At 55.8% G+C, this 57,671-nt stretch carries 40 protein-coding genes and 2 tRNA genes (1 of these 42 only partly in view); 16 read left to right on the top strand and 26 right to left on the bottom strand.

Going from position 1 to position 57,671, the window contains the following annotated elements:
- Nucleotides 1–30: 30 nt before the first annotated feature.
- Together KQI65_02765 and KQI65_02760 are read right to left on the bottom strand one after the other, a co-directional pair.
- On the bottom strand, nt 31–702 hold the full coding sequence (locus KQI65_02765; protein ID MCB2203644.1) for an energy transducer TonB: 672 nt from the start codon (nt 700–702) through the stop codon (nt 31–33).
- A 20-nt stretch (nt 703–722) separates the two neighbouring features.
- Complete coding sequence (locus tag KQI65_02760) at nt 723–986, bottom strand: NifU family protein (GenBank protein ID MCB2203643.1); 264 nt, start codon at nt 984–986, stop codon at nt 723–725.
- Between the two features lie 158 nt (nt 987–1,144).
- Between KQI65_02760 and KQI65_02755 the strand changes: the two genes are divergently transcribed.
- Nucleotides 1,145–1,218, top strand: a tRNA-Ile gene (locus KQI65_02755).
- Between the two features lie 197 nt (nt 1,219–1,415).
- Here KQI65_02755 and KQI65_02750 read toward each other — a convergent pair.
- The 5 genes from KQI65_02750 to KQI65_02730 all read right to left on the bottom strand — a co-directional run bounded on the left by KQI65_02750 (nt 1,416) and on the right by KQI65_02730 (nt 7,764).
- Nucleotides 1,416–1,694 carry a Fe(2+)-trafficking protein gene (locus KQI65_02750; protein ID MCB2203642.1) on the bottom strand — a complete coding sequence of 93 codons (279 nt, stop codon included), beginning with the start codon at nt 1,692–1,694 and terminating at the stop codon, nt 1,416–1,418.
- A 229-nt stretch (nt 1,695–1,923) separates the two neighbouring features.
- Entirely contained in the window at nt 1,924–2,916 is a 993-nt protein-coding gene (locus KQI65_02745) for a hypothetical protein (GenBank protein MCB2203641.1), read from the bottom strand.
- A 677-nt stretch (nt 2,917–3,593) separates the two neighbouring features.
- Complete coding sequence (locus KQI65_02740) at nt 3,594–4,457, bottom strand: RNA polymerase sigma factor RpoD/SigA (protein ID MCB2203640.1); 864 nt, start codon at nt 4,455–4,457, stop codon at nt 3,594–3,596.
- 408 nt (nt 4,458–4,865) lie between these two features.
- Nucleotides 4,866–6,671 carry a GAF domain-containing protein gene (locus tag KQI65_02735; GenBank protein ID MCB2203639.1) on the bottom strand — a complete coding sequence of 602 codons (1,806 nt, stop codon included), beginning with the start codon at nt 6,669–6,671 and terminating at the stop codon, nt 4,866–4,868.
- 94 nt (nt 6,672–6,765) lie between these two features.
- On the bottom strand, nt 6,766–7,764 hold the full coding sequence (locus KQI65_02730; protein ID MCB2203638.1) for a tetratricopeptide repeat protein: 999 nt from the start codon (nt 7,762–7,764) through the stop codon (nt 6,766–6,768).
- Nucleotides 7,765–7,923: 159 nt separating this feature from the next.
- On the opposite strand from KQI65_02730, the gene dnaE reads away from it, so the two are divergent.
- The 3 genes from dnaE (at nt 7,924) to KQI65_02715 (ending at nt 13,108) form a co-directional block, all read left to right on the top strand.
- Complete coding sequence (dnaE, locus tag KQI65_02725; protein ID MCB2203637.1) at nt 7,924–11,424, top strand: DNA polymerase III subunit alpha; 3,501 nt, start codon at nt 7,924–7,926, stop codon at nt 11,422–11,424.
- Nucleotides 11,425–11,451: 27 nt separating this feature from the next.
- Nucleotides 11,452–11,772: a thioredoxin gene (gene trxA, locus KQI65_02720; GenBank protein MCB2203636.1), complete on the top strand. Its 321-nt coding sequence runs from the start codon at nt 11,452–11,454 to the stop codon at nt 11,770–11,772.
- Between the two features lie 475 nt (nt 11,773–12,247).
- On the top strand, nt 12,248–13,108 hold the full coding sequence (locus tag KQI65_02715; protein MCB2203635.1) for a C40 family peptidase: 861 nt from the start codon (nt 12,248–12,250) through the stop codon (nt 13,106–13,108).
- An 88-nt stretch (nt 13,109–13,196) separates the two neighbouring features.
- Here KQI65_02715 and KQI65_02710 read toward each other — a convergent pair whose 3' ends face one another.
- Nucleotides 13,197–13,823: a hypothetical protein gene (locus KQI65_02710; protein ID MCB2203634.1), complete on the bottom strand. Its 627-nt coding sequence runs from the start codon at nt 13,821–13,823 to the stop codon at nt 13,197–13,199.
- Between the two features lie 146 nt (nt 13,824–13,969).
- Between KQI65_02710 and KQI65_02705 the strand changes: the two genes are divergently transcribed.
- The 3 genes from KQI65_02705 to KQI65_02695 all read left to right on the top strand — a co-directional run bounded on the left by KQI65_02705 (nt 13,970) and on the right by KQI65_02695 (nt 17,354).
- The gene (locus KQI65_02705) at nt 13,970–14,521 is read left to right on the top strand and encodes a DinB family protein (protein ID MCB2203633.1); all 552 of its coding nucleotides are present in this window, start codon (nt 13,970–13,972) and stop codon (nt 14,519–14,521) included.
- Between the two features lie 117 nt (nt 14,522–14,638).
- On the top strand, nt 14,639–16,075 hold the full coding sequence (locus tag KQI65_02700) for a sodium-dependent transporter (GenBank protein MCB2203632.1): 1,437 nt from the start codon (nt 14,639–14,641) through the stop codon (nt 16,073–16,075).
- Nucleotides 16,076–16,199: 124 nt separating this feature from the next.
- Nucleotides 16,200–17,354, top strand: coding sequence for an aminotransferase class I/II-fold pyridoxal phosphate-dependent enzyme (locus tag KQI65_02695; protein MCB2203631.1), 1,155 nt, complete (start codon nt 16,200–16,202; stop codon nt 17,352–17,354).
- A 62-nt stretch (nt 17,355–17,416) separates the two neighbouring features.
- Here the strand turns inward: KQI65_02695 and KQI65_02690 are convergent, their stop codons facing one another.
- Nucleotides 17,417–17,896 carry a hypothetical protein gene (locus tag KQI65_02690; GenBank protein MCB2203630.1) on the bottom strand — a complete coding sequence of 160 codons (480 nt, stop codon included), beginning with the start codon at nt 17,894–17,896 and terminating at the stop codon, nt 17,417–17,419.
- A gap of 175 nt (nt 17,897–18,071) precedes the next feature.
- Between KQI65_02690 and KQI65_02685 the strand changes: the two genes are divergently transcribed.
- The 4 genes from KQI65_02685 (at nt 18,072) to KQI65_02670 (ending at nt 23,022) form a co-directional block, all read left to right on the top strand.
- Nucleotides 18,072–19,892: a hypothetical protein gene (locus tag KQI65_02685; protein ID MCB2203629.1), complete on the top strand. Its 1,821-nt coding sequence runs from the start codon at nt 18,072–18,074 to the stop codon at nt 19,890–19,892.
- A gap of 25 nt (nt 19,893–19,917) precedes the next feature.
- The gene (aroC, locus tag KQI65_02680; GenBank protein MCB2203628.1) at nt 19,918–20,940 is read left to right on the top strand and encodes a chorismate synthase; all 1,023 of its coding nucleotides are present in this window, start codon (nt 19,918–19,920) and stop codon (nt 20,938–20,940) included.
- A gap of 111 nt (nt 20,941–21,051) precedes the next feature.
- Nucleotides 21,052–22,308, top strand: a complete 1,257-nt coding sequence (locus KQI65_02675) for an MFS transporter (GenBank protein ID MCB2203627.1) — start codon at nt 21,052–21,054, stop codon at nt 22,306–22,308.
- A gap of 240 nt (nt 22,309–22,548) precedes the next feature.
- The gene (locus tag KQI65_02670) at nt 22,549–23,022 is read left to right on the top strand and encodes a TlpA family protein disulfide reductase (GenBank protein MCB2203626.1); all 474 of its coding nucleotides are present in this window, start codon (nt 22,549–22,551) and stop codon (nt 23,020–23,022) included.
- Nucleotides 23,023–23,106: 84 nt separating this feature from the next.
- Here KQI65_02670 and radA read toward each other — a convergent pair whose 3' ends face one another.
- Genes radA through sthA form a run of 4 tightly spaced genes read right to left on the bottom strand, consistent with a single transcriptional unit; the run spans nt 23,107 to nt 27,655 of the window.
- On the bottom strand, nt 23,107–24,456 hold the full coding sequence (gene radA, locus KQI65_02665; protein ID MCB2203625.1) for a DNA repair protein RadA: 1,350 nt from the start codon (nt 24,454–24,456) through the stop codon (nt 23,107–23,109).
- A gap of 2 nt (nt 24,457–24,458) precedes the next feature.
- Nucleotides 24,459–25,067 carry a hypothetical protein gene (locus tag KQI65_02660; GenBank protein ID MCB2203624.1) on the bottom strand — a complete coding sequence of 203 codons (609 nt, stop codon included), beginning with the start codon at nt 25,065–25,067 and terminating at the stop codon, nt 24,459–24,461.
- Nucleotides 25,068–25,093: 26 nt separating this feature from the next.
- Entirely contained in the window at nt 25,094–26,239 is a 1,146-nt protein-coding gene (meaB, locus tag KQI65_02655; GenBank protein MCB2203623.1) for a methylmalonyl Co-A mutase-associated GTPase MeaB, read from the bottom strand.
- An 18-nt stretch (nt 26,240–26,257) separates the two neighbouring features.
- Entirely contained in the window at nt 26,258–27,655 is a 1,398-nt protein-coding gene (sthA, locus tag KQI65_02650; protein ID MCB2203622.1) for a Si-specific NAD(P)(+) transhydrogenase, read from the bottom strand.
- Between the two features lie 119 nt (nt 27,656–27,774).
- Here sthA and msrB point away from each other — a divergent pair, with 119 nt between their 5' ends.
- The 4 genes from msrB (at nt 27,775) to KQI65_02630 (ending at nt 36,335) form a co-directional block, all read left to right on the top strand.
- On the top strand, nt 27,775–28,323 hold the full coding sequence (gene msrB, locus KQI65_02645; protein MCB2203621.1) for a peptide-methionine (R)-S-oxide reductase MsrB: 549 nt from the start codon (nt 27,775–27,777) through the stop codon (nt 28,321–28,323).
- A gap of 301 nt (nt 28,324–28,624) precedes the next feature.
- Nucleotides 28,625–32,842 (top strand): VWA domain-containing protein, encoded by a 4,218-nt coding sequence (locus tag KQI65_02640; protein MCB2203620.1) that lies wholly within the window; start codon nt 28,625–28,627, stop codon nt 32,840–32,842.
- 4 nt (nt 32,843–32,846) lie between these two features.
- On the top strand, nt 32,847–35,516 hold the full coding sequence (locus KQI65_02635; protein ID MCB2203619.1) for a hypothetical protein: 2,670 nt from the start codon (nt 32,847–32,849) through the stop codon (nt 35,514–35,516).
- 87 nt (nt 35,517–35,603) lie between these two features.
- Nucleotides 35,604–36,335 (top strand): PIG-L family deacetylase, encoded by a 732-nt coding sequence (locus tag KQI65_02630; protein MCB2203618.1) that lies wholly within the window; start codon nt 35,604–35,606, stop codon nt 36,333–36,335.
- A gap of 7 nt (nt 36,336–36,342) precedes the next feature.
- Here KQI65_02630 and smc read toward each other — a convergent pair whose 3' ends face one another.
- From smc to KQI65_02580, 10 genes are all read right to left on the bottom strand, one after another.
- Nucleotides 36,343–39,903 (bottom strand): chromosome segregation protein SMC, encoded by a 3,561-nt coding sequence (gene smc, locus KQI65_02625; GenBank protein MCB2203617.1) that lies wholly within the window; start codon nt 39,901–39,903, stop codon nt 36,343–36,345.
- A 22-nt stretch (nt 39,904–39,925) separates the two neighbouring features.
- Nucleotides 39,926–42,547: a hypothetical protein gene (locus KQI65_02620; protein ID MCB2203616.1), complete on the bottom strand. Its 2,622-nt coding sequence runs from the start codon at nt 42,545–42,547 to the stop codon at nt 39,926–39,928.
- Between the two features lie 901 nt (nt 42,548–43,448).
- Complete coding sequence (gene yidC / locus KQI65_02615; GenBank protein ID MCB2203615.1) at nt 43,449–45,341, bottom strand: membrane protein insertase YidC; 1,893 nt, start codon at nt 45,339–45,341, stop codon at nt 43,449–43,451.
- Between the two features lie 27 nt (nt 45,342–45,368).
- A complete protein-coding gene (yidD, locus tag KQI65_02610) occupies nt 45,369–45,590 on the bottom strand; it encodes a membrane protein insertion efficiency factor YidD (GenBank protein ID MCB2203614.1) in 222 nt (73 codons plus the stop codon).
- Nucleotides 45,587–46,003, bottom strand: coding sequence for a ribonuclease P protein component (locus KQI65_02605; protein MCB2203613.1), 417 nt, complete (start codon nt 46,001–46,003; stop codon nt 45,587–45,589). Before KQI65_02605 ends, yidD begins: the two co-directional genes overlap by 4 nt.
- Nucleotides 45,981–46,136, bottom strand: a complete 156-nt coding sequence (gene rpmH / locus KQI65_02600) for a 50S ribosomal protein L34 (GenBank protein ID MCB2203612.1) — start codon at nt 46,134–46,136, stop codon at nt 45,981–45,983. Before rpmH ends, KQI65_02605 begins: the two co-directional genes overlap by 23 nt.
- Before the next feature lie 80 nt (nt 46,137–46,216).
- Nucleotides 46,217–47,227 (bottom strand): iron ABC transporter permease, encoded by a 1,011-nt coding sequence (locus tag KQI65_02595; GenBank protein ID MCB2203611.1) that lies wholly within the window; start codon nt 47,225–47,227, stop codon nt 46,217–46,219.
- Entirely contained in the window at nt 47,209–48,189 is a 981-nt protein-coding gene (gene obgE, locus KQI65_02590) for a GTPase ObgE (GenBank protein MCB2203610.1), read from the bottom strand. The genes KQI65_02595 and obgE overlap by 19 nt, the downstream gene beginning before the upstream one ends.
- A gap of 3 nt (nt 48,190–48,192) precedes the next feature.
- The gene (locus KQI65_02585; protein ID MCB2203609.1) at nt 48,193–50,316 is read right to left on the bottom strand and encodes a hypothetical protein; all 2,124 of its coding nucleotides are present in this window, start codon (nt 50,314–50,316) and stop codon (nt 48,193–48,195) included.
- Between the two features lie 58 nt (nt 50,317–50,374).
- A complete protein-coding gene (locus tag KQI65_02580; GenBank protein ID MCB2203608.1) occupies nt 50,375–51,199 on the bottom strand; it encodes an NAD+ synthase in 825 nt (274 codons plus the stop codon).
- 109 nt (nt 51,200–51,308) lie between these two features.
- On the opposite strand from KQI65_02580, the gene KQI65_02575 reads away from it, so the two are divergent.
- Nucleotides 51,309–52,202, top strand: coding sequence for a hypothetical protein (locus KQI65_02575; GenBank protein MCB2203607.1), 894 nt, complete (start codon nt 51,309–51,311; stop codon nt 52,200–52,202).
- 96 nt (nt 52,203–52,298) lie between these two features.
- On the opposite strand, the gene KQI65_02570 is transcribed toward KQI65_02575, so the two are convergent.
- From KQI65_02570 to scpA, 3 genes are all read right to left on the bottom strand, one after another.
- Nucleotides 52,299–52,382: transfer RNA gene (locus KQI65_02570), tRNA-Leu, on the bottom strand.
- Nucleotides 52,383–52,477: 95 nt separating this feature from the next.
- Nucleotides 52,478–56,164 (bottom strand): hypothetical protein, encoded by a 3,687-nt coding sequence (locus KQI65_02565; GenBank protein ID MCB2203606.1) that lies wholly within the window; start codon nt 56,162–56,164, stop codon nt 52,478–52,480.
- 150 nt (nt 56,165–56,314) lie between these two features.
- Nucleotides 56,315–57,671, bottom strand: the 3' portion of a protein-coding gene (scpA, locus tag KQI65_02560) for a methylmalonyl-CoA mutase (protein MCB2203605.1). 776 nt of this gene lie beyond the right edge of the window; only the last 1,357 of its 2,133 coding nucleotides appear in the window; its start codon lies beyond the right edge, outside the window — the gene reads right to left on this strand; the stop codon is at nt 56,315–56,317.

The following is a 57,671-nucleotide window of genomic DNA, read 5'->3' as shown; positions in this document are numbered from 1 at the left end:
TAAGCGCGCAGTCTGCTCATCGTCTGAGCGTCACTTGTTCTCTTCCGCTTTTTTCTTTTCCGCTCGCAGGCGTTTCAGCTCTTCCTCAAGCGATTTTCGTTCTGCCTCGAGCCGCTGCTGTTCTTCATGCAGCATGTCGCGGGCGCGGCGCAGCTCTTCGCTCTCCTGTTCAAGCTGCTCTCCGCTTTTCGTCGCGTCGTAGTGATCCTCATCGCGGCGCAGACGAAACTCCACCGGAATGCTGACGCGGGAGGCGACGTTTGTACCCTCTCTGCGCGCCGCCTTGTATATCCCCCGGCGTACCGCGCGCAGCGCGATGCTGTCAAGCACCGCATGGCCTGAACTTTCTCGCAATTCACCGTACGCAGGCGCCCCCTTCGCGTCAATCCAGACTGCAACGATGCTCACACCCTCAATGCGCTGCCGCATCGCCCAATCGGGATATTCAACCTCCAGCGGTTCCAGCAGCCGAACGGCTTCTTCCGTCGGCGCCTGGGGCTGATCGAATTCCGCTGGACGCGTACCGAAGCGCTGCGCTTCCGTCGGCAGCGCTTTTCGAGACGGGTTTTCCTGCGGCAGGGTTTCCTGCGGCAGGGTTTCCTGCACCTGGGACAGTATTGAAGGTGCAATCCCGATGAGGAAAATGAGGGAGAAAAAAACGCCCCTGTGAAAAACGCAGGGGCGGCAAATATCGATGCGCATGCGCATATCCTTTCCGCTTATCAGCAGTATGGCGCCTGGGTGGGACTGGCGAGTTCCACCGAAACGATTTCGGGGAAACGGCGGCGGAGGATTGCTTCCACCCCGCCCTTCAGCGTCATCTGCGCTGAGGGACAGGTGCCGCAGGCCCCCGCGAGCTCTACATAGACGACATTGTCTTTCATTTCTACAAAGTTGATCTGTCCACCGTCCGATTCGATGTAGGGACGGATCTGCACGTTGATAACTTCTTCAATCTGTGCTTCGAGTGTTGCCTGTTCTGACATTCTTGCTCCGGTGTAAAACGGTAAATACCATCGGGTCAAAAAGTACAAAATTTGTCTTTTTGCAGCAATGGCTTTCGGATGCCCCCATCCTGTATCCGCCGGAGAGGTTGTCATGTATTGCATTTCCCGGCGCACGGGGCTAAGTTGTCTTTCTTTCTGGGCCCTTAGCTCAGTTGGTTAGAGCGGTGGACTCATAATCCATTGGTCGCAGGTTCAAGTCCTGCAGGGCCCACTTACTGCTCCCAAGCTCTTGGAAGCAGTGAATGCGCGAATGGGCCGTTCCTTCCGGAGCGGCCCATTCTTTTTCAAAATATGCAGAATGTGCATAATGAACGACCTGGAATTATGCAGAAACTGCATATCGTCAGCACCGGAAATATGCAGTTTCTGCATAATTCATCCGCGGATTGGCGGAGGGAAAGGGGAAAATCAGTTTTCGGGTGGAACGTAGTCTACGCCGGCAACTTCCCCGCCGTCGTCGAGGTTGAAGAATGCGAGAATCTGCTTGTTGAGAAACTCATCCGTCGCAGGATCCATGAGGTTGAGACGGTACTCGTTGATGAGCATGATCTGCATTTTTATCCACTCGTCCCAGCAGTCCTGGCAGGCGTTCGCAAGCAACTTTTCGCGGACTTCGCCCCTATAAAAGGCCGTCTTCTGTACGGCTTCCTTTTCCTGACTGCAGCGGGAGCATGTGATGACAGACAATGGTTGTCTCCTTTCATTGATGTTCGTCCCTTAAAACTACGCAACTGCCGCACGAGTCCAAAACCCGGCATGGGCAAAACCCTTCACCCTCATTCCCCACACGTCCTCATTCAAATTCCAGCTCGGCGCCGGTCTCACCTTCGCCCGCGTTTCTCGCTCAACGTATGTCCACCCCGCAACGTATGTCCGCCCCGCAGCGTATGTCCGCCCCACAGCGCATGCCTTACCCTCAACGCGGGTCCTCCTTCGGTTTCATTTTCCTGGGAGGATACTGCTCGATGGGCTGCGGTTCGGGACGATTGGGTGGATGCACGGGCAGCGTGATGATGAGGGAGTCGGGAATCTGCAGGCTGCTGTCGGGGGTACCGCCGCGCTCTTCGTCGAGTTCGCCGGTGCTTCGGACATTGCCGAGCGTTTCGCCAGCGGGAATATCGGGCTTGCGTTCGTCGTACAGTGCGAACCAGGGATATCCATATGTGGTATAGGTCTCCGCATCGATCGGCGTGGAGGGCGGCGTCATACCGGTGATGGCGGCGAAGTATTCACTGTCGACGATGTACAGTACAATCTCCACAGCCGCTTCCTTCTCCCATGTCCGTAATCCGTAAGCATCCGGATACACTTTCTGCTTCATGCGTCCCCCGGCTCCCATGCCCAGGGACGATTTCCGTACGCCCCCTCGTGCTGAAGCTGCCATTGCCGGGGCGTCCACTTCCTGCACTCTGCCACGGTCATACGCGAAAGGCGCTGATTCAGGGAATCGTCCCGGACGCGGTTCATAGACCGCGATTCGCAGCGCTTCTTCGCTTTCTGCGCCTGTCACCTGCGCTTCCACCGAGTAACCGCTTCCCTTCGCGACGGCGACGAACTGCCGGATAACCCCGTCCTCGGTCTTGATGCCGTCGAGCCACGGCTGATTCGGAACGACGAGGTAGTTCTGCGGATCATCCTGCAAACCATGATCCCAGGTGTTCCCGGTCAACGCATCGATACGTCCGAGTCCGACCTGCACCGCATTTGGTTTCCACGCTGCGGCGTCAAACTCAATCCACATGGCTTCGCGGCGGTACATGGGCAGGAAAAAGGCGTTCTCGCGCTGCCAGTGTGCCGGAATGCGATCCGTGTAATCTTCGACGCGGTAAAGCGGGAAAGCACCGAGTCCGGGTGGCAACGGATATTTCTTCCCATCATCGGGAATGCGCAGCGTGCGCTGAAAGCGCATGCTGAACCTGTTATTGAAATGCAGCGCATTTCCGCGGAGCTGAGGGTATATCATTGCACTATCTTCGGCAATACGCAGGGAATCGTCCTTACCGGGTCCCTCCTCGGCCGACACGAATGAAAATGCACCGTCACCGGGAAAAGAAACGCATGCAAGAATACTCCCCGCGAGTAAAAAAGTCAGGAGCTGTGTCATGAGTCCGTACCGGTTTCCTGGAACAAGATGCTTTCTACGACGCACAGGCGGGACCGGTTCCTTCCCGCGGGACAAAAAAAATCCCGTCTCCTTGGGAGACGGGAAATCTTCAGAGAAAGTGAGTTTTATGGTCCGACACGCCGGCTCAATGATTTAACATCGGCTTGCCGGAAGGAAAAATTCATGTGTCGGGCCATGCGGATGGTGTCAATCTGTGCATCGCGACCCTTGGGAAGATGGGAATGGTGCACTTTATTGAGCAGGCCGATGGCGTGGACAGTGAATCTTTCGGACAACGGTAACGCAACTCTCCTCATAGAGGTCTCCAGAGTGAAACATCAGCAACACACAGTGCCCCATTATAGAGAACCTCCGGCAAAGACTCAATCCCGAATTCCATGCATGCAATAATTCCTGACCAACAATAAAAAAACGCCCTCTCGATGAAAAGAGGGCGTAAAACAGAAATTCGCAGGGAAAAATCAGCCGAGGTAGGAACGTAGCTGTTTGCTGCGTGAGGCATGGCGCAGACGGCGGATGGCTTTTTCCTTGATCTGCCGTACACGTTCACGGGTGAGATTGAATTTCTCACCGATTTCCTCGAGCGTCAGCGAATGCTCGCGATCCAGACCGAAATACAGGCGAATCACTTCCGCCTCACGTTCGCTGAGCGTGGCCAGTGCACGACGCACCTCAACCTTCAGCGATTCAGTCATCAGCGTATTGTCCGGATTGGGCTGGCGATCATCCTGGATGACGTCAAGCAGCCTGTTGTCTTCACCCTGCGCAAAAGGCGCGTCCACCGAAATGTGGCGTCCGGAAATTTTCAGGGTGTCGGCCACTTCAAAAAGCGTCATGTCCAGCTCTTCGGCGAGTTCGCTGGCACTGGGCTCACGTTCGTAACTCTGCTCGAGCTCGCTGAACTTCTTGCCGATCTTGTTCAGTGCGCCTACGCGGTTGAGCGGAAGACGCACGATGCGCGACTGCTCGGCCAGCGCCTGCAGAATCGACTGTCTGATCCACCAGACGGCGTAAGAAATAAACTTGAAGCCGCGTGTCTCATCAAAGCGTTTGGCCGCCTTGATCAGACCCAGATTTCCTTCATTGATCAGATCACCGAGGGAAAGACCCTGGTTCTGATACTGCTTCGCCACGGAAACGACGAAACGAAGATTGGCCTTGGTAAGCTTTTCGAGTGCGGTCTGTGCACCGCCGCCCCCCGCCTTGATTTTCTTCGCCAGCTCAATTTCTTCATCCGGCGTCAGGAGGTCGACCTTGCCGATCTCCTGCAGGTATTTATCCAGGGATTGACTTTCCCGGTTGGTATACTGTTTCGATATTCTCACTCAATCACCTGACTGTGATATAGATACACATGCATGGGGTGGTTGTCTCGTCTGTCTTCCGCCAATACATACGGCGGTTCATCGCATCCTGTTCCGAAGGCGCGCCTCCGCGGAGACATGTGCCCTCTCTGTCTCAACAAGCCCTGCGTCCGTGGAATTCCCGGGTGGGGAGATCAGCCCTGTGGCTGCCGCTGCCATGAGGCGCGAGGGACGGTCCCTGCTGAAAACAGCGTCAGATGACGCTTGCAGTGGACATGACACAGCCCTTTTCCGACAGGGCGGAAAGGGCAAACTTGAATATGCAACAATTATGGAAAAGTGTCAATACGGGAATCTGCACCCTCCGCACTGTTTTGCGGATTCTTTTCAGCGGAAAATGGGGACAGGGTGCCGGGGGAAATAGCCGGACTACACGACTTTGACGCAATTACCGCCGTCGGCCACAGCGCGGTCGAGTGCCTGGCGGGCCAGTTTCAGAATATGTTCGGTGTCGGAGGACTGGCTGAGCGTACAGCCCGCGATACTGATGGATATCGAGAAATTCCCACCGCCGTGCGAAACCACGTTGGAGGAAACGTTTTTACGGATTTTCTCTCCACGCAGATAGGCATCCTCCGGAGAGGAGTGCATGAGCAGCACGCCGAAAGTCACGGCGTCGAAGCGTCCGACCACATCATAACTGCTGACGTGTTCGCGCAATGTACCGCCAATATTGTACAGCAGCTCCTCAATGCGGTTCTGACCGTGCTTCTGCACCAGTTCTTCGGGATCATCGAGTTTGACGAGGAAGAAGACGGCGCTGTCGCCACGTTCTTTGATACGGTCCTGTTCCTCACTCAGACGGCGCAGCAGAAGCGATCGACTGGAGGTCTGTGTTTCCTCATCGAGCAGCAGGTGTTTGCGGGTGTACTCATGAAGCCGTGCGTTCTCGATGGCATTGGCTGCGTGGCCTGCAATGCGCCGGAGAATGGCCAGGTCCTGCTCGGCATACTGATGGTTTTCCCGATACTCGACGAGCAGCAATCCGTAATACGCACGCGTCGTGACCATGGGGACGGCGCACAGCTGACCGAAGGAATTTATGGCTTCCTTTTCATGAAAACGGTATGCCGGAGGTGCCGGAGCATCGAGTATGCGTCCGTCAACACCGTCGAGTGCGGATTTGAGGACGGACCCGCCCATATCAACCGTCACTCCTTCGGAGATATACGGAAGGTTGGCTGCCTTGGCGAGACTTTTCACGACGACCCAGGATTTCCGTTCCGGACTGTGCAGCACGACGGCGATATAGTCCCAGTCCATGATTTCACTCGCTGCTTTCGCGGCGACGTTTGCAATACCGTAGGCGTCAAGATTGTTCTTGATGCCTTCATGCAGATGATCGAGCACACCGAGCATGCGGGCATCGGCGGCGAGATCGAATTTCTGATTGTAGCTGCCAAGGAGGAGGTTGATCAGCGAGGTGACGCGTCCGATGGAAGCGACGGTTTCGAGTCCGAAGGCATCGGGCGCCTTGCTGTCGGCGGCGAGCACGGCGATGACGTCTCCGCCGAAATACATGGGAACGCCGACGAACGATTTGATACCTTCAACCGCATCGTAATACACGACGAGGTCGCCTTCGCTTGCGCCGGAGATATCGGAGACAATTTCGGGTTTCCCTTCATAGGCGATGCGGCTGATCAGGTCGCTGCCCAGGTTGAGCCTGCGTGCAGTCGTAAAATTTCCCGTGTCCGTGGTGAATTCCCCGATGATGATCTGCTCACGGTCGCTGTTGATCCAGAACAGTCCCACGGTATGCGCCAGCACATGCTCTTTGAGCACCTGCAGCAACTTGTTGGTCAGGAAATCGAACTCGGCGCGCGGATCATCCTGCGGAAGTGCCTCGGTATCGAAGCGGTACAGCTCCGCGGGAATGTCGGCCGGCACGTCGACCTGCGGGGCTTCCGGCATGCTGCGCTGTTCGGAAGCTGCGGCGGCATCGCGACGCGGAGCGGCATCCTCCGCAGCCCCATCCTGCGCGGCTTCTTCCCCTTTCTCTTCTTCCGCCTCATCGGCGCCAAGTGATTGCGACAGGGTCTGGTACAGCAGCACTGCGCCAAACACAAAGATCACGGCAGCGATAATGCGTATGTAGACCGGGTCGTCGAAATAAATGAAAACCGCCGCTGCTGCGAGCATGACGGCGCCGATACCGATACTGCTTTTATTCACCGCGATGTCGATGTTGTGAAGGGTTGATGGCGCATCTCAAGTAAACAGAAAAGTACGATGCGGCCTGTAGAAAGGCAAGGAAAGCAGGGGCGTATCAAGCGCTGTTCTCGCCGGATTCCTCTCCGTTTTCCTCCTCTTTCATATAGTTTCTGCCCATGACGACGTCACTGTCGGAAACTTCGCCCATTCCCAGCCGCCGGCGCAGAAGACGGATGCTTTTCCGAAGGTCCTGCATCCGGGCATCGAGACGGGCACGTTCATCGTCGGGGAGGTCGCCGCCGTATCGTTTTTCCGCCAGGCCGAACATTTCCTTTTCGAGCTGCAGCAGCAGCTCGACCTCGCCCGCGGCATGCGCTGTCCCGGTCTCCTCGGCGTCCTTGTTGTCGAGCTCCTCCGGATCCCGCTTTTTTTCTTCCGCCATGCTTTCGCGCAGAAGCTTGAGCGCATCGATTTTCTGCTGAATGGTCTCTGCATCCTCAAACCCGTAGAGCGTGGCGAGCCGCAGCGACTCCTCCGCCTCCTCGAGGCGGCCGAAAACAGCGTAGGTAAGTGCCAGGTTCGCATGCGCCACAGGGTGTCCGGGCATGAGTTCGGTGGCGAGCTGCAGGTATTCGAGCGCATTCCCCGGATCGCTGAGCCTGAGGCAGATGGCACCGAGTCCCACGAGGTGATCGGCATTCTCCGGATCGAGGCGATAGGCCTGCTCGAAGGCCTTCCGGGCGTCATCCAGCTTTCCGATGCGCCTGCAGACCACCCCGATGTTATTCCACGCAGCGGCTGAGGAGGGATTTTCCTCGAGAATGTCCTTCAGCACCGCGAGGGCCTGTGGGAAGCGCTGCAGTTCATCCTGCGCCGAGGCTAGCTTGAGCCGAAGCCGTTCCCGCTGCGCGGGATCGTCACTACCGCGGATCGCTTCCTCGAGCAGATATGCGGCACGCTCGTAATCCCCCGCTTCATATACCCTGAGGGCCTCCCGCGTCTGAGGATTGTCCATTTTTCCGCCGTGATCTTCTGCCTTGCTGGCGTCCTGCATGTCGTTGTGTGCTCCGTCGTTCCTGTACTTCCTGTTCGCAGGGAAATATACGAAATCCATGCGCGGCACCCGAAAAAATCCGTCCCTGCCGCGCTCCGCAAGTGACGGCGGGACAAGGCCAAAACGCCCGGGGCAGGAAATCGGCCGCGACGCGGGATTGCCTTTCGGCGTGCGACGAATATATTGTAGTTTCACGGTCCGACACGACAGATCTTCCGCATGCCAGACTTCATACATCTCCACAATCATTCACATTATTCCCTGCTCGACGCCGCCAGCACGATCGACAGCCTGATCGCGGCTACCGCGGAACAGAACATGCCAGCGTTCGCCCTTACGGATCACGGTGTCATGTTCGGCGCCGTCGAATTCTACAAAAAGGCGCGTAAGGCGGGCATCAAACCGATTATCGGGAATGAAATGTACATGGTGACGCGCGGTTCGCGCTTCGACCGCGACGCCAGCGAAACCCATCCCGAAGGAAAGCGGCACGGCTACAACCACCTCGTGCTGCTCGCGAAAAACGACGTAGGCTATCACAACCTGCTCAAGCTCACGACGTATGGACATACCGAGGGATTCTATTACAAACCGCGTATCGACTGGGAGCTGCTGCGCAGGCATCATGAGGGACTGATTGCGCTGACCGCCTGTGCGGGCGGTGTGGTTTCCACGTACCTGGCGGTGGGCGACTATGACTCCGCCCGTGAGGTCGCCCTGCAGTTACGCGAGCTGTTCGGGGAGGATGTCTACCTCGAGATTCAGAATCACGGTCTTGAACGCGAAGCCATCATCCGCGAGGGCATGCAGAAGCTGTCGCAGGAACTGGGTATGAAGCTCATCTGCACGAATGACATCCACTACGTGCAGCGGGATCATGACGTCGCGCACAACGTGTACCTGCACATAGCGGATGTGCGCGAGGCAGAGGATATCACGCGCCTGCGCTACGAAACGTCGGAATATTACTACAAAAGTGAGCAGGAGATGCTCGCGCTGTTCAAGGATTACCCGCAGGCAATTGAATCCACTGTCGAGGTGATGGAGAAAATCGACTTCGACCTCGAACTCGGGACCCTGCACATGCCCGAATTCCCGATTCCTGCCGAATCCAGCGCCGAAACGCTCGATCAGTACATGACGGAACTCGTTTACAAGGGCGCGGAGCAGCGGTACAAAACCCTGACGCAGGAGGCGCGCGACCGTCTTGAGTTCGAAATCGGCGTCATCACCAGCATGGGATACTCCGGGTATTTCCTCATTACGCAGGATTTCATCAACGCGGCGAAAAAGCGCGGGATACGGGTGGGTCCCGGACGCGGATCCGCCGCCGGCAGTCTCGTTGCGTACTCGCTCGGCATTACCAACGTGGATCCCCTGCGCTACGACCTGCTCTTCGAGCGCTTTCTCAATCCCGACCGCGTGTCCATGCCCGATATCGACGTGGATTTCCAGGACGACCGCCGCGAAGAGGTCATTTCCTACACGCGTGAGAAATACGGGACGGATTCCGTGTCGCAGATCGTGACGTACGGCAAGCTCAGTGCACGTGCGGTTATCAAGGATGTCGGTCGCGTGCTCGGCATTCCCCTGAACATTGTCGAATCGATCACCAAGCATATCCCGGTGAAAATGGGGAAAGTCGAACCCCTGCGCTACGCCTTCGGTCTCGAAAAGGATGAGTCGAAGAAGTGGACGCCCATCAAGGAACTCGAATGGGTGCGCAAAAGCGACGATCCGAAAATCCAGCAGCTGGTGAAATACTCCAATATTCTCGAGGGACTGAACCGGAACGTGGGCATGCACGCTGCGGGTGTGGTGATCGCGCCGAGCGACACCAGTGATTACGTCCCTCTTTACAAGACGCCCAACACCGAGCTGATGACGCAGTTCAACATGGGTGATCTCGAGGATGCGGGACTGCTGAAAATGGATTTTCTCGGACTGATCACGCTCAGCGTCATCGACCGGGCCCTTCGTCTCGTCAAGCAGACCAGCGGACTCGACATCGACATCGACACCATTCCGCTCGATGACGACAAGACTTTCAGCATGATCGGGGAAGGCCATACGGTCGGCGTCTTCCAGTTTGAATCCTCGGGCATGCGCGAGTACCTCTCCAAGCTCAAACCCCGCTCCATCGACGACCTTGCGGCGATGAATGCGCTGTATCGTCCGGGTCCCATGGAGTTCATCGGCGATTTCATCGACAGGAAATTCGGGCGGCAGAAAATCGAATACCTCCATCCCTCGATGGAGCCAATTCTGAAATCGACCTACGGCATCATCGTCTTCCAGGAGCAGGTGATGCAGCTGGCCTCTGAAATCGCGGGCTTCACCCTTGCGCAGTCCGACATCATGCGCCGCGCCATGGGAAAAAAGAAAGCGGATGTCATGGCTCAGCAGCGGGTGGCCTTTGTCGACGGCGCCGGCGAAAAGGGTATCTCGAAGAAAGTGGCGACAGAAATCTTCGACATGATCGACAAGTTCGCCAACTACGGTTTCAACAAATCCCATTCCGTCGCCTACTCCATCCTCGCCTATCAGACCGCCTGGCTGAAAGCCAATCACACTCCGGAATTCATGGCCGCGCTCATGACGGCGGAAATGGCGAAAACCGACAAAGTCGTGCTGCTGATCGACGAATGCCGGAAACTGGGTATCGAAGTACTGCCGCCCGACGTCAACGAGAGCTTCGTGGATTTCAGCGTGCATGAAAACCGTATCCGCTTCGGTCTCGCCGCCATCAAAAACGTCGGCATCGGGGCGGTGGAGAGCATCGTCGAGGCCCGGGAGAAGGACGGGCATTTCCAGAGCATTTTCGATTTCGCGGAGCGTGTCAACACCCGCGCCGTGAACAAGAAAACGATGGAAAGCCTCGTACTCGCCGGTGCCATGGATACGCTCGACGGAAACCGCGCCGAACAGTTCAGCACCATTGAAAGCGCCATCAGTCACGGACTGCAGAAGCAACAGGAAATGGCCATCGGTCAGTCGAGCCTCTTCGACGATGCTGTCGACAGTGAGACAGTAGCATCCACGCAGCCTTCGCTGCATCAGATGGAAGACTGGACAGAAGCGGAAAAGCTGGCGAAGGAAAAGAGCGTCCTCGGCTTTTATGTCTCCGGACATCCTCTCGAACCCTGGAGACTGGAAGTCGAGGCCATCGGCAATGTCGACATGGGGGCTGTGACAATGGAGATCGACGGAACGATGGTGCGCGCCTGCGGCATCATCTCCGCGTTGCGAACAAAGATCGACAAGCGGGGACGTACCATGGCATTCGTCACGCTGGAGGATTTTTCGGGGAAAGCCGACTGCCTGGTCTTCGCCGACGCCTATGAACGCTCCGTGGCGCATATCGTGGAAGATCGTCCCGTGGTCATGACCGGCAAAGCCGAGGTCAGCGGCGACAGTCTGCGCATCGTCGCCGAAGAAATTACCGGCATCAGTCAGTCGCTTCCCGAACTGGCGCGCTCGCTGATCATCAGCATTTCGACGGTGTCGGCCACGAGAAAGCAGATACAGGATGGCATCGCCTTTCTCGAGCAGCATCGCGGCTCTGGGAATGCCCCGTGCTTTTTTTATGTTAGCGATGGGAACGGACAGACTTGGAACCTCGTCAGCCGCACGCTGCGCATCCGTGTCACCAGAGAACTCCTTCTTGAACTCCGTTCCATATTTGGTGCATCTAACGTCAGAATTTCACTCGATACCTGAATTCCAACTGTAAGGAGAGACGAACGCATGAAACCGATGGAAATCACCGACGCGAACTTCGCCCAGGAAGTCGAGCAGTCCGATCTTCCCGTACTTATTGATTTCTGGGCCGTGTGGTGCGGTCCCTGCCGCATCATCGCACCAGTTGTCGAAGAACTGGCTGGCGAATACGACGGCAAACTGAAAGTCGGCAAACTCGATGTCGACAACAATCCCAACGTCGCCATGAAATACGGAATCCGCAGCATCCCGACCCTGCTTGTGTTCAAGGGCGGCGAAGTCGTGGATCGCATCGTCGGCGCCGTGCCCAAGCAGGCAATTGAAGAGAAGGTAAAACCGCTCATGTAATGCCACGCCGATACCCGGTCTCCCGGGTACGCAAAATTGCACCGCCGCTGTGCCCGCGCGCAGCGGCGGTTTCTTTTTCACCTCCCTGACGCCATCAGCCCTGAAAATACAGCCCGCAGCCGGGATTGTACATTTATCGATCAGCTAAAACTGTATTTCCCTCTATCCTTCTCCCCTCATTTTCCGTTTGCATTGTGAAGGGAAGGCTCAGTAAATTATAAAACCTTGAAGTGTGATATCACATTTCAACTCGTTCATAGCATCTGCATCCATGATGCAGGTAACTGTTCAATACACACGGACACCTCCGAACTGTTGCGCCTGTCTCCTTGAAAATCCGGCCGAAGGGCCATCCTGCTCCCGAGAATCCGAAAGGTATCTTGCCTGGTAAGGTGTGTTTCAGATTTCCCGCGTGCAGGGCGAGGAAAGCAGCAGTCTGAGAGTCCGAATTTGCAACTCCAGCAAGGAAGACTCTGTGAAAATGCTACGATACTTCGCACTGCTTCCCATACTGATTCTGATACTGCAGGGATGTTCCACCCTCGAACCCCTGCCGCGCTTCCGCACCTCCAGTACATCATTCGCCCCTGATCAGCTCCCGCTCGCCGAGCGTTCGAGCCGTGATCTGTTGGATCCTGCCACGGTGGCAGACTATTCCAACATCAAGGAACAGGCTTCGGAACGCTCCTCCATCGCAGGGGATGCTGACGAGGTCAAGCGCATGATCATCAACCAGAGTTCCAACAGTCTTGCCATGCATGTCGACAAAGTCGGGCTCGATGTCGAAGAGATCGAGGACGAACTGGCGGAAGGCGATGCATTGGAAACGGATGACGTACCCGTCTTCGAGACGACGGTCGAGAAAGTGCTCGAGCAGAGCTATAACGCATCACTGGAAGAAAGCAGCGAAATCAATCCCGCCGTCAATCGCAGCGAACTCATGCGCGAGATCATCAACCTGCTCGGCATCCGCTACCGCTATGGCGGAACCGATGCAACACGCGGTCTCGACTGCTCCGCGTTCACCGGCACGATTTACAGCCGCGCGCTGGGCGTGCGTCTGCCGCGCAGCTCGAATCAGCAGTTCCGTGAAGGCGATCGGATCAAACGTGAAGAACTGCAGATCGGTGACCTGGTGTTTTTCAAGACGCGCCGCCGCCGCGCCCCCGTTTCGCATGTAGGGATTTACGTGGGGCAACACCTTTTCGCCCACGCGAGCACGAAGCACGGCGTTGTCATCTCCAGCCTCGACCATCCGTATTACCATCGCACCTTCGTCGGCGCCCGCCGTCTGCTCTCGACTCCCCTGCCGGAAGCCCAGGCCAGCCGCGAATAACACGAAGCGATATAAAGAATGTGCAGAGGGGCGTCCCACCGTGGGACGCCCCTTCTGTTTTAAGAAAACGCCGGTGATGGGGTGAGTGCTACTGGGCCCTGAATTCCTTGTCGATGATATCGATGGCGCCGGGATAGGTGATGTCACCGAAGGACGTGCGAATTCTCGGTGTCGCACGCAGCGTAATGCGCGAGGGAGAACCGTTGACGCCACCGAGCGCCATCGCGAGATTCACGACACTTTCATAACCGCGATCCTTGAAAAACTTCGCGAGGTCCAGATTCATCTGCAGCGGAATGATGGCCGTCTGTCCCGTACCGGGAATGGTGATCGGATCGGAGATATCTCCGCTGATGGTCAGCTCATTGTCAATGATCATCGTCCATGCGAAACTGGTGAGCGTGGCGGCCGCCTGGGGAGTCCCGCCGCTTCCGTCATTGGGATTGACGGCGGCGACGTTCAGTGTGAAGGATGCGGGGAATTCATTGCTCGCAAATCCCCGCGTGAGCTTTACACCGTCAGTCAAACTGAAGTCTGATATGTTTTTCTTGTCGGACAGACTCACGCCCATGAGCTGAAATTTATTGACGGATTCGAGTTTGAACTTGCAGCGGCTGAGATTGGTCATGGCCTTCTGCATATCCTTGATGACAGCACAGGACGTCAGCAAGGTCAGGCTCAGTATCAGAGCAGCCGGTGTGAGTATGCGTCGCATGGTATCCTCTTTCAGGTGATTGACTCCGGGCAATATATTCGCCACTTCTCTCGTGGTCAACTGTTTTCCCGTTTTCGTTGTTCCTGAAGATGCGCAATGGCGGATATATTTTATCACGAAACGCCCGTATCACCTGGAAGAGAAGAATGATGGCCGATTACGACAACCTGCGTCAGCAGTATCACGCACTCATCACACGGATGCACGAAATATTCGATGGAGTGGATGAGTCAGTGGCTTTCACGCGGCCCGTCCCCGGACGCTGGTCCATGGCCGAATGCATAGCACATCTGAATGTCACTGGGGCGCCCTACCTCGAGCGTCTCACGCATGTGCACGAGCAGGGAAACCGTGAGGATCTGCCCCGGCGTAAACCCACGAAACATCCCGGGTTTTTCGTGCGTCGCATCATCTGGAGCCTGGAACCGCCGTACCGGATGAAGGTCAAGACCTTTACACAATTCGAGCCGCAGGAGGGTAGCGGACTCGAACAGACCCTGCGCACCTTCGAGCGACAGCAGCATGATTTCCTGACGTTGATCGACGCGTTCACGCATGACGGTGTTCCACGCCTGCGGGTGCAGTCTCCCGCCCAGCCGCTGCTTCGGCTGTATGCCGACGACTGGATGCTGTTCCTGGCGGCCCATGCCAGAAGACATCTCTGGCAGGCGGAACGGGTTCACCACGAATGCGAGTAACCGTGCATCCATCCACCGGAACGCGGCACGGAGCGTCAGACTCCATACGCGCCGCGGTTCTATGTGTCATTCATTTCCTGTACTTTTCCCTGCAGTGATCATGAAGAACAGGTGCCATTGAGCAAGGCCGAAACATTTTCTTCCCGCTGGGGCATGATGCTCGCCATGCTGAGTATGGCGGTCGGCACGGGGAACATCTGGCGTTTCCCACGCATTGTCGCGACCAATGACGGCGGAACGTTTCTCATTCCCTGGTTCATTTTCCTTCTTCTCTGGTCCATCCCTCTCCTGATGATAGAGTTCACCCTCGGGAAATCCATGCGTGCGGGTCCCATCGACGCCTTCGGGAAACTGATCGGCAGCCGTTTCCGCTGGATGGGTCTGTGGGTGGCATTCACCGCGACGGCCATCATGTTCTACTACTCGGTGGTCACCGGATGGTGCCTCCGCTTTCTTATCGCATCGGTGACGGGGGAAATCCCGGATGCGGTACCCGGTACGTTCTGGGGCGCGTTCGAGGGAAGCGGCCAGGCCGTCGGCACGCATCTCATCATGGTCGCCGCCGCCGTGGCACTGGTTTATCACGGGGTCCGCGGCATCGAACGTGTCGCACGCATCCTTCTGCCTGCGTTGATCGTGCTTCTTATCGTCCTCGTCATTCGCGCGGTTACGCTGCCCGATGCGCACAGGGGACTGAATTTCCTGTTCACCGTCAACTGGTCTGACCTCGCCAACGCCGAACTCTGGCTGCAGGCGCTGACGCAGAATGCCTGGGATACCGGGGCGGGGTGGGGACTGGTGCTCGTCTATGCGATTTACGCAAGGGCACGCGAAGACACCACGCTCAATGCCGCATTGCTGGGCTTCGGCAACAACAGCATTTCGCTGCTTGCGGGTATACTCGTGCTGACCACCATTTTCTCGATACAGCCGGATGCTGCGACCGACATCGTCGGCGCGGGCAATAACGGACTCACCTTCATCTGGGTACCGCAGCTTTTCGCACACATTCCGGCCGGCAACGTTTTCATGGCCGTGTTTTTCCTCGCATTGCTTTTCGCCGCCTTCACCTCACTGGTTTCCCTCGTAGAGCTGGCAACGCGTGTGCTGGTCGACCGCCGCATTCCCCGCCGGCGTGCCGTGCTCTTCGTCGGCGGAGCGGGCATGCTGTTCGGCCTCCCTTCGGCACTGAGTCCGGCATTCTTCAACAACCAGGATGCCGTGTGGGGAATCGGACTGCTGCTCTCGGGACTGTTCTTCACTTTCGCCGTCCTGAAATACGGAGCGCGCAGATTCCGTATCGATTTCATGAGCGGTGGAGACAGTGATCTGCGCATGGGACGCTGGTGGCGTTATCTTGTGGGCTTCGTCTTCCTCGAGGCAATTGTCCTGCTGCTCTGGTGGCTGAGTCAGACACTGTCTTCCGAGGGCTGGATGCAATCGCTCAACCCACTTAGCGAATGGAGCCTGGGCACGGTACTGCTGCAGTGGGGCGTGCTGCTCGTGCTGTTCATCTGGTGGAACCGTCGAGCGGACAGGGGGAAAATCATATGACCGACCAGGCCACCATCACCATGCTCCTTTTACTCGGCGCGGTATGGGGCGGATTTCTCTTCCTCCTCGGCTACGCCCTCCGTCGCGAAGCACATAAAAAATCCGAACAGCAAAGAGACTGATCATGAGAAGTCCGGCCACCCGGCGCATCGCCGCCGTCGAACCGTCCATTTTTGCCACCATGAGTGCGCTGGCAGTCAAGCACAGGGCTGTCAATCTCGGACAGGGATTCCCGGATTTCGATGGTCCCTCCTGGATCGTCGATGCCTTCACATCCGCCCTGCATGCAGAGCGAAATCAGTACGCGCCCATGCACGGCACGCAGAGTCTGCGCAATGCGGTCGCTGATTACCACCGACGCTTCTACGATCTGCGATGGGATGACGATCGCCATATCACCGTCACAGCGGGCGCAACCGAAGCGCTGTTTTCCACCATGCTCGCGACACTCGAGGAGGGAGACGAGGTGATACTCTTCGAGCCCTGGTATGACAGCTATTATGCGAATTGCCTTCTCGCCGGGGCGAAACCGGTCTGCGTGACGCTTCATAAGCCCGATTTCCGCATACCTGCCGATGAACTTGCATCGGCGATCACGGATCGCACCCGCATGATCGTGGTCAATAATCCGCATAATCCCACGGGACGCATGTTCACGCGCGATGAACTCGAGAGCGTTGCGGCGATTGCGCGGGACAGGGATCTGCTCGTGCTCAGTGACGAGGTCTATGAGTTTCTCACCTTCGACGGACGCCAGCACATTCCTTTCGCGACGTTGCCGGGCATGCGTGAACGCACGGTCACCATTTCCTCGACAGGAAAAACCTTCGGTATGACGGGATGGAAAATTGGATATGCCATCGCGGAAGAAGCACTGACAGCGGCGATTCGAACGGTGCATCAGTTTACAACCTTCGCGGTCAACACGCCGGGTCAGCTGGCCATGGCAGAGGGACTGCAGCGGCTTGAACAGTATCTGCCGGAATTCCGCGCACTGTATGCGGGTAAGCGTGACATGCTCGCCGAGGGACTCGAGGGCAGCTCCCTGCGGGTTCACGCGCCCGAAGGCACATATTTCATGATGGTATCACTCCCTGAGGATGCAGGGATGGGGGATGTCGAATGCGCAACGCGCCTGGTGACGGATAAGCAGGTCGCCGTCATCCCTCCCTCGGTGTTCTACCGGAACAGCGAGGAAGGGACAACCATGCTGCGACTCTGTTTCGCGAAAACGGAACACACACTGCGCGAAGGCATCAGCCGCCTGCAGTCGTGCTGACACGTTCCGCAACTGGCAGCTGCTCTTCGTCAGATGCTGCCTGTTGCGGAAAACGATGCGTATCAGTCATTGCCGCGGGAGGAAAGCAGCCCAATCACTCCTCCGATAAGCATGCCGACACCGAAAGCGCCCATGACCGCGGAGAAGGGGTGCACCTTGATGTACTCTTCTGATCTCTCCACAGCGGGATCAATGTTGTCTTCACGGATGCGCTGCAGGCGGTCTTTCGCACTGCGCTGGAAGTCCGACGCCTTCTCCCGGATGTTCTCCGCCAGGTCCTGGCTTCGGGTCCCGAGATCCTCACGGGCTTCAGCGATACCCTTGCTGATACGTTCTTTCGTATCAAGGTAGGTGGCGTAGAGATCATGAAGTTTCGCCTCAACGACGGTTCGCTGCTCTTTGTACCTTCCTGAAATCAGTGTGACCAGATCGGCAAAATTCCCTTCCACCTTGAGCAGATCGTCTTCGGTGAGCTTGTCCCATTTCACTGCGACGTGTCCGCGAAATCCATTCCATTCCTTTTCAAAACGTGGTAAAGCCATAGTAAACCTCCTTCACTTAGTATGAGTAGCGTATCAAAATTGTCGCGGGGTAACACGTGTCATACTATAGCAACAAGGACGAGGAAAGGCAAATTCCAACAGAGCAACTTTTTTTTGGGAAAGGAGGCTCGCGCGGTATATTGAACTCTGCACTGGGTAAACAGGTTACGGGATTATGCAACACTCCATTCTGCTTATCGGCCACCGGGCAACCGGAAAAAGTACTCTCGCCGGCGCACTGGCTGCACGGAGCGGCATTCGGCATGTCGACCTCGACACCTCTATCGCTGAGACGGAAGGTGCAACGGCGGCTGAACTCGTGGCGGCTGATGAGGTCGCGTTCAGACAGATGGAAATCCGAACGCTCAGCGAGCTGCTTGCCGGCGATGAAGCGCTGATTATTTCCGCCGGGGGTGGACTGCAGCAGATACCTGACGGCGTCTACGTGATCTGGGTTTCCAGGGACGGCTGGGATGAGAGCGCATTGCAGGAACGCGACAGACTGCGTCCTGATCTCACCCCAGACGAAGAGATCGCATGGATGCGTGAGATGCGAGAACCGCTGTACCGGCGGTCCGCCCACGTACGCCTGCATCTCGAACGCGGCTGCAGTGAGGAAGAGGCCACCGAACGCCTTGTGCTTCTCGTCTCATGGCTGGAACATGCTGGAGGGACCCCCGCCGCCCGCATGAGCTGGATACTCCCTCGCGATGAAGACGACCTCTCCCGCGCAAAGGCCGATGTCCGTCTTTTCGATCTCGCGGGTGTGGAAATACGCTCTGATCGCTTTTCCTCCATCCCCGGTCTCGATGTACCCTACCTTGCCTCGCTGCGTACGGAGGAGGAAGGGTTCTTTGCGCGCGCGCGTGATGCGGCAGCCTTTGACTGTGACACGGCATTTCTGCAATACCTCGACCTCGATGGACTCGAGCCGCGTCCCCTGATCCTCAGCACGCATCCCTCAGACGTGTACAAAGAGTATTTCGACCATCTGCTCTCTCTGCCGGCGTGGATTGCCCGCCGCTGGCCGGAATGGGAAAAGCATATCGTCCTGAAATACGCGCCACGGGTGAAATCCTGGGTGGAACTGCGTTACGCCTATCAGCTCTACAAGGTGCTCGAAGCGGCAGGAGAGCAGCGCATCACCTTTCTCCCACAGGGTAAACAGTGGAACTGGGTGCGCGCAATGCGGCTGGTGAACGGAAACCGCAGTAACTACATCAGCACGGGCTGCGAAGAGTATTCGCAGCTGCCGCCGGGCATCGACTATTTCCTTCCACATATGCAGCTGCCCACCGCGCGCGTGTTTTACGGACTGCTGGGCGATCCCGTGGAGAACAGCTACGGTGATATCTTCCATCGCGCACTGAGTCTGGCTGCAGATGAAGGAGAAGCAGCCTACTTGAAAATCCTCCTCCACGAGACGGAAATCGACAACTGCCTGCATCTGCTGCCACAGTTCGGCTTCCGGGGACTGTCGGTAACATCCCCGCTCAAGCGCGCCATCGTGGAATCGAATTTCGTCGGCTGTGAGACCGATCTCGATGCCGGCAATACCCTGGCATATATCAAGGGCAGCTTTCTGCTTTTCGACACGGATGAATCGGGGATGCTGGCGGCGCTCAAAGAAATCGAGAATAGCGACATTGCACCTGGAAGGACAGCGATTTTCGGCAGCGGTGGCGTCGTCCCCGCCCTGCAGCGCGCATTGCGCGCGCGTGGGTGGTCACAGGTGGACATTTATCCTGCACGGGATGGCTGGAAAGACGCCGCGGAGAAAGAATACACTCTCGTGGTGGACGCATCGGGCGGACAGGCCGTGCAGAAAGCTGCTCCGCACGCACGCGCGTGGCTGGATTTGAGATACCGCGACATCGCGCGCGCGCCTGAATCAGCTGACCAGCTTTTCTCCGGAATGACATTTTACAAGCGACAGGCACTTGAGCAGCGGAAACTCTGGGGGTTGAACGATATCGCATCGCATCCGCTGCTGTGAGCGTCCTTCCGCGAAAGGAGTTCTTATGCGTGGTAATAGTTTTGGAAATCAGCTTGTTTTATCCGGTTTTGGCGAGAGCCACGGCAGCGCACTCGGTGCCGTCATCGACGGGTGTCCTTCTGGCATAGCACTGGAGGCCGAGCATATCAACGCTGCACTTCGCAGGCGACGTCCCGGACAATCACCCATAACAAGCGCGCGCGCGGAAACTGACAGCGCAGAGCTTCTCAGTGGCGTGTTTGATGGAAAAACACTCGGTACCCCCATTGCGGTGCTGGTCCGTAACCAGGACGCGCGCAGCGGCGATTATTCGCCGGGCGAGTATCGTGTGGGACATGCCGACAAGGTGTGGGAGCAGAAATACGGGCACCGGGATCACCGGGGTGGGGGACGCTCATCGGGAAGGGAGACTATTTCGAGAGTTATCGCTGGTGCCATCGCGGAGCGGATTCTACCCGCGAACACACGCATCGTCGCGTTTGCGCGACAGATTGGACATATCCCGGCTGTCAACATGTCGTCCACCATCACGCGCGCGCAGGTCGATGCCTTTCCCACCCGCTGTCCCGATCCGGAAGCGGATATCGCCATCATGGAGGAGCTTCTCCGCCTCAAAGAGCAGGGCGACAGCATTGGAGGCATTGTCGAAGTTTGGCTTGACAATGTTCCTGCAGGACTCGGGGAGCCGGTGTTTCGCAAGCTCAAGTCCGAACTGGCGTCAGCAATCATGAGCATCGGTGCGGTAACCGGGGTCGGACTCGGAGATGCCTTTACCGAAGCCTTGTTACCGGGACATGCATTTCATGAAGCGATTGAAGGTGCAGCACCCGGTGCGGCCCGAAGATCCTATGGTATCCAGGGAGGTATCAGCAACGGCGAGCGCATCATCATGCGTTGCGCGGTCAAACCCACGAGCACTCTCGGACGCGCTGCGCGCGAGGGAAGGCACGACCCATGCATCCTCCCTCGCATTATTCCGGTTGTGGAAGCTATGACTGCATTCGTTCTGGCGGATCTTTTTCTGGCCGCCCGCATGGACAAAATCTGATCCCGGCGGCGTCATCGATTCAGGAACCCGTCACCGATTCACCACAGCGTCATTGATGTACCTGCAGGCTGCTCTGCAGTAGAGGTACAGTTGATATAGAAACAGAATACCGTGAGTAACAATATTACACCCCGGCAGGAAGGAGGGGGCCGCTTCCGCAGCATGTTCCGCACGCTGCAGCATCGGAATTTCCGCCTGTTCATTACCGGCCAACTCATTTCTCTCATAGGAACCTGGGCGCAGAGGCTTGGGGTCGGCTGGCTAGCATGGGAATTGACTCATTCAGGATTCTGGGTCGGTGCTGCCGCGTTCGCCGGACTCTTTCCCGGCGTACTTATCGGTCCCCTGGCCGGATCCGTGGTCGACAGCATGAATCGCTTTCGCCTGCTGAAAATCACGCAGCGACTGTTCCTCGTGCAGGCGGCAATCCTGGCTGCGCTGACCATTTCCGGCCTGATTACCATAGAATGGCTGCTTTTCCTGGAAACACTGCTTGCGCTGATCACGGCATTCGACATCCCGGTGCGTCAGGCCATCGTCGTCGAACTCGTCGGAAAAGAGGATTTACCCAATGGCATCGCCATCAATTCCTCCAGCGTAAACATCACGCGTATGATTGGTCCGGCCATTGCAGGTGTGATCATTGTCACCCTTGGAATCGGCGAGGCCTTCCTTCTCAATGCGGTCACCTACATTGCAGTGCTGGTCAGTCTCGGCATGATGCGGCTGGAGGCGTACGTTCCATCGCGTCATGGACAGCGGCGTCTTTCACATATCAAGGCGGGACTCCGCTACTCCTGGCGCACGCCGCAGATTCGCAACTGGCTGCTGCTCTTTTTCCTTCTCGCACTTTTCGGCATGCCCTATGCCACGATTCTGCCGGTTGTATCCGAGCTCAAATTTTCCATGGGAGCCGAGGGACTCTCATGGCTGGTCGCGGCATCAGGACTGGGCGCCACAACCGGGGCGCTGATGCTCGCTGCGAAGCGAAGTACCCGCGGAATGCCACGTATTCTCTTCATCGGCGCAGTGGTCTTCGGTCTCTGCCTGATCGTCTTCGGCCTACTCGAGTCGTTCACGCTATCCGTGCTTTTCATTCCCTTCTGCGGCTTTGCCATGATGCTGCAGATGGCAGGTATCAATATCGTACTGCAGACCGAGCTCGAGGAGGAGCACCGCGGACGCGTCATGAGCCTGCTCAGCATGGCGTTTCAATCGGCCTTTCCCCTCGGCAGCCTCTGGATGGGGTGGGTCGCAGATCATCTCGGTGCGTCCATGCCGTATTATATCGGCGGCTCGTTGACGGCACTGTCGTCGCTGCTTCTCGGGTCACTTATTCTGTATCACAGGAGAAAAACTGCGTTCTGACCCGAATGCCCGCGCACGAAAGGGTATTTTTGCTGCCCCAACGAACTTTCGGGGCTCTTTTCACTGTTCTCATTCGTACAAAGCAGCGGCGACGCTCGAATCCACCAGGCCGATACGGACATCACACGTACATATCCAGGCGCAGGAAAGTCCTCGATGACAGAAAAGCGGCGATAACAGGCCGTATTCAATACCCGTTAGATATCTGAAATCATCAACATTCATACACTCCGCAATACCATGAAAACATTCATTCTCACGCTTGCGCTGCTGTTTACCTCCATGACGCTTTCCGCACAGGTCGGGAAGCAGGCACCGGAGTTTTCGCTGAAAGACAAGGACGGTAAGGTCTACTCGCTGGAATCACTGAAAGGAAAAGTGGTCGTACTGAATTTCTGGGCCACCTGGTGTCCCCCCTGTAAGGCAGAAATCCCTGATCTCAAGCGTGTCTATGACAAGTACGGAGAAAAGGGTGTAGAAATTCTCGGCGTATCGCTGGATAACAAGGGCTGGAGTGTACTCAAGCCTTTCGTAGAGAAATGGGATATCAACTATCCCATCGTTCTCGGTGGCATTGACATTGCGCGCGACTATGGCAACGTTCGCTCCATCCCCACGACTTTCATCATCAATCGCGAGGGAAAAGTCATCGACAGGCATGTCGGATCCATCAAGGAAGATGTACTCGTCAGCAAGTTTGAAAAGCTGCTCTGAGAATTTCACGAGAGTATAAAGAAGTAAAAAACCCTCCCCGTGCGACGGGGAGGGTTTTTTCATATCCGTAATGCAGTGCGGCAATCAGTGCAGGATTTTCTCCATCGCCTCGGCAAGGAGATCGACTTCGATGACTTCAATGCTGCGTTTCTTCTTCTCCGGCAGTCCCCCACGCGGAATGACAATTCTGCGAAAACCGAGCTTTTCAGCCTCACTAACCCGCTTTTCCACCTGTCCCACCGACCGTACCTCTCCGCCAAGACCCACTTCCCCGACCAGCGCCGTCCCATGATCAATGGCGGTATCGCGGGCGGAAGAAGCAATGGCTGCGCAGACGGCGAGATCGACGGCCGGTTCATCAATGCGCACGCCTCCCGCGATATTCACGAAAATATCATACTGTCCGACCAGCATGCCGTAGCGCTTTTCGAGCACGGCGAGCAGAAGTGAAACACGTCTGCCATCAATGCCTGATACCGTTCGCTGCGGCGTTCCGTAGTTGCTCGGCGTCACGAGCGCCTGCACTTCGATGAGCAGCGCGCGCGAGCCTTCGAGACTGGCGGTGACGCAGGATCCAGATATCCCGCGGGAACGCTCCGAAAGAAACACCTCGCTGGGATTGGTGACTTCCCGCAATCCCTCCTCGCGCATTTCGAAAATCCCGATCTCATTCGTACTGCCGAAGCGGTTTTTCAATCCCCGCACGATGCGATAGGTGTGATGGTGATCTCCTTCAAACTGCAGGACGGTATCGACCATATGTTCCAGGACGCGCGGACCGGCAATCACACCATCCTTCGTCACATGTCCGACAACAACCATCGGAATATTACTGTTTTTCGCGTGTCTGAGTAGAACGGCGGTACTTTCACGCACCTGGGAAATGCTCCCAGGCGCACTTTCAAGTTCGGGACGATAGATGGTCTGGATGGAATCGATGACGACGAGTGCCGGTTTGACTTCCTCCACTGCATGCAGAATGGCATCGAGATTGGTTTCTGCGAGCACAAGAAAGTCATCGCCAGACACCCCCAGGCGTTCTGCACGCAGTTTGATCTGTCGCAGAGACTCCTCTCCGCTCACATACAGGATGCGGGCATCGCCGCGTCCGAGCTGCATCATGAGCGTGGATTTCCCGATGCCGGGATCCCCCCCCAGCAGAATCATCGATCCCGGTACGATGCCTCCACCGAGCACGCGATCCAGCTCCTGCAGTCCTGTTCCCAGGCGCGTGTCTTCGCGCGCGTCAACTGACGTGATTGAATGCACGCGCGCGTCCCCTGAAGATGCGCGCGCGCCTCGTCCACTGCTTTCCTTGCGCACCAGTTCTTCGGTGAGCGTATTCCATTCACCACAGGTGTCGCATTTCCCGCTCCAGCGCGCAGATCTCGCCCCGCAGGATTGACAGACGTATTGGGTTTTCTGTTTTGCCACGGTCAGCGCGATTTCATCATCGTGTTTTCGAGATCGACCTTCTGGATGCGGAAAGATCCGGTGAACTTCACGCGCACTCGTTTGGAATCTTCTTCGAAGCTTTTCGTGATTCCGTTAATGGTGGCGTCTATGTAGCCCGAGACATACCCGTCGCTGTTCTCCTCAATTGTAATGCTGCCTTCATAGCTTTCCCCGTCGATGCGTTTGCGTTCATCACCCAGGTAGAAGCGGTAGAAAGCGGCATTTTTCGCATCGCGCAGCTCATAGGTGCCCGGAGCGAAGCTGGGAAGCTCGATACCAAACCAGGTTTCCAGCGACTGTTCTCCAAGCTTGTCGAAGCTGGAAATCACCAGTACGCTGTTTTTTCCCTCTTTCAGCTGAATGACGCGGATAGCCTGAAGGGCATCGCTGATGTTTGTAGCGTCATCGATGGAGGCATTCGGCACAAAGTAACGTTCGTCGAAGGTGTATACCTTTGCCGGAGGAGGAGGGACGGCGAGCGTGTCTTTCTTTGCGGGTGGCGGGGCCTCGGTTTTGAGCTCTTCGTTGGCGCTGCTGCAGGCGATGGCGAGCGCAAGGATGGGAATGAGCAAAAGTCGGCTGTATTTCATAATTCCCTCGCAGATATGATGAACAATCACAACGTAGATATTTCTTCATCGAAAAAGATCTCAAGCAGGCGTTGTGCCGCCAGCAGGGGAGGAAGCGTGCCGTCGGCGACGCGTTTCTTCAATTCCGGCAGCATGGCTGCAACGGAAGGATGCGTCTCGAAGCGGTCCTGCAGCGATGCGGCGATGCTTTCCTGCATCCAGTCGAGCGCCTGACGGCTGCGTTTCTCTTCGAAATAGCCATTTTCCATCATGCGCGTGCGAAAACGCTGCAATGTCTCCCATACAGCAGAGACACCCTCGCGCGTGAGGGACGAACAGGTGAGAACGGGGGGAGTCCAGTCCGGCACCGGGTATTTCATCAGGTGCAGCGCCGATTCGTATTCGCTGCGCGCGCGCCTTGCGGCCATCAGGTTTTCGCCGTCTGCCTTGTTGATAACGACCGCATCGGCAAGCTCCATGATGCCGCGCTTGATACCCTGCAGACTGTCACCCGCACCGGCGAGCATGAGCAGCAGGAACACATCGACCATGGAGTGCACCATGGTCTCGGATTGTCCCACCCCCACGGTTTCCACGACAATGATATCGAAACCGGCGGCTTCGCAGAGCAGCATGGCTTCACGGGTTTTCCGGGCGACGCCGCCCAGGGATCCAGCGGAAGGAGAGGGACGGATGAACGCGTTGGGGTGCACGGACAGTTTTTCCATCCGGGTCTTATCGCCCATGATGCTGCCACCGGACAGGCGGCTGCTCGGGTCGATGGCAAGTACGGCTATACTGTGTCCCTCTTCAGTCAGTTCGGAACCGAGCGCTTCAATGAACGTGCTTTTCCCCACGCCCGGCACCCCGGTAATCCCGATGCGCACCGAGCGGCCCGTATGCGGCAGCAGCTGCTCCATCACTTCGAGGGCCCGGCGGTTGTGTTCGGGTTTGAGGCTTTCGATCAGGGTAATGGTTTTCCCGAGCACGACGCGGTCTCCGTCAAGAATGCCGCGGACATGTTCGTCAATAGTCAGCTCGCGCCGCGCGGGACGCGCAGCGGAGGGGGAGGTACTGCCCGGTGAGCGTACACCGGGACGCACACCCAGGCGTCCCTGAGAAGAGCGCGCGGTTCCTTCCTCGCCGGATTCCGCGCCACTGTGGGCTTCGCGATCGAGGTCGTCGTGATTCATGGCCTCACGATACTGATGTCAGAACAGGCGGTTGTAGCCGTTAAGCGCGGCGACGCGATAGGCTTCCGCCATCGTGGGATAATTGAACGTCGTATTGATAAAATACTTGATGCTGTTGTGCTCGTCGGGCTGCGTCATGATGGCCTGGCCGATATGCACGATTTCGGAAGCGTTCTGACCGAAACAGTGAATTCCCAGTACCTGCAGTGTTTCCCGGTGGAAGAGGATTTTCAACATGCCCGCGGTTTTCCCGGTAATCTGTCCACGTGCAAGATTGCGGAAAAATGAGCGGCCGACTTCATACGGCACCTTGGCCTCGGTCAGTTCCCGCTCGGTTTTACCCACGCTTGCAATTTCAGGGGTAGTGTAAATCCCTGTCGGGAAATCCTGCACCAGCGTGACATCGCATTTCCCTTCGATAATATGCGTTCCAACATACCTCCCCTGATCGTAGGCCGCGCTTGAAAGCGAGGGGAAACCGACGATATCGCCCACGGCATAGATATGGTCGACCGCCGTTTGATAATGCTCGTTGGTGCGAATATTGCCGCGGTGGTCGACTTCGATGCCGAGCGCCTCGAGTCCGAGACTCGCCGAGTTTCCTGTGCGTCCATTTGCCCAGAGCAGGACGTCGGATTTGATTTTCTTCCCGGTTTTCAGATGCAGAATCACCCCGTCATCAACCACCTCGACGCGGTCGTATTCTTCATTCTGTCGAATGAGAATGCCTTCTTCGTCGCGCATATGGTAGCTGAGCGCGTCACTGATCTCATCATCAAGAAACTCCAGCATGCGCGCGCGCGTGTTGACCAGGTTCACCTTCACATCCAGTCCGCGGAACGCCGAAGCGTACTCGCTGCCGATAACGCCGGCACCATAAATGGTGATACTGTCGGGAATCCGCTGGATTTTCAGAATGGTGTCGCTGTCGACAACATACGGGTTGTCAAAATCCACATCGTCGGGGTGATACGGGTGCGAACCCGTGGCAATCACGAAATTTTTCGCCCGGAACGTGCGCAGCGCACCATCTATTTCACGCACCTGGATGCTGTTGGCATCCACGAAGCTGGCTTCGCCGTTGATCACATCGATGCCGTTCCGGTCATAGAAGCCCTGGCGGTCGCGTACCTGCTGGGCGACGACCTTTTCCACGCTTTCCATGAGTTCTTCATACGTCAGCTTCAGCGTGCGCGACACCTTGTCGAAGAGACGGCTTTGCCGCAGCTCTGCATACTGCTGGATAACGTGAATAAGGGATTTGCTCGGGATGGTGCCCCAGTGCGTGCAGCCACCCCCGACTTCAAAATGCCGTTCCACGACCGCAACGGATTTCCCCGCCTTGGCCGCTTTGATTGAAGCACCTTCGCCACCGGGACCACTGCCGATGACTATGATATCGTATATTTTTTCCATAGATCCATCTTGGTTCATCGTCGACTTCCCGTAATATAAGGATTGTCCTTTTTGCATTGAATTTCCCACCCGATTTTGTTGTTATTGTCTATGTCCCCATGAACAGAACAAGGAAAATCATGAGATATATCACCTTTCTCGCTTTGATCCTGTTCGCCGGCAGCAGCTGTCTGGCACAGAGCTGTGGAGAAGGCGACCTGATGAAAGCGCATGACGGGAAAGCAAGCACCGTGAAGCAGAACAACAACGGAGAACAGGTCATGTTTTCGATAGAGAAAAGCAACGCTGACTGGCAAAAGGCACTGAGCAAGGAGGAATACCGCGTCCTTCGGGAAGGCGGTACGGAAATCGCCTTCACCGGGAAATACTACAAGACCGACGCGGATGGCGTGTACCGCTGCGCGGGCTGCGGCAACGTACTGTTCACCTCCAAGGAGAAATATCATTCCGGATCCGGCTGGCCTTCGTTTTACGCACCGAAGGACAACAAGAATATTGTGATTCGGGAAGACCGCAGTCACGGCATGGTACGCGAAGAAGTGCTCTGCGCCGCCTGCGGCGGACATCTCGGACACGTCTTCAACGATGGTCCGAAACCTACAGGACTGCGTTACTGCATCAACTCCGTCTCGCTGGACTTCGAAAGCGACAAAACCGCGGAGAAATAACACCCGCCCAGGTATCCCTGAATTGAAACAACCCCCTGTTCATGTACACGATGAGCAGGGGGTTGTTCGTAGGGGAATAAAACGCAATTTCACGTGTCCATTATGTAACATTCAGGGCATTGAATTGTCTCTTGATAGTATGCGCACTTTTGAAGTGCTTTGTGAAGCACATTCGTTAAGTTTTTTCGACACAAAAAGTTGTGCAAACCCGGGCCCGCCTGTTTACATGGTCAGAAAAAATTCCTATTATGCGGGTGGCATGCTCCGGAAATATTGAATGCATCCATATCCACGGGCCTGTATGGTGGTACGTTACCTGTTTTCTGTTCTCCTCGCCTGTGTGCTGCTTCATCCTCTGAATGCCCAGCCCAATCTGCTGTTCAAGCGGATCGAGGTCACTTATCCTACGATACGTCTGGCATTCAAGGTGACCTGCGACGGCGCCTTCCGCAATGATCTTCAACCACAGGACTTCGAAGTCTACGAAAACGGCCTCAAGGTCAAGGACGCCACTATCTGGTGTCCCCCTGAAGTAGACTGCTGTGTCTCCGTTTCCCTGGTCTTCGACCGGTCGGGGAGCATGGTTGGTGAGAAAATCGAAAATGTCAAGAAGGGCGGGATAGCCTTCGTCAACTCAATGAATCCCGACGGACTCCCCTGCGATGAAGCGGCGGTCGTAAGTTTCAGCCATGGAGATGATGTGGTACTGGATCTCCCCATGACCACAAAGAAACCGGATCTCCTCGGGGCCATCGATTCGATGAAAGCGAACGGGCTCACCGCGCTCTGGGATGCATCGGCCATGGGCATCGACGAGCTGGTGCGCAACGGCACGAATCGCTGCAAGGCTGTCATCATTCTCTCCGACGGCGGTGACAACAACAGCCAGATATATAAAAAGGTGGAGGAGGTCATTCAGCATGCGCTGCTCAACAACGTGAAGGTCTACACGATCGGGTATGGCATTCAGAACGCCGAGCATGCACAGGATCTTCAAAACTTCGCCTTCGCAACAGGGGGACAGTATTATTTCTCTGCCGACGGCAGCGACCTCGCGCAGATATACGCATCCATCAAGCAATCCATCAAGGACGCCTACCAGGAATGTCTCATTACCTATGAGGCCGGTTGTCCCGATGGCACACAGCGTACCGTCGAACTCGTGCTCAAGAACTATTGCGGCGGCACGGTTGCGCGTACACGCACGTACATGGCGCCGCTCGACCGTTCACAGTTTCAGGATGTGCACATCGACATTGGTGAAGACGATGTCGGCGCAACAAAAGATGTCGTAGTGCCCGTCACACTGGAAACTCCGGTGAACGCGGTGTTCAGCAAAGCCAGTATTGCCATCGGCTACGATTACAACGTACTGAACTTCAGGAGCATTTCAACAGCAGGGACGTTGCTCGAAGGCAAGGCGCTCATCGCCAACGAAGCCGGTTCACGCGTCAATGTCAGCCTCAAAGAGCATGTGGAAATGAATACCGCGGGCGGTGTACTGTTCTACCTGCATTTCACGGCCGGCGACGTGGCCCGGGCTACGACGACGCCGGTGTACATGATCAACTGGACCTTCGACGCCTACTGCCTCAATCCCCAGATGAGCAACGGCTTCGTGCGCATTCGTCCGCGCGAACCCGAACTCAACTGCGAGATTACGGCCCCGGATGCTCTGAACTGGAATGACCAGGAAAAACGTTACGAACCGAATCCCTTCAATGTCGAAGTGCGCGTCAACAACACGGGTACAAAAGAAGCCTTTGGGGTCCGTGCAACGCTCGTGACCGACCCCGCAATTGTGACGCTGGTCACCCCGCAGATTCCGGTGCAGGATCTCTCCCCGAATCTCATCTATCCGGGCGGGACGGGATACGCGAACTGGACATTGCAAGTGAAGGAAATAGAAGACCTGGATTCCATTCCCATTTATTTTTCCATCACTGCCGACAATAATCCGACACAGGCCTGCTGGAAGCGCATCGTCGTCGATCCCGCATTGTCATCAGCGCTCGCATGCGACATTCAATCCGTTGACACGGTGTTTTTCCGAGAGCAGTATTACGAACCGGTAGAATTCGACGTCCATGTCACCGCACACAATGTCGGCAGCGGTCAGACAAAGGATGTTCGGGCGCAGCTGCTGCAGGATACACGCTTCACCATTGTACCCCCGGCGAGCAAACAGCTCGCGGACGTACTCCTTTCCCAGGAAAGTGCAAGTGACTCTTTCCGGGTAAAGATGCATCCGCGTGATACCGATGGATACGATACGCTGCGCGTCAACATCCAGGGCGACGATACGAATCCCGCATGGTGCGAATGGCCCGTCTACGTGCAACGCGTGCGTATGCCCGAGTTCAGTCTGCTGTGCACCACCGTCGACGATTCGCTTGAATTCAATGAGGCGACATACGAGTACGAACCGAATCCCTTTGTCGTCCGCACCCTTGCCGAAAATATCGGCGAGACCTACGCGGAAGACTGTCAGCTGATATTCGTCGGTCCTTCTCGTTTCGAGCCGGTCGCGGGCAGCAATCCCCGCGATGCCGGAACGATGCAGATCGGCGACAGGCATGAAGAAAACTGGCTGATCCGCGCACTCGACAGAAATATCGGTGGCTGGGATACGCTGGTCTTCCAGGTGCAGGGCCGGGGCGGACTCGACAGACCCATCGTTCTGACCGAGTGCAGGCTTCCCATTTACGTTCCGCCAATTCGCAAGCCGGAATACACCATGAGCTGTTCGCTTATCGACAGCCTGGTGTATGAAAACAATCAGTACAGTCCCGACCCGATTGAGTTCAGTCTGCGCATCACGAACACGGGGAATGCGCTTGGACGCGGACTGCATCCCACCATCGTGCCTCCGCCATCGGTTTCGCTGGCTGCCGGAGAAGATGCACAGAAGTACGTTCCCGCTCTCGCCACCAATGAATCCCGCATCGTCACCTGGCGCCTCCATCCCGAATCTCGCGGCAATGATGGCGTTTACCGGGTTTGCGCGCAGGTCGTCGACTCCGTCGGCATCTCTGCACAATGCTGCCAGGACATTTTCATTCCGCGTACGGAAAATCCTGATCTGAAGCTGACATGCTGGTCCATCGATACGCTGTATCTCGATGCATCGAGCGGACAGTATCTCGGCAACCCCTTCGACGTCACGCTTGATGTCAATAATATCGGCCTTGGAACCGCGGAGAACGTACGCGCCAGCATCGCCGTGCTCGGTTCCTTTATCCGCATCCTCGGTGATGTGGAACAGAACCTGGGTGATATTTCCAACGAACTCAGTTCACGTGTGAACTGGCAGGTCGAAGCGCTCAGGCGTGAAGAACCGGCGGATGTTCCCATCGTACTCACCGTCGTTGCCGATAACCATCCTCCGGTGGAGTGCAACCTCGTCGTGCATATTCCCGCGACACAGACCCCTGTACTCGAAAGTGTCTGCAGTTCGATTCCCGAAGACAGCCTTTTCTTCGACTGGTCCACCGGCAGGTTCGAATACACCGAATGCACACTCACCTATACCATCACAAACACCGGTGCAGCGGATGCGCAGAATGTCCGCGCCCTGCTGATACTGCCTTCGGGCGTCATTCTCAGTGCCGGTGAGGAAACGCAGAAGACGCTGTCTCCCTCGCTGTTGCATCCCGGTGAGAGTGGTACGGTAACCTGGCGCTTCAGTGCGAAGCGTGCCGATGACGACATGATGCGTTCGTTCCGTTTCATCGCACGGGCTGACAATGCAGAAGACGCCGAATGCATCGACGACCTCTTCATTCAAGGCTCGCCGCGGCACCTGACACTGCAGCTTCCGTCCTACACCTTGCTGCGCTACAGCGAGAAGCGGGATATCCCCATCCGCATAGACAGCACCATCGGGAAGGATCTCTCCGAGTACGTGCTGCACCTGTACTATGATCCGACAGTGATCAGTCTGCTCAGCGTGTCCAACGCCGGCACACTGACGAACATCGGCTGGGTGGGTGCCCGCATGCAGGAAGTGGAAAAGGGCCACGTACAAATCAGCGACTATACCACCGGTACTCCACTCGGGACGACCGAAGGCGTGCTTCTCAATCTGAAGGTGGAAGGAATCTACAACGATCACCGTGACCTGGCTTCCTTCGGTGAAAGTGTTCTGGACCTCGATGAAGAAAACGTGCTGCTCAACCGCGGAGCCATCACACCTCACACCGTCGATGGACGTGTCATCGTAACCAACGAATGCCTGGAGCCGCTTGTCGCCACAGAGCGTTACGTTCTTGAGCAGAACAGACCGAATCCTTTCAATCCCGAAACGGTGATCTCATTCAACATCCCGAAGGAAGATCACGTGCGTCTGGCCGTGTTTGACCGGCATGGAAGGGAAATCACTGTCCTGCGCAACCGGATCATGTCCGCCGGCAGGCACAGCGTTCACTTCACGGCCGATAACCTGCCCTCTGGCGTGTATTTCTATCGCCTTGAATACGGCGGCAGTTTTGACGTTCGCAAAATGATCCTTTCACGTTAATCGCATGATCAAAAGTCCACGAACCGGGTCGCACCGTCGCGCTGGCAGCTCCCTTGTTTCAGGCAACCTCGCTCGCGATGGCAGTGTTCTGACGACGGTGCTCATTCTGCTATCGTTTCTCTTCCCGGCCATTGCCCAGGCGCAGACCTCCGGTCTGGCAATGTCCTGTTCGGTGACAGGGCCGGATTCCGTGTTTTTCGACAAACAGGAATTCAACCGTTACCTGCCTGGCGAATTCACCATTCACGTTCTCGTCGTGAATACGGGTACGGAAACGATTGACAGTCTCGTGGTTTTTCCCCGTTCCAACGAACGCTTCACGATCAAATCACACGCCACGGCATTGCTTGCCGTCCATTTTGCCCCGGGCGATTCCGCCGACACCACATTTACCCTTATCGTCAATCCCCGTGCAGTCAGCGGCATCGACACCATTACGGTTTCGGCTTCCGGACTCGAAGGCGCGCGTACCGCATGCATCCTTCCCATATGGGTGGAAAAAGAGTACAAGCCGGTGAACAGCCTGCTGTGTCCCTCCACCGGCGATATCAGCATTCAGTATATCGACACACTGGCCAGCTACGACCCGAGTCCCATCCCGATACCCCTCACCATCATCAATTCCGGTGATGCTCCATCGAAGGAAACACTTATTCTGTTTGCATCGGTCGACGGCGTAACGCTGGCCGACAATCAAAGCGGTGTGGTGAATTTCGGTGCACTCGAACCCGGGGCGCGTCGCGATACGGTATTCTATATCGAAGCCGTCGATCGCGACGATTTCGCCACCGTGACCCTGCTGTTCGTCGTGCAGGGGAAGGGTGGACTCGGTGATAAAATCGTGCAGGATACCTGCAGTTTCAATGTGGATATCCCACCGATTCGCGAAGTGTTCTTCGAACTCGAATGCGACAGCGATCCGGAGATACAGTTCATCGACGGTGCATACGAACCGAATCCCTTTGAATGGAATGTCACGGTACGCAACACCGGCGACAGCCGTGCAAAGAATGTTCGCGCATCCATCGCGCTCCCGGATCCGTTCTACCTCGCGCCCGGGTACGATGCGGAAATTGAAATCGGGGATATGGACGCGCACTCCCAGACCGCTGTCATGTGGCGTGTCTATGCGCGAAATGTCTCCGAGAAGTATGACGGTGAAATCTGTGTGCGGGTGCTGGATGCATTTAATCGCATTGCGCAGTGCTGCGACAGCGTCAGCCTTCCGGCCGTGCGTGAACCCGAACTGTCCGCGTCCTGTCTGGTCGTTCCCGACACCATTCGTGTCGACACAGAGAGCGGACAGTATTTGCCTGCCGAATTCCTCGTCGACGTTTCCCTCAGGAACACGGGCAGCGATCCGGCCGATTCGGTGTATGCGGAAATTCTGATTGCCGATCCGGATATAAAATTTGTTGCACCGACAACGACTCGCATCCTTGTAAGCGAAGAACTTTCTCCCGCCGCCGTGGAAAATCTGGAATGGCGGATAGCGCCGCTCCCCGTTAAGCAGCCGAGAGATCTCGAGGTGCGCATTCGTGTTTCCTGTAAAAACTACCCGACGGTGACGACGCTCTGCAGCGTACATATTGAGGCTTCGCGCAGTCCTGTGCTTACCTGTGAAGCCCTGACGAATCCTGAAGATACGCTGCACTATGCCATCGCCACCCTGGAATATGACGAACTGACATTCACCGCCACGGTACGCAACGAAGGAAGCATTGCCGCGCAGAACGTGGAAGCCACCATCCTTCTTCCACCAAATATCAGCCTGCCTCCGCAGGAATCCGCCGTCAGGCTGCGCAGCTTTGCGCTTCAGCAGGATTCGACATGGACGGTCAGCTGGACATTGCTTCCCGAAAAGAAGCGCGAAGGAACCCTCGACAGTATCCGTGTGGAATTCCGCTCGGGACAGAACGGAACGATATGCGGCGACTGGATTTTCATTGTCGGCATTCCTCCCGTTACCGTGTTCACCATTCCCAGTTATTTTGTCGAGCGCTATGGACGCGAATTTACCGCACCCATTCTCATTGACGAGGCGCAGCACAAGGACATCAACGAACTCGAGCTTTACGTCACGTATGACGAAAAGCTGCTCGAATTTCTGGCGTGGGAAAGGGAAGAAACCCTGCTGGAAAATGACTGGAATATCTCCGCCAGCGGAGGTGCGGGACGCATCTCTTTCCGGGCCATCAACAGCGCGGAACCGCTTGCCGGAAGTGGTGAACTTATCCGCATGCGTTTCAGGGTTCGTTTCGGACTCGGAGACGATATTCTGAACTGGGCGCTTTCACCGCTGGATTTCGATTCCCTGTCGAGCCAGGTCAATCGCGGTACCGTACTGGCGCGGTATTACAACGGACAGGCAATAGTGAGCGGAGATTGCCTGTATCCTCTGGAAGCAGGAGACGGCTACATTCTCGGCAACAGTCCCAATCCCTTCAATCCCGTAACCACGATTACCGTTCGCGTGCCTGAGGATTGCGAAGCTGTCGTCAGTATCCATGACATGCTGGGACGTGAAGTGACGCGACTGCACGAAGGATTTCTCAGCCGTGGCGAACACCGCATGCGTTTCAACGCACATGCCCTCCCGAGCGGCAGCTACCTTGCCATTCTGCGTACCGGCTCTGTCCTGCGCACACAGCACAGGCTTCTGCTTCTTCGCTGATACCATACCACGGCAATTTCAACGCACTTTCTTCCTTCCTCCCGTGTTGAATCTCTGGAGACCATGTCGTATCAGTCAGAGTCACGTATGTCCGCGGACACCCCATTTCGCCTGTTCTGCATTTTTCCACATCCCGACGACGAATCCTTTCTCATGGGCGGCAGCATCGCCGCGAGCGTCCACCGCGATAACGCCGACGTCACACTGTATACACTGACGAAAGGCGAACGCAGCCGCAATGCAGCGGCCCAGAAAATGAGTCCGGAAGAAATCGCCGGTCTTCGTATTGAGGAGGTTCGGCGAGCCGCCGAAATACTGGGCATTCGAACGCATATGCAGGGGGATTATCCGGACGGGGGATTGCGTGACATCGATCCTCGCGTCCTTGAAGAAGACATCGCTGATAAAATCCGCAGAATTCGTCCGCACGTCCTCTGTACCTTCGATGTACAGGGTGGCTCCGTACATCCGGATCACATCACCATGCACCATGTTGTCAAACGGATTTTCGTAAGCCTGCGTGAGGAAATTCCGGCCCTGCAGCGCCTCTGCTTCACGGTGCTCCCGCATGACCGCGTCGCATCATGGCCACGTGCCGTCTTCGGTGTTGAACGAAACCGGATTGATGCGATTGTGCCCGTCGGGGAATATCATGCTATGGAATACGCCGCCGTGCATGCGCACCACTCCGTGCGACGCGACGTCGAGGAAAATAACTTCGATGACTGGATGCTCTGGGAGGAAGAATATTTCAGCTTCTTTGACGAAAGCTTCCCCTCTCCGGTACAATCACTTTTTCATGGACTGCACCGGGATTGACCTCAGGTCAATTGTGCGCGAAACGCGCGACCGTTTCTTTTGAGAAATTCACCGCCACGAGTTTCGAAACACCTTCTTCCTCCATGGTTACACCGTACAGTGTGTCCGCAGCCGCCATGGTGCGCTTGTTATGCGTGACCACGATGAACTGCGTGTTCGTGGAGAATTCCTTCAGAATCTTGATATAGCGATCGATGTTCGCATCATCCAGCGGTGCATCGACTTCATCGAGAATACAGAAGGGACTGGGTTTCACCAGGTAAATAGCGAAGAGCAGTGCGATGGCCGTGAGCGTTTTTTCTCCACCTGAAAGCATATCGATGGAATGGGGACGCTTGCCACGGGGCTTGGCGACGATATCAATTTTCGCTTCGAGAGGATCCTCGTTTTCCTGCAGAATAAGATCCGCCTCGTCACCTTCGTCGAACAGCGATTTGAAGATGTTGATAAAATTCTCACGGACCTGGGTGAAGGTTTCCGTGAATTTCTGTTTCGCGGTTTCATTGATCTCGCGAATGGTGTCCTTCAGCGTATGTTCGGACTGGATCAGATCATCCCGCTGCGTCGTCAGCAGATCGAGACGGTCTTTCTCCTCTTTCCATTCCTCGAAGGCGAGGGGATTGACCGGACCGAGCGCACGGATTTTCTGACGCAGGTCATTGATCTCTTCTCTCGCCTGTGCGAGATCGAAAACGTCATCATCCTCCGCCGTGCCGCGGGTGAGCTGCATCTCGAATTCCTCGAGCGCGTGTTCGGCAAGGGAGGAGATGCGCTGTTTGATTTCACTGACCTTCAACTCGATTTCATGCACGAGGTTGACATTCTGATTCTGTTTCTGTCGTTCCTCATGCAGCGCTTTTTCAATGGCGCGTGATTCGGCGCGTTTTGCTTCGAGTTCCTGTTCGATGACCGACAGTGTTTCCTTCGAATTGCCCCGGCTCTGTTCCATTTCTTCGAGATTGCGCCGCAGCTCCGCGAGTTCGTCCACGAGCTGCACAGCTTCTTCTTCGGACTGCACGATTTCACGGGACGCATTGTCGAGCGCATGCTCGGTATCCTGCAGGGTGACGCTCAACCGTTCGAATTCATTGCGCAGATTCTGTATCTCGCCACGCTTCTGTACCACGGCCAGGTTCGCGCTGTTCGCTTCTTCGTTGCTCCGGTTGTACGCCTTTTCCAGCTCACTGAGGACCTCAGCTTCCCGCTGCACCTCGGCTTCGATGGCATCCTGCTGCGCACGAAGCTCGGCGATGCGCGGTTCGAGTTCCTGCTCACGGCTGTCGATTTCTTCGCCCTCATCGCGAAGGCGTTCGCGTTCCTCGCGATTCTTTTCGATGCTGCGTTCGAATTTCTCGATTTCAAACATCATCTGCGCAACCTGGCGCTCGTATGCGGAAAGCTCCTGCTGCGTCTGCTTCATGTTTTCAGCAAGTGATTTCAAATCGATGCCGCTGTAATCCAGATTCTTTTCTTCGAGAACAGACTGATTCTCGAGCAGCTTCTCCTTGAGAGATTCAACCTCTTTGGTCAGGGCAGCAATCTGATCCTTCTTGCCGATCATGCTGCCTTCTTCCTGTCCATGGCTGCCGCCGCGAACGAGCCCGTTGCTGTCGAAGATGTCACCGCTCACGGTCACGCAGCGGATATCAGGATATTCACGTATACAGCTGTTAGCGACTTCGGCATCACGCACGATGAGCACGTGACGCAAAAGCATCGAGAAGAGATCGTTGTACTGGGGCTCATAGCGCACGAGCTCGATCGCCCATCCCAGAATTCCATCTCCCGCAATGGGAAATGTACTTGCACTCGATGATGGGAGGCGCGAAAGGACTGCGAACGTCGCCTTGCCTTTGCGGTACTCCTTGAGATTCTGCAATCCGCTGATGGCTTCCGTGACATCGTTGACCAGGATATAATGTGCGGCATCACCGAGCACCGCTTCGACCGCGACGCGAAGGTCTTCCCGGGTGTTGATCGCGTCGGCGATGGTGCCGTAGCGGGACGTCGCCCAGCTCCGATTGCGGAGCAGATGCTGAACACTCTCATTGTAACCTTCGAGACGATCCACCAGTCCGTTGAGAAAATCGATGCGTGTCATTTTCTCACCGATGAGCCCCTGAATCTCGAATGCCCGATTCTGAAGCTGGTCGATCTCACCGCGCAGCGCCTGTTTGCGCTCATCCATGACGTGGAATTCACGTTCGGCCGCGAGCACCGTTTCAGAGAGCGCCGCCTGTCCGGCATTCTGTTCCTCCATACGTGCACGGAGCGAGGAGAGGTTTTCTTCCGCATCACGGTCTTCCGCGTCCAGCCGTGCGAGTACCTTCTCGATCGTTTCCTTCCGCGCTTCGAGCTTCTCGGTCTCGTTTTCCTCATGCGCAATCTGCTGCGTCAGCTGCAGACGCCGCTGCTGACGGGATTCCGTCTGCAGCTTTTTCTCCGACACCTGCTCTTCGATCGCGAGATGCGCCGCGCGTTTCTCTTCGCCACCGCGTTCAAGCACACTCAGTGCTTCCGCTTCCTGTTCCAGGGTGGAGGTGAGTTCCTTTTTCTTACTCTCTGTTTCAGATATACGGATCTCATAGTTCTGTTTATCCTGGCGCAGACGTTCTGCCCGCTGATGCAGACTGCGTTCGCGCTCTTCACTGACCAGCAGGTGCTGGCGCGCTTCGCTGATGCGCGCGACGAGCCCGTCATAGCCGTCTCGATGCGATTGCAGGCGCAGCTCGATTTCTTCTTCTTCGTTTCTGTAGGCCTCGAGCAGTGTCTCCTCTTCTGTCATGCGCTGGCCCATACTGTCACGCTCGACAATAGTGCTCTGCAGCCGTTCCTGGAGCGGTTCGAGCCGGCGATGAAGATTGTCATAGTCCCGCTGCATCACGTCGATTTCGAGAACGCGAAGGCGTTCCATGTACTCATTGTACCGTTCCGCTTTTTTCGCCTGGCGGTTCAGCGAGTTCACAGCCTTACTGACTTCCGCGATGATATCGTCGACACGCAGGAGGTCTGCTTCGACATCGCTGAGTTTACGCAGTGCTTCCTTGCGCCGCGCCTTGTATTTCGTGACCCCGGCAGCTTCTTCAAACAGGCGGCGACGTTCTTCGACCTTGTCGCTCAAAATGGTTTCCACCATTTTCAGCTCGATCACCGAATACGCATTCGCGCCCATCCCCGTATCCATGAACAGGTTGGTGATGTCCTTGAGACGACAGATCGTCCGGTTCATCATGTATTCGCTTTCACCGGAGCGGAAGACCCGCCGGGTAACGGTGACTTCACTGTAATCGAGAGGGAGGATGCCCTTGTTGTTTTCGATGGTGAGTGACACCTCGGCGAGTCCGATGGGCTTGCGCATCTTGGTGCCATTGAAAATGACATCTTCCATCTTGTCGCTGCGCAGCGTTGAGTAACGCTGTTCACCCAGCGCCCAGCGCAATGCGTCGACGATATTTGTTTTCCCGCAGCCATTGGGACCCACGATGGCGGTAATGCCATCGTTGAGAACGACATTGGTTTTATTCGCGAAGGATTTGAACCCGAGGATTTCGAGTTTGCTTAAATACATGTTCTATCTCAAAGGGAAGAAATCAGGAAACGGTCTGTGCGATACTCCACCACAGATCCACGTAATACTTCATATATGCGAACACATTGTATTCGCCATCGAGTGAAACGAGCCAGAGCGCGAGTCCGGTACCAAGCAGCACAAAGCCACCCAGGTAGAAATACATGGGACGCACGTCGAATACGATCGCGGTGCCTTTCAGTACCCTGCTGAGAATCCACACATGGAAGATCACGTAGGTGACGACGGCCACGGGTTCAAGTACCGGCAGGGCAAGCACACGATAGAGCACCATCCCGAAAGGTGCCAGAATAATCATGGGGAGCACCGACCACATGCTCACGCTGAACGCGTCAAAGAGGAATACTTTCTTTCTCGAAACGAGAGCGATCAGACGCAGCAGCAATGCATATGCGACGAGCAGCAGGAAAAAGAGCAGTGTCATCAGCAGCACATTGTCGAGCGGATTCCAGGCCGAATAGTTTACCCATTCCTTCAGCCAGGTACTGTGAATAAACTGTGCGATCATGCGATCGACTAGAATATTCATGCGCCAGTAGTAGAGCAGGTTCGCGTAAAGGAGTCCCGCCGACAGGGAGCCGAGCAATCCGACCATCGACGTCTGGAACAGCGAGAGCATACGCTGATCTCTCACGTCCGCGTAGAAATTGTAGGGGCGAAGGAAGGAGCGAACGACATTTTCCCGGAAGCGGCGAAAGAGATTGTATACCCCGGCAAAGAGGAAAATGATGAGGATGCCGAGCACGACAAAACTCATCGGATGCTGTTCTTCGTAATTCCCGGTAACGAGCACCGGCGGTTTTTCATTATTGAAGCTCGTCTTTAACACATCGTATGCGATACGCTTCTGGCGGAAGCGATCGACAACGCCAGTGGTAGCCGTGTACTGATACACGCGGTCGACTGCCATGATGGGACGCATCACGGCCCAGTCCGCAAAGGAATGCACAATCACGCCAGCATAACCGAGGTCACGAATTTCCTTGTAAAGCTGCAGGAAAAACTGTCCCTGCGCATCAATCGAGCGTGGATCACTGTAGCCGTTGTAATTGCGTATCTGCACCGGGTACATCAGTGAGCTGACGATAACCGGATATTCACTGTTCCGTGATGCCAGGGCCTCGAGCAATTTTGAAACCGTGGCAGTGGACTGCGGATTGACATCGAGTCCGACAAAGTCACAGTGCTCGGGAAGCTTGTCCGGCAGAGTCGATTCGAAGGAGAGATAGCGAAGCAGACGTTCCGTCTGCGGCACCGCACTGTTGACGTCCTCGAGATACTCCTGCATTTCAGGTGAGGCGTCGAGTAATCCCTGGGCAAAACCCACTGCCGCAAGCGAAGGATGATTGTAATCCCTGGCTATCGTCTCGCGAAGCACATTCTTCGCGGAAGTATGAATGCCGACCTTTTTCAAGATCGCATCCGGCACCTTGCGCAGAGGCAGATCGTGGAAGACGAGAATGCCATAGCGATCACACAGTGCCATGAAAAGGGGGTGGGTCGAACCACTGACAAGACGCACCGCATTGACACCGAGGTTTTTCATCATGAGCACATCCCGTTCCATCTCATCGACGGAGAGGCTGCGGCCATGCCGCGGTGAATCTTCCATGTACGTCATGGCCTTGAGAAACATGCTGTTTCCGTTCACCTGCAGTCCGCCATCCCGCACGCGTACACTGCGGAATCCGATATGCTGCATGCTTTCGTCGAGCACCACACCACCGCGAGTCGTCCGCTGACGCAACACGTAAAGGTTGGGAGCATCCGGTGACCAGAGGCGCAGACCGGACAGCGTCATGCTGATTTCCACCGATTTCAGGCGATCGGACTCAACTTCTACGCGCTTGCTTTCACTGCTGGCGAGAACGAGACCGGTCAACGGATCCAGGATCTCAATCATGTGATTGACCGCGGAGCGTCCGAACGCTTCCGCGCTTCCGGTGGAATCCCCGGGAAGTGTGGCAAGTTCACCGGAATTCAGCAGGGCGCGGTAATGCAGCGTGATTGCCCTTCCGGGACCACGTACATCGCTCGAGACATACGACTCCTGCACCCAGACACCGCGATGTGCAACAATGCCGATGTCATGCACAATGCCGCCGTAATTCAGTCTGTCCCACAGCTGTTCGTACAGCGGCACCGTCTCATGCGTATCGAGAAAATTATTGACGGAAATTTCTATGGTGTTTTTCCCTGCCCGAATGATACCCGGCGACACCTTGTAATTAAACGATGTCAGTCCGGCATGTTTTCCGATAAACTGACCGTTTATACTTATTTCACAGTAATACGAAATGCTCAATGCGACGAGCTGAAAAACGGAGGAATACGCCATGTCCCTCGGCACGGTAAAATCACGCCGGAATGTGATCTGATAATGACCACTGAACGAGGACGGAATGGAAACCGCTTTCCATGGCTGTTCCTCATCCATACGATATTCCCACTTCCCGTTGAGATCGATGATATCCCTGTACGCGGTGGGGGAGAGAATGCCCATGCTCAAATCCGTCGGCAGGGGACGACGCTGCTCAAGAAAGGCTGGCTGCGCGACGACGTTCGAGAAAACAACGAGCGAGAAAACAAGAACCCCCAGGCTCCTGATTCGTGCGCTTCGCATTAGGCTTTTGTCGCTGTGCTGCATGGATACTACCGTATAATGATGCAAGAGAGTAAATGTACGAAACGACGGCCAATGAACAAAGAGGAAAGACTTCATGAGATCAGGTTCCCGGTGACTGACGCGTGACTGCTCCGGGCTGTATGCGCCATGCCTCATCCCTCGGACATCGCCGTGACAACCACATCACACAGCGCAATAAACCTATAAAAAACAATAGCATACAATGCACGCCTCAGCCGAAGTTTCTATGACACGCATTTGTCGTGCCGTATGGTATAGATCGATGCCGTCAGCAGACATTCCATGGTCGCATGCAGACGGCATATATATAGATAGCAGAGTCATGCTGCTTCCCGCCGGGAGGTGCATTATCCAATTTCAAATGGAGTATTTTCTCATCAATTTGAGAATATGCAGAAAGTGCATATTTGAAGCGGGCACACAGCAGAGACGCTCTCCGGTATTTCGCCGGGGCAGGGCATGAGACAGAGACGGGAAGCAGATCGTACGAAAACGATCCCGGGAGGTGGTAGTGAAGTCCTCACAGCCGTGCGCGGCTGGTAGAACGGTCCTGAAATGAATGAAATATGCAGTTTCTGCATATTTTTTCATGTCTGTGCGTTCCCATTGCACGTCTTTCATCGCGGGAGGGCGAATGGATGCATCCCGGGCAGCTTCGTCTTCCATCATACGACCCCGCCGTCTTTGTACGTCCCTGGCGCTACCATTATGCAGAAAGTGCATAAAGACGTTTGCACCCCACTCCTGAAAAGAGGAAAACAGGGAAAACCTCAGGTCACCAGAGCCGACAAGCAACGACCGGCACCAGCTGTTTCACGTGAAACAAAAAACCCCCTCCCGCGAGGGAGGGGGCCTGTTTCACGTGAAACAGCGTTTCTCAGAATTTCTTCTTCTTCGAGGATTTGCGCGCCTTCTCCTGTTCCTTGGCTTTTTCCTGCATGGAAGCCAGGGTGCGCTCCGTCCAGCTGGTCTTTTTCTTTCCACCCTTCGGTGTGACCTTTGTCAGTGGTTCATCAGCATGGCGCTTGTTGATCAGGTACTGCTGGCCGATAGAAAGGATGTTGAACATGAAGTAATAGAGGTTGAGACCAGAGGGGAAAGAGTTGAAGAGAATCCAGAACATCACGGGCATGATGTAGACCATGGTTTTCTGGCGAGGATCCTTCACCGACATTTTCTGCTGGACAAACATCGTCGCCGCCATCATCAGAGCGAGACCGCTGATGAAGCTCATACCAAGCACAGGGATTTTCATCGGGAGGTCGATGAGAATATCCGGAGCGGAGAGATCGCTGATCCAGAACATGAAGGGCTGATGCCTCAGCTCGATCGTGGAGCGGAAGATGGTGAACAGCGCAAACAGAATAGGCATCTGCAGCGCCATAGGCAGGCAGCCGCCTGCCGGATTCACCCCGTACTCTTTGTAGAGTTTCATCATCTCCGTGTTCTGACGCTGCTGATCGTCCTTATACTTTTCACGCATCTCCGTGATGATGGGCTGCAGCTTCTGCATTTTCTGCATCGAACGCATGCTGCTCTTCGTCAGCGGGTAAAGCAGGAGTTTTACGATGATGGAGAAAATGATAATGACAATGCCGTAGTTTGGTATGAAGCTGTGCAGGAAATTGAACAGCGGCATGACAAAATACTCAGAGAAGGGGCGCACCACGAATTCCCAGCCCAGGCTGAGCACCTGCTCGAGTCCTTCATGCTGCGCTTTGAGAAGTTCATAATCCATCGGACCGATGAATATGGTGAACTTCGATACTTCACGCACATTGCCCCGATACTTCACCTTGATGCCAGCTTCGTACTCCTCACGATGTCCTTCGTTCGGCTGGGGCTTCATAATGCCTTCCACGTATGCACCGCTTCCCGTGAAACCGTCACGTGCAATCAGTGCCGCGAGAAAGTACTTATTGTGAATGGACGCCCACTTGGTCTCTCCCTGTAAATTTTCTTTCAAACGCTCTTCGGCATCATCTGCATTGTAGGAATTCCGATTTCCGTCAACATACACGTTCGCTTCCGAAAAGCTGGCCTCCTCGACACTGTTTCGTTCCGAGTATGCCGGTGTATGGAATATCACCTGGTATTCATAGTTCGCAATGACAGCGCTCATGTTTACCATTTCAATATCCATGTCCACGTTGTACCCGCCGTTGTGGATCACATAGCGCTTGATGATCGCCATACTGTCGTCACGCACTGGAAGGATAGCTTCAAACGTGTACGACATACTGTCTGTGAGCGTCACCTCGCCCTGTTTAGGAATAGTACTGAAACGGAAATACAGATCCTTAGTGTTTATAAACCGGCCATCCGAGCTGGCGAATACGATATCGAAATCGCTCTGTCGCTGCCATTCGATGAGCTGCAGGGGATTGTCGCGCCAGGTGGTAAAATTGTTCAGCGTCCAGCGTTTGATGCTTCCGCCCTTGCTTGCGAACTCGACAACGAATTTGTCGGTCTTGATCTTGAACGTGGTATTCGATCCCGTATCCAGGTGCGAGAACCAGGTGCCGTAGCGCATGTCATCGGACGCAGACTGCGTGGTGTCGATATTCATGCCATGTTGCGAACGATCTTCCGTCTTCTCTTCGGAAGTTGTCGCATCCTCTTCGGCCTTGCTCGCTTCTTCCTGCTGCTTTTGCTGCTCGGCTATTTCCTGCTGTTTCGCGACTTCCTCCGGTGAGGGTGCCGTGTAGAACATCCATGCCACAAATAGAATGGCAATGATGATAAACCCGATGATCGCTTGTCTGTCCATGCTTACAACTTTTCGTTTATGTGCGAATTACGGTACAGGGTCATATCCCCCTTCATTCCAGGGATGGCAGCGAAGAATGCGTTTTACCCCCAGCCAGCTGCCCTTGGCCGGACCATGTTTCTGTATGGCTTCCATCGTGTAGGATGAACAGGTAGGATAGAATCGACAGGAAGGAGGAAACAGCGGTGAGATCGCGAACTTATAGACGCGAATCAGAAACACCAGTACTGCGGTCACGGCTTTTTTCATGAGGCCTGCAGTTTATCCTGCACTCTGATGAGTAAATTCTCCATAGCCAGGTCGATCTGAGAAAACTGCAATGGACCGCGCTGCGCCAGGCTGTTGAAGAGAAATACGCAGCGCAGAGCGATCTGCTTCTCCTCACACTGTGCGAGCAGTCCATGTTTTCTCTGGCGGTAACTTTCCCTCAGGTACCGCCGGACACGGTTCCGCTGTACCGCGGAGCGTGCCTTTCTAACAGCAAATCCCACCGTACAACCGTAAGGTGGGATTTCCCGCTGTATATCATAATAACATCGAACATTTCCACTTTGCACGAACCTCCCGCGGGAGAGTACGCGCCCAAACGCCCGATATCCGCGAAGGATTTCAGATTTTGAAAATCGATTACGGGACGAGTTATCGATGCTTCGGTTCGTCACTGACTGTGAGTTTCCAGCGACCTTTCGCACGCCTTCTCGCAAGCAGCTTGCGGCCGTTTTTTGTGGCCATGCGGGCCCGGAATCCGTGTTTGTTCCTTCTTTTGCGGTTGCTGGGCTGAAATGTACGTTTCATGTTACTTCAAGTCTTTTGATGATATTCCTTACAGAACTACAAAGTTATGGATATCTGATGCTAAAAATCAAGGGATAAGGTCAGGATTTTCTTCGCAGCAGATAAATGAATACGGGAGCACCGAGAGCTGCGGTAACAGCTCCCACAGGAAGTTCTGAGGGAGAAATCACGCTGCGTGCGATAATATCGGAAATTATCAGAAACACCGCACCACTGAGAAAGCTCGCGGGGATATGCAGCCGGTGATCCGGACCGAAGAGCCGCCGGCACATGTGCGGGATAATGAGTCCCACAAAACCGATTGCGCCGGAAAAACTGACGACTGCCGCGGTCAGCAGCGAGGCGATGATGTAGAGCTGCAGTGTGGTGGACCGCACGGATATCCCCAGATGCTGAGCGGCTGTTGCTCCGAGGGCAAGTACATTGAGTCGGCCCGCATGGAACATTGCCGCGACGACGAGAATAAACACCACGGGCAGAAGCAGAAGAACCTCATCGATGGTGGCATTCCCGAGATAACCTATCAGCCAGAACAGTGCGTTGCGCAGGGGACGATCGAGCGTCGATACGAGCGCGAGAATAATTGCGGAGAGAAATGCGCCTATCATAACCCCCGTGAGCAGAAGTGTGTTGTCATGCACACGTCCGCGGCTTCCGACGACATACACAATAAGTACGACAAGGACGGCGCCGACAAAAGCGAACAAGGGCTGTACGAACAGTGCGACGGTACTGAGTCCCGTGGCAATGGCCACGAGCGCACCGACGGATGCGCCGCCGGATATTCCGAGTATGTATGGATCGGCGAGAACGTTGCGCAGAAGCACCTGGAAGACGGCGCCGGCAACCGAGAGTCCCCCGCCGACCAGCAGTGCGAGCAGCACGCGCGGCAGCCTGATGTCGTGAAGCACAGCATAGGCGGAAGCTTCTGCGGGAGAGGGTGTACGCTGAAAAAGCAGATGAAAAATGTGGGGAAGGGAAATATCGTATGCGCCTACGCGTAAACCAATCAGCACACTTGCGACGAGTAACGCCGAAAGTCCGCCAAGCACCGAGAGGGTTTTCCTGCCTGTCAGGTGATCATGCGCCACATCAAGTCCTTCAATGCAGAGACGCCTTCCCCGCTTACAGAGGAGAAAGAGAGCACCGTAACGTCGTACCGCGCAGAGAGCTCTTCGATACGCTCCCTGGTCTCGTCATCTGCGACGTCCGTTTTCGAAACCGCGATGAACCAGGGTTTCATGGCGAGCTCCTGGCTGTAGTTCGTCAGTTCATGACGGAGGATGTCGATATCGGCGGGATAGTCGGTGGACATGCAGTCTATGAGAACAGCAAGAACGCGGGTGCGTTCAACATGCTGGAGGAACTGATGTCCGAGACCCTTGCCCTCGTGGGCGCCTTCGATGAGACCGGGCATATCCGCCACGGTAAAACTGTCATACTCGCGGTATCGCACAATTCCGAGATTAGGCTGCAGCGTCGTGAACGGATAGTCGGCAATTTTGGGCTGCGCAGCGGAAATGACAGAGATGAGCGTGGACTTCCCCGCGTTGGGAAAGCCAACAAGTCCGACATCCGCCAGTAATTTCAATTCGAGAGACAGTACGGCTTCGCCACCCAGCCTCCCCGTTTCGGCACGGCGTGGCGCCTGGTTGGTCGCCGTGGCGAACTCCGCATTGCCGCGGCCGCCGATTCCGCCCTGTAGCACAATGAATTCCTGCCCGTCCTCCACAAGGTCAACGAGCATCTTTCCGCTTTCGGCATCGCGCACAATCGTTCCGACAGGCAACGCGATGCGCAGATCGCTGCCGGATTTCCCGCTGCGGCGCGACGCTTCTCCCGGGGCACCGTCCGGCGCTGCATATTCTCGCTTGTACCGGTGATCGAGCAGGGTGTGGAGCTGGCTGCTGGCGACGAGGACGACATCGCCGCCACGTCCGCCATTGCCACCGTCAGGTCCGCCTTTCGGAACGAATTTCTCACGGCGAAAGCTCACGCACCCCGCACCGCCCTTGCCCGAGCGCACGGTGATGGTAACTTGATCTACAAACACAGGTTATTTCTCGTTGATGTACCGCTTGTACACGTCATCCGTGAACTTGACGGCAAGACGTGAATACATGTCCACGTCGTATTTGATGAAGAGTTCGTCTATATATTCGGATGCCTCGCGCCAGGTGCCTTTGCCGTTGAGTGCGGCCAGCGCTCTGTCCAACGCATCATCTTCTTTCTTGAACAGTTTCTTGACGTATTTCTTCTTGTCCGCCGCGGAGATCTGCTGACGCAGGTCGCCAAATTCCGCAATGACTTCTTCGGCGGGACGAGAGGGCGCAGCTTCGACTTTTTCTTCTGCTGCGTGATCACTGCCGCTGTCAAGATCCACGGGGTCTTCGACAATGGGAATATCATTCCTGCGATCAGCACTGCCGCCGGAGGAAGAATTTTTCATATCATCGAGATCATCAAGATCCAACTCACCGAGCAGTTCTTCTGCGGGCTTCAGCTGATCTTCGTTTTCCAGTGAAATGCCCGGGATGCTGTCATCGGGCAATGCCTTCTCTTCCTCTTCGACATCCTCGAGATCGACATCCGGGATGTCCTCCACTTCCTTGTCCCAGTCAATCTCCAGTTCCGTACTTTCGGATTCCAGCTTCAGAGATGTCTCTCCTTCGGGAGAAGCGTCATCCGAAGTTTCCTCGGATACCTCATCTTCATCCTCATCAAGCGAGAGATCGGGAAGTTCATCGAGGAAGGATGACGAGGAATCATCGCCGGAAGCTGAAGATCTACCAGAAAGGTCCCCCATTCCCATCGCGTCGCTCTCTTCTTCAACGAGCGAATATTCTTCCATCTCCGATTCTTCCTCCTCCAGCGTCATCTCCGGAATGGTATCCTGCTCCTCAAGCTGCTGCTCGATATCGAGAATGGTCTCGACCGTCGAATCGTAGTCTTCGATCTCCGGAAGCTCCTCATCCTCTTCGAGTATCGCGTTTTCGTACTCCTCATTCTCCGAAGGAAGCTCGTCCTGCAGGTGGTCGTCATTATCGATATACGCTTCGTCTTCCAGCTCCACGACATCGTCGTCTTCTGCATCCGCTGGTACGGTGTCCTCGTACTCATCGCTTGCCAGCTGCTGGTCGTCGGAGAGTCCTTCCTCATCCTGTTCTTCTTCGAGAAGCAGATCGTCTTCCATGGAGGGAATGCTGTCGTAATGCTGCTCGACAACGGCATCCTCTTCATCGGTGATCACGAAATCGAGGTCGGATTCTTCCTCACCGATCTCCCGGCGGTTTTCCTCTTCATGTTCCGGGGTAACGATTTTCGGAACTTCGAAATCCTCTCCGGCAGTGATATTCCGTTCCGGCTTCATAACATCTGACTGATGGACATGCTGATTGACAATTGTGGAGATATCGTAGCTCATGGTGAAATCGACTTCACTGATGAGCATGACCAGGTCGTGCATTGTGATCTGTTCGCGCTGCTCCTTCTCACGGTCGAGTCGCTCAACGATGGAGGAGAGGTTTTTGTCATCGAAGAAAATCGAGAGCGCTTCGACGGGCACGAATTTCTCTTCCGCCTTGCTCCCCATGGAAAAGAGGTTGAACAGCGGCGTAGTCAGATGCGCAAGTTTGCGGCTGTCGAAACTGCGGACGATCTCGCTGTCGACATGACCGAGGAGTTCGCTGAACTTGCGTTCCTGCATCACGGTCAGATCCTTTTTCGAGAAATACTCGCGGAGAATCACCGGGTAATACTCGTAATCCCAGAAATACCGGAGGCCGTCGATGATATCATCCGTCGACGCGTTTTCCCTGTCCGCAAAAAGATACTTGTGCAGCGTCCACTGCGGCCGACAGAGATAATTGAAAAGAAGTTTGATGTTTTTCTCGAGCGTGTGAACATACTCTTCGCGGGAAAAGACCGCGTTTTCACGTGCATGAGAAAGAATACCGTCGAACAGCTCGGTCACGGCACTATCTTCATACCGGAAATGCGGCGACTGTTGAAGCCGTTCTTCTTCTTCCTTGAGCCATATATCCACATCCTGCTCGAACATCCGTTTCAATGCATCGGGTACATCGGACGCGAAAATCTGCCGCGAAGTAATGTTTTCCTGGTCGGCGATGGTTTCCTTCAGCAGGAAAGCGATGGTCTCTTCAATTTTGCGTTCGAACATATCCTTTTCCACGGTTGTGTGTGAAAAACATCCTGCGCAGACGGCAGACCCCTTTCGTTCAGGAGCCCCAATCACGCGGATAGCGAAAATCCGCGTTCACGGTTCGATAACCCACCTTGGCGATGAGCGGAGGCACACGCTTGAACTGGTTGCGCCGTACCATCCGTCGCACGTTTTCAATGAGCTCTGATTCAAACCCTTTCTTTTTCAACTGCGCATCATCCATGCGCTCATCAATCATGAAATACAGCAGCTCGTCGGCCTGCTGATAGGAAAACCCCAGCTCGGCTTCATCCGTCTGTCCTGTCCACAGATCAGCGCTCGGGGCTTTGTCTACGATCTCATCGGGAACACCGAGATGCCGGGCCAGCTGCCATACCTGCGTCTTGTAAAGATCACCGAGGGGATTGACAGCGGAAGCGGAATCGCCAAACAAGGTACTGTACCCGAGCAGCATCTCCGTCTTGTTTCCGGTACCGACGACGAGAGCTCTCTCACGTGAGGATCTGTCGTAGAGCACGATCATCCGTTCACGCGCCATGATGTTGCCACGGCGGACATTGGACATTTCGGGGTCCGTCGCTATAAGCGGATCCACCATGGGCGTGATATCCACCGTCTCACTGTGAATACCCAGCCGGTCAACGACAAGCTGCGCGTGCGAAAGACTGTCTGCACTGCTGCTGCTGTATGGCATCATGACGCAGAGCAGATTGTCTGCGCCGAGCGCCTCAGCAGTCAGATATGCGGATACGGCGGAATCCACACCACCGGAGAGTCCTATAACCGCGCGTGTGATACCTGTTCGGTGAATCTCGTTGCGAACGAAGCCCGTGAGGAGGTCCGCAACGGCCGATGTGTCAAGTTTCAGTTGAGGTAACATGCTCCTGAACTTGTTATTATTGAAACTTACGAAACCCCATTCTGCAAATCAATGCGATGGGAAACATGAGCGAAACTCAAACGGAATTTTTTCGTACAATAGAGACGGAATGACAGGTACAGAAAGAAATATCGACCGCATCCTGCTGTTCACACTTGCGCTGCTGCTTCCGCCACTCATTGTTGCACAGGCGCAGGAAGGACGCGCACGCAGCGTGCAGCTCGGTGGCGCACGTGAAGTGGTGGCCACAATTAATGGCGGATTCGGGACGCTGTACCTCAAGCGCGGCAATGGCAACGCCCTTCTCCAGCTTCGCGAGAAAAAAAGTGAAGAAGAGGAAGAGTACGCTGATGTCGACATTGATTACCGTGTCGAAAATGGCATTGGCTATCTGACGCTGGATCTGAATACGGAAGATGGTGATGATATGAACGCGCTGGCCTGTCTGTTTCAGGGACAGTCTTCGCGCACCTGGTATCTCGCGATGAATAACGATGTTCCCATTCGATTTGATATCACGCTCGGCGCGGGGCGTGCGTCACTGGATTTTACAGGGATTCACGTACGGGGACTCGAACTCGAAACCGGTGCCGGCTCCGTGAGAATCAGCGCTGACCGACCCAACCGGGAAATTATCGACGAAGTCTCCATTTCAGCGGGCGTCGGTTCGGTGCGCACACGCCATATCGGGAATCTCCGTTTCAGACATCTCGACTTTGAAGGGGGACTGGGAGAATACCAGCTCGATTGCACCGGTGCGCTGCCACGCAGAACACGGATCAGCTCTGACGTCGGTGTGGGTTCGCTCGTGATCACGCTGCCGAAAAATGTCGGTGCAAAGGCGCTGACCAGCGACAGTTGGCTGAGTTCAAAAAAGATGTACCATTTCGTGCAGCACAGCGATAACGTGTACAGAACGGAGAACTTCGCCGATAGTGAAAACAAGGTACTGATGAAGCTTCAGTCGGGGGTGGGTTCAGTGGCCGTCCGCTGGGAGAAATAACAGGTACAACACTGGGGAAAAAAGAAGGGCTCCGCAATCACGGAGCCTTTGTCGTTGGAAATAAAACAGGGCTCCGATAATTCGGAGCCCCTGTCGTACTCGAGGCCGGGATCGAACCGGCACGGGTTTTACCCCACTGGATTTTGAGTCCAGCGCGTCTGCCAATTCCGCCACTCGAGCGGAAGGCACAATTTCGGGAAACAATGCGCTTTTTGCAAGCAATCACCATGGATATCACCGTCGTGTCCGGATTGCCCACGCACATGCACACCTATTTATTTTGCAAACAGCATGCGCCGCATACGGGTGACCGTAGGCGTTTTCAGTACCGAGAAATAGACACCCGAGGGAAGTCCGCTGGCATCGAAACGACGGATGTATTTTCCCGGTGCGAGCAGGCCGTCCTGCAACGTTGCAACACGTCGCCCGAGCGCATCGAATACAAGCAGCTGCGTCGGTGCCGCTTCGATAATCTCGAACGCGATTTCCGTTGTCGGATTGAACGGATTGGGCCTGTTGGGCTCAAGGGATATCTGCCCGGAACCATCGAAGAAGCGATCTCCTCCCTCCCGGCAGATATTTTCAACCGTCAGCTGTCCATGCTCAACAACCACGGTCAGCTGACCACCCACGACGATGACATCGCTGATCAGAATCGGTGTCTCGTCGGTAAGGCCCAGCGTAACCATAAAGGGTACGCGCATCGCAACGCCATTTGCATCGGTAACCAGGGGCAGATCGAGCGGGAGAACCCGTTCGTCCCCGACGATACTTCCCTGCTCACCGGAGAGCGGCACCATCAGGCTGGCGTTGTAGCGCAGGTTCACCGTGATGGACGTCGCTCCGAAGAGCTGCAGGTTCTCGGCATTGCTCAGGTAAATCGGGAGTTCTATCACCTCCGAAGGTTCAGCCACGATCGTATCGGTACTGACGACGACGCGTGCGGTTGCGACGCGTCCCTGTACATCCAGCGCCATGGTATTGCATGCAGGTGCATGGTTGACAGGCAGCCTCGCGACATACGTTCCATCCGCACCCGGATCATCAAACTCCAGGTCAATCACCGCGCTGTCACCGGGCGCAATCGTCACCGGGATGCCCCCGGTAACCCTGAACGGCGGGATATCCAGCATGGAGTTGACCGTCACCGGAACGCTGCCGGTGTTGTGCAATGTCGTGCTCGCTGTTGCGGGAAGCGTTGAAGCACGGTGCAGACCGAAATCCATTGCACGCGCGACGAGATTGAGAGAGTCTGCGCTGCCGGTGAGCACCCGGCTTTCTGTCACTGCGCAGGGATCGGCCACAATGGATAGCGCACCGTTATACTGTCCCGCAGCCTGCGGTGCAAAGCGCACGATCACAACGACCTGTTCGTTCACATCCAGAGAAAACGGAGGCAGAGGTGATATCACCGTGAATTGCGGCAGCGTCGATGACAGCGTTGTCACCGTGATGGGCACCTCACCATCATTGCGCAGCAGCATGGTGTTGTCCGTGCTTTCACCCGGACACTGCAGTGTGGAAAAAGGCGAGATCGTGCCGACGAAGAGATTCGCGTTGCGCGCCGAGGCGGAGAGGTCGAGTTGCTGCGCAAACGCGCAATCTTCAGCGACGGACCGCAGCGTCAGTGTACCGGTCTCCGTGCCGGCAGCTGCATGATCGACACGCAGCTGAAGTTCGAGTGTGGAATCAGGCTGCAGCGTAACCGGGAAATCCGTCGGCTGCGGGGATTCAAGAATGAAGGCCGTGTTGTCAATCACCGGCAGTTCAAGACGAAGAGGAATGGTGCCGGTATTCGTAAGCACAATGGAGGTGTCCGTCTGCGATCCCTCACAGAGCAGTATATCCGGGAAGGCAAGTGCGCTGGACGCAAACATGAATTCCGCGACATCAACGGTGATGCTGACGGGGATGGTGAACGGACTGGCACCCGGACTGTTACTGGTCACCTTCAGAGTATCGGTGATCACCCCCCTGCTCCCGGCAACTCTGTCATGACGAACAATGAATGCACGCATTCCACCGGGCAGGATATCCACGGGAAAACCCGCCGGCTCAACCAGTGTGAAACCACGGTCGCCGAAAGCAAAGTCCGCGGCACTGATGTTGAGTGTCCCGTCGCCCAGATTCTCTACGATCACCGTGTCGAGCATGCTCTGCTCGCATCGCAGTCCGGGCATCGTGAGAGGAACCGCTGCTGCGATCTCGGGTACGGGACGAAAGATGAAAATATTCGCGGCCGACTGTGACGGGATGTATGCCGGACTCGCGGTGAACTGCGCCGAAGAACTTGAGGGATTCGTCTGCAGCGCGGCAAGGTAATAATAGCCTTCGTCCGTCAGGGTGATATCATGCGTCCAGTCCGTTCCATACCCGCTGAGCACTGCAATCTCTGCCCACTGCGTGCGATCGGATTTCATATACAGGTGAATGTCCTCGCCATTGCCTGTTCCCGTGAGCGTGAATGTGCGAGGAACGAAAGTCGACGTATCGGTTGAAGGACCGGTAAACATGCTTTCTTCAACCGGCAATCCACCGCTGGTCCATCCCAGGGGACCATCCATGCGTATGCGTCCTGCGCCGCCGAACTTTCCAGGACCCAGACCTCCCGGTGCCTCTATCTTCCACACGGAGGACAGCAGTTTACTTCCGATATGAATGGCCCCACCGGAACCTGCACCACCGTCCGTGCTGCTGCCGTTTCCAGACGACCCCCCGAAGGCCGTAAAGTGATAGGTTTCCATGCTGGGTGCCGAAAGCTTCAGTGCTCCCGCGCCGCCGCCGCCTTCGCCCGAGCAGGCCAGACCCAGTTGCGGGTTTCCGCTGGCTCCACCCGAACCGCCCGCAAGCGGGATGATGGCGGCATTGCCATGTACCTGCCCGCCATTACCGTTGTTGGACGAAACGCCCGGGGTCGCGTATCCACCGCCGCCACCGTCCCGCAGCTGCTGCTGTCCGCTTCCACCGCCGAAACCGCCGGGAGGATTGCAGCCCGAACCGCTTGAACAGCCTTCGCCGGAGGTACCGAACGGGTGTCCCGTTCCCCCGCCTGAGGCTTCATGTGCCGGTGAGGTTCCGCCGGACACACCGTTGAGGCTTCCGCCTGTGTTTCCGACAGGCGCACCACTGCCGATACCGGGATTGCGGTACGCGTCACTGCCAAAAGGATTTCCGGATTTGTTTCTTCCACCCCTGCCCCCACCGGTGAAACCATCTCCGCCATCGGAGCCGTCACCGGTAAAATCGCAGAAGCTTCCCCCACCACCGCCACCGCCGGGTCCCCCGTGCTTGCCGTTCGCATCCACGGAAAGCGTGGTGTTGCTGCCCATGCGGACGGGACCGCGGGAGATAATCGTCACAGGAAGATTTCCCTGGTTTCCATCCGCTGTCAGATCGGGATCCACCAGCGAGACATCATAGTTGTCTCCCATGAGCACGAGACTGTCGACAATCATTGCGCCGCGGGGCGAACGCAGGCCCCAGCTTCCGCCGCTGCCAAGCGTTCCGTCACCTGATTTCACGATCGCCGCCTGCGGCCGCACCACGTAAAACATTTCCGCATTCCCGGCCGAACCGTTGCGTACGAACTCGATGGGAATCTGGTATTGGAGGCCGACGGTCTGCCAGTTGCTGCTCGGGGGATTCGCGTCTGGATTGACAAAGATTTGCGCTGAGATCATGCGTCCATCCCACGAAACGACGAAGGGACCAATGATCACCGTGTTGCTGTCTCCCGGGTTCACACAGCGCAGGCGCAGGGCGTCTCCCGGATTATTCATGTACAATCCATCGCTGCCGAAATTTCCGACAGCGTCGTGTGGACCGATGAATTCCACCAGCGTGTTCATTCCCGGACTGCCGATGTCGGGAATGATATATGAGATTGTTTGCGACTGCACACTGGCGGTAACAAGGTACAGCAGCAGTGTGGTAACGATCATGTTTCGGGAAGTGGTATGCATCACTCTATCCCTTCATCACTGTAAGGCGTAGCTGGATTCAACACTACAGTGTATTCATTCGATATTTCATATTCAACGAAAAAAAGAAAACGTCACCTGCACAGCAGAACGCATCACAGGTGACGTTACAGATTTACAGAATTCCGGCTGTCAGTCCTCAAGCAGGATATGCATCAGCTTCTGCGCAGCACGAGGAATAACGGTACCGGGACCGAAGACGGCGACGGCACCTTTCTTGTAGAGATATTCATAATCCTGTGCAGGTATGACACCTCCGACGACGACGAGAATATCATCGCGTCCCACGGCACGGAGTTCTTCAAGCAGCGAGGGCACCAGCGTCTTGTGTCCCGCAGCGAGGCTGGAGACGCCGATGATATGCACATCGTTCTCCGCCGCCTGCCGTGCTGCTTCAGCCGGTGTCTGGAACAGGGGACCGATATCAACATCGAAGCCGAGATCGGCGAAGGCCGTGGCGATCACCTTTGCACCGCGGTCATGGCCGTCCTGTCCCAGCTTCGCAATCATGACGCGGGGACGGCGACCTTCCTTTTCCGCGAACTGATCAGTAAGCGCCCGTGCGGCAACGAAATCGTCGTCGTCGCCCGCTTCACTCGAGTACACACCTGATATGGATCTGATCACAGCCTGATGCCTTCCGAAAACTTTTTCCATGGCGTCGGACATTTCGCCGACGGTTGCTCCGACACGCGCGGCATTCACGCAGGCTTCGAGTAGATTTCCGCTGCCTTCGGCCGTGCGGGTCACCTGCTGCAACGCACCTTCGACAGCAGCATTATCGCGTTCTTGGCGCAACCGCGCAAGCCGGCGTTTCTGCGCCTCGAGCACGGCACTGTTATCGACTTCGAGAATATCGATCGGGTCTTCCTCATCGAGACGGTACTTGTTCACACCAACGATGACATCTTTTCCGGAATCGATGCGAGCCTGTTTCCGGGCGGCCGCTTCCTCAATACGCATTTTCGGGAGTCCCTCTTCAATCGCCCGCGTCATTCCGCCGAGCTGCTCGACTTCCTCGATCAGTGTCCACCCCCTGTGCGCCAGTTCATGTGTGAGGCGTTCGACGTAATACGAACCCGCCCAGGGATCGACGCTGCGACACACCGCGGTTTCATCCTGGATGAACAGCTGTGTGTTGCGCGCAATGCGGGCTGAGAAATCCGTCGGCAATGCGATGGCTTCATCGAGGGCATTGGTATGCAGCGACTGCGTGTGACCCATCGACGCTGCGAGTGCTTCCACACAGGTACGTGTCACGTTGTTGAACGGGTCCTGTTCGGTCAGACTCCATCCCGATGTCTGGCAATGCGTGCGCAGCGACATGGATTTTGGATTCTGCGGATCGAAACGCTTGATGATCTTTGCCCAGAGCATGCGTGCGGCGCGCATCTTCGCGATCTCCATGAAGAAATTCATGCCGATGGCCCAGAAGAAGGAAAGACGCGGTGCAAACGCGTCGATGCTGAGTCCCGCATCGATTCCTGCG

This window comes from bacterium (genome assembly GCA_020444325.1).
Lineage (GTDB): Bacteria > Bacteroidota > Ignavibacteria > SZUA-365 > SZUA-365 > BM516.
This window is presented reverse-complemented; position numbering and strand designations above follow the sequence as displayed.

Bases quoted from the DNA above. Each gene is read 5' to 3' on its own strand.
- aroC (MCB2203628.1), top strand. From the start codon at position 19,918: ATGCGTGGTAATAGTTTTGGAAATCAGCTTGTTTTATCCGGTTTTGGC.
- msrB (MCB2203621.1), top strand. From the start codon at position 27,775: ATGAGATATATCACCTTTCTCGCTTTGATCCTGTTCGCCGGCAGCAGC.
- dnaE (MCB2203637.1), top strand. From the start codon at position 7,924: ATGCCAGACTTCATACATCTCCACAATCATTCACATTATTCCCTGCTC.
- trxA (MCB2203636.1), top strand. From the start codon at position 11,452: ATGAAACCGATGGAAATCACCGACGCGAACTTCGCCCAGGAAGTCGAG.
- KQI65_02705 (MCB2203633.1), top strand. From the start codon at position 13,970: ATGATGGCCGATTACGACAACCTGCGTCAGCAGTATCACGCACTCATC.
- smc (MCB2203617.1), bottom strand. From the start codon at position 39,903: ATGTATTTAAGCAAACTCGAAATCCTCGGGTTCAAATCCTTCGCGAAT.
- KQI65_02670 (MCB2203626.1), top strand. From the start codon at position 22,549: ATGAAAACATTCATTCTCACGCTTGCGCTGCTGTTTACCTCCATGACG.
- KQI65_02685 (MCB2203629.1), top strand. From the start codon at position 18,072: ATGCAACACTCCATTCTGCTTATCGGCCACCGGGCAACCGGAAAAAGT.
- KQI65_02730 (MCB2203638.1), bottom strand. From the start codon at position 7,764: ATGGATTTCGTATATTTCCCTGCGAACAGGAAGTACAGGAACGACGGA.
- meaB (MCB2203623.1), bottom strand. From the start codon at position 26,239: ATGAATCACGACGACCTCGATCGCGAAGCCCACAGTGGCGCGGAATCC.
- KQI65_02760 (MCB2203643.1), bottom strand. From the start codon at position 986: ATGTCAGAACAGGCAACACTCGAAGCACAGATTGAAGAAGTTATCAAC.
- KQI65_02640 (MCB2203620.1), top strand. From the start codon at position 28,625: ATGGTGGTACGTTACCTGTTTTCTGTTCTCCTCGCCTGTGTGCTGCTT.
- rpmH (MCB2203612.1), bottom strand. From the start codon at position 46,136: ATGAAACGTACATTTCAGCCCAGCAACCGCAAAAGAAGGAACAAACAC.
- KQI65_02575 (MCB2203607.1), top strand. From the start codon at position 51,309: ATGACAGGTACAGAAAGAAATATCGACCGCATCCTGCTGTTCACACTT.
- KQI65_02690 (MCB2203630.1), bottom strand. From the start codon at position 17,896: ATGGCTTTACCACGTTTTGAAAAGGAATGGAATGGATTTCGCGGACAC.
- KQI65_02710 (MCB2203634.1), bottom strand. From the start codon at position 13,823: ATGCGACGCATACTCACACCGGCTGCTCTGATACTGAGCCTGACCTTG.
- KQI65_02580 (MCB2203608.1), bottom strand. From the start codon at position 51,199: ATGTTACCTCAACTGAAACTTGACACATCGGCCGTTGCGGACCTCCTC.
- KQI65_02630 (MCB2203618.1), top strand. From the start codon at position 35,604: ATGTCCGCGGACACCCCATTTCGCCTGTTCTGCATTTTTCCACATCCC.
- KQI65_02695 (MCB2203631.1), top strand. From the start codon at position 16,200: ATGAGAAGTCCGGCCACCCGGCGCATCGCCGCCGTCGAACCGTCCATT.
- KQI65_02585 (MCB2203609.1), bottom strand. From the start codon at position 50,316: ATGTTCGAACGCAAAATTGAAGAGACCATCGCTTTCCTGCTGAAGGAA.
- KQI65_02620 (MCB2203616.1), bottom strand. From the start codon at position 42,547: ATGCGAAGCGCACGAATCAGGAGCCTGGGGGTTCTTGTTTTCTCGCTC.
- yidC (MCB2203615.1), bottom strand. From the start codon at position 45,341: ATGGACAGACAAGCGATCATCGGGTTTATCATCATTGCCATTCTATTT.
- sthA (MCB2203622.1), bottom strand. From the start codon at position 27,655: ATGGAAAAAATATACGATATCATAGTCATCGGCAGTGGTCCCGGTGGC.
- KQI65_02745 (MCB2203641.1), bottom strand. From the start codon at position 2,916: ATGCGCTTTCAGCGCACGCTGCGCATTCCCGATGATGGGAAGAAATAT.
- KQI65_02635 (MCB2203619.1), top strand. From the start codon at position 32,847: ATGATCAAAAGTCCACGAACCGGGTCGCACCGTCGCGCTGGCAGCTCC.
- KQI65_02765 (MCB2203644.1), bottom strand. From the start codon at position 702: ATGCGCATCGATATTTGCCGCCCCTGCGTTTTTCACAGGGGCGTTTTT.
- KQI65_02660 (MCB2203624.1), bottom strand. From the start codon at position 25,067: ATGAAATACAGCCGACTTTTGCTCATTCCCATCCTTGCGCTCGCCATC.
- KQI65_02565 (MCB2203606.1), bottom strand. From the start codon at position 56,164: ATGCATACCACTTCCCGAAACATGATCGTTACCACACTGCTGCTGTAC.
- yidD (MCB2203614.1), bottom strand. From the start codon at position 45,590: ATGAAAAAAGCCGTGACCGCAGTACTGGTGTTTCTGATTCGCGTCTAT.